General features: G+C 60.7%; 53 protein-coding genes and 1 tRNA gene. 18 read left to right on the forward strand and 36 right to left on the reverse strand.

Annotated features, from left to right (window positions below):
• Positions 1-27: 27 nt before the first annotated feature.
• Entirely contained in the window at positions 28-2,619 is a 2,592-nt protein-coding gene (locus tag A3722_RS12530) for a hybrid sensor histidine kinase/response regulator (RefSeq protein WP_067624314.1), read from the reverse strand.
• Between the two features lie 24 nt (positions 2,620-2,643).
• Positions 2,644-3,126: a molybdopterin-dependent oxidoreductase gene (locus A3722_RS12535; RefSeq protein ID WP_067624317.1), complete on the reverse strand. Its 483-nt coding sequence runs from the start codon at positions 3,124-3,126 to the stop codon at positions 2,644-2,646.
• Between the two features lie 251 nt (positions 3,127-3,377).
• On the opposite strand from A3722_RS12535, the gene A3722_RS12540 reads away from it, so the two are divergent.
• The 5 genes from A3722_RS12540 (at position 3,378) to A3722_RS12560 (ending at position 14,437) form a co-directional block, all read left to right on the forward strand.
• Complete coding sequence (locus A3722_RS12540; protein WP_067624320.1) at positions 3,378-3,998, forward strand: response regulator transcription factor; 621 nt, start codon at positions 3,378-3,380, stop codon at positions 3,996-3,998.
• 419 nt (positions 3,999-4,417) lie between these two features.
• The gene (locus tag A3722_RS12545; RefSeq protein ID WP_067624323.1) at positions 4,418-4,930 is read left to right on the forward strand and encodes a hypothetical protein; all 513 of its coding nucleotides are present in this window, start codon (positions 4,418-4,420) and stop codon (positions 4,928-4,930) included.
• Between the two features lie 60 nt (positions 4,931-4,990).
• Complete coding sequence (locus A3722_RS12550) at positions 4,991-7,624, forward strand: beta strand repeat-containing protein (RefSeq protein WP_067624326.1); 2,634 nt, start codon at positions 4,991-4,993, stop codon at positions 7,622-7,624.
• 123 nt (positions 7,625-7,747) lie between these two features.
• Positions 7,748-13,489 (forward strand): hypothetical protein, encoded by a 5,742-nt coding sequence (locus tag A3722_RS12555; protein ID WP_150120477.1) that lies wholly within the window; start codon positions 7,748-7,750, stop codon positions 13,487-13,489.
• Between the two features lie 225 nt (positions 13,490-13,714).
• Complete coding sequence (locus A3722_RS12560) at positions 13,715-14,437, forward strand: hypothetical protein (protein ID WP_067627223.1); 723 nt, start codon at positions 13,715-13,717, stop codon at positions 14,435-14,437.
• Between the two features lie 102 nt (positions 14,438-14,539).
• Here A3722_RS12560 and A3722_RS25095 read toward each other — a convergent pair whose 3' ends face one another.
• Both A3722_RS25095 and A3722_RS12565 read right to left on the reverse strand, forming a co-directional pair.
• Positions 14,540-14,665: a hypothetical protein gene (locus A3722_RS25095; RefSeq protein ID WP_260010321.1), complete on the reverse strand. Its 126-nt coding sequence runs from the start codon at positions 14,663-14,665 to the stop codon at positions 14,540-14,542.
• Entirely contained in the window at positions 14,662-14,925 is a 264-nt protein-coding gene (locus A3722_RS12565) for a M24 family metallopeptidase (protein ID WP_150120126.1), read from the reverse strand. The genes A3722_RS25095 and A3722_RS12565 overlap by 4 nt, the downstream gene beginning before the upstream one ends.
• A gap of 349 nt (positions 14,926-15,274) precedes the next feature.
• On the opposite strand from A3722_RS12565, the gene A3722_RS12570 reads away from it, so the two are divergent.
• Complete coding sequence (locus A3722_RS12570; RefSeq protein WP_067627227.1) at positions 15,275-15,916, forward strand: 2-hydroxychromene-2-carboxylate isomerase; 642 nt, start codon at positions 15,275-15,277, stop codon at positions 15,914-15,916.
• A gap of 38 nt (positions 15,917-15,954) precedes the next feature.
• Here A3722_RS12570 and A3722_RS12575 read toward each other — a convergent pair.
• The 4 genes from A3722_RS12575 to A3722_RS12590 form a co-directional block, all read right to left on the reverse strand.
• Positions 15,955-16,031, reverse strand: a tRNA-Arg gene (locus tag A3722_RS12575).
• Positions 16,032-16,107: 76 nt separating this feature from the next.
• Positions 16,108-17,493: a sensor histidine kinase gene (locus tag A3722_RS12580; protein ID WP_067627229.1), complete on the reverse strand. Its 1,386-nt coding sequence runs from the start codon at positions 17,491-17,493 to the stop codon at positions 16,108-16,110.
• 8 nt (positions 17,494-17,501) lie between these two features.
• Complete coding sequence (locus A3722_RS12585; RefSeq protein WP_067916163.1) at positions 17,502-18,923, reverse strand: dihydrolipoyl dehydrogenase family protein; 1,422 nt, start codon at positions 18,921-18,923, stop codon at positions 17,502-17,504.
• Positions 18,920-19,654 (reverse strand): TVP38/TMEM64 family protein, encoded by a 735-nt coding sequence (locus A3722_RS12590; RefSeq protein ID WP_067626492.1) that lies wholly within the window; start codon positions 19,652-19,654, stop codon positions 18,920-18,922. Before A3722_RS12590 ends, A3722_RS12585 begins: the two co-directional genes overlap by 4 nt.
• Positions 19,655-19,972: 318 nt before the next feature.
• Between A3722_RS12590 and rpmH the strand changes: the two genes are divergently transcribed.
• The 10 genes from rpmH to A3722_RS12640 all read left to right on the forward strand — a co-directional run bounded on the left by rpmH (position 19,973) and on the right by A3722_RS12640 (position 28,368).
• Entirely contained in the window at positions 19,973-20,107 is a 135-nt protein-coding gene (gene rpmH / locus A3722_RS12595; RefSeq protein ID WP_007118882.1) for a 50S ribosomal protein L34, read from the forward strand.
• A 26-nt stretch (positions 20,108-20,133) separates the two neighbouring features.
• Positions 20,134-20,556: a ribonuclease P protein component gene (gene rnpA, locus A3722_RS12600; RefSeq protein WP_067626494.1), complete on the forward strand. Its 423-nt coding sequence runs from the start codon at positions 20,134-20,136 to the stop codon at positions 20,554-20,556.
• Positions 20,553-20,774, forward strand: a complete 222-nt coding sequence (gene yidD / locus A3722_RS12605; RefSeq protein ID WP_067626496.1) for a membrane protein insertion efficiency factor YidD — start codon at positions 20,553-20,555, stop codon at positions 20,772-20,774. Before rnpA ends, yidD begins: the two co-directional genes overlap by 4 nt.
• A 66-nt stretch (positions 20,775-20,840) precedes the next feature.
• Positions 20,841-21,710: a tRNA 2-thiocytidine(32) synthetase TtcA gene (ttcA, locus tag A3722_RS12610; protein WP_067626497.1), complete on the forward strand. Its 870-nt coding sequence runs from the start codon at positions 20,841-20,843 to the stop codon at positions 21,708-21,710.
• A 107-nt stretch (positions 21,711-21,817) separates the two neighbouring features.
• Complete coding sequence (locus tag A3722_RS12615) at positions 21,818-23,359, forward strand: putative bifunctional diguanylate cyclase/phosphodiesterase (protein WP_067626499.1); 1,542 nt, start codon at positions 21,818-21,820, stop codon at positions 23,357-23,359.
• Positions 23,360-23,648: 289 nt separating this feature from the next.
• Positions 23,649-25,520, forward strand: coding sequence for a membrane protein insertase YidC (yidC, locus tag A3722_RS12620; RefSeq protein WP_067626501.1), 1,872 nt, complete (start codon positions 23,649-23,651; stop codon positions 25,518-25,520).
• Entirely contained in the window at positions 25,520-26,257 is a 738-nt protein-coding gene (locus A3722_RS12625; RefSeq protein ID WP_067626503.1) for an MOSC domain-containing protein, read from the forward strand. Before yidC ends, A3722_RS12625 begins: the two co-directional genes overlap by 1 nt.
• Positions 26,257-26,907 (forward strand): ribosome biogenesis GTP-binding protein YihA/YsxC, encoded by a 651-nt coding sequence (yihA, locus tag A3722_RS12630; RefSeq protein WP_067626505.1) that lies wholly within the window; start codon positions 26,257-26,259, stop codon positions 26,905-26,907. The genes A3722_RS12625 and yihA overlap by 1 nt, the downstream gene beginning before the upstream one ends.
• Positions 26,908-26,944: 37 nt before the next feature.
• Positions 26,945-27,808, forward strand: a complete 864-nt coding sequence (gene argB, locus A3722_RS12635; RefSeq protein WP_201722024.1) for an acetylglutamate kinase — start codon at positions 26,945-26,947, stop codon at positions 27,806-27,808.
• A gap of 65 nt (positions 27,809-27,873) precedes the next feature.
• Positions 27,874-28,368, forward strand: a complete 495-nt coding sequence (locus tag A3722_RS12640) for a SixA phosphatase family protein (RefSeq protein WP_067626508.1) — start codon at positions 27,874-27,876, stop codon at positions 28,366-28,368.
• 62 nt (positions 28,369-28,430) lie between these two features.
• On the opposite strand, the gene A3722_RS12645 is transcribed toward A3722_RS12640, so the two are convergent.
• From A3722_RS12645 to rplO, 17 genes are all read right to left on the reverse strand, one after another.
• Entirely contained in the window at positions 28,431-29,198 is a 768-nt protein-coding gene (locus A3722_RS12645; protein WP_067916165.1) for an amino acid ABC transporter ATP-binding protein, read from the reverse strand.
• A 14-nt stretch (positions 29,199-29,212) separates the two neighbouring features.
• A complete protein-coding gene (locus tag A3722_RS12650; RefSeq protein WP_067627541.1) occupies positions 29,213-30,511 on the reverse strand; it encodes an amino acid ABC transporter permease in 1,299 nt (432 codons plus the stop codon).
• Positions 30,512-30,514: 3 nt separating this feature from the next.
• Entirely contained in the window at positions 30,515-31,729 is a 1,215-nt protein-coding gene (locus tag A3722_RS12655) for an amino acid ABC transporter permease (RefSeq protein ID WP_067916167.1), read from the reverse strand.
• Between the two features lie 217 nt (positions 31,730-31,946).
• Positions 31,947-32,963, reverse strand: coding sequence for an amino acid ABC transporter substrate-binding protein (locus A3722_RS12660; RefSeq protein WP_067622203.1), 1,017 nt, complete (start codon positions 32,961-32,963; stop codon positions 31,947-31,949).
• A 193-nt stretch (positions 32,964-33,156) separates the two neighbouring features.
• A complete protein-coding gene (locus tag A3722_RS12665; RefSeq protein WP_067622206.1) occupies positions 33,157-33,870 on the reverse strand; it encodes an ATP12 family chaperone protein in 714 nt (237 codons plus the stop codon).
• Positions 33,867-34,550, reverse strand: a complete 684-nt coding sequence (locus tag A3722_RS12670) for an HAD-IA family hydrolase (protein WP_067622207.1) — start codon at positions 34,548-34,550, stop codon at positions 33,867-33,869. Before A3722_RS12670 ends, A3722_RS12665 begins: the two co-directional genes overlap by 4 nt.
• On the reverse strand, positions 34,547-35,593 hold the full coding sequence (locus A3722_RS12675) for an RluA family pseudouridine synthase (protein WP_067622210.1): 1,047 nt from the start codon (positions 35,591-35,593) through the stop codon (positions 34,547-34,549). The genes A3722_RS12670 and A3722_RS12675 overlap by 4 nt, the downstream gene beginning before the upstream one ends.
• Complete coding sequence (locus tag A3722_RS12680) at positions 35,590-35,943, reverse strand: fluoride efflux transporter FluC (RefSeq protein WP_067622213.1); 354 nt, start codon at positions 35,941-35,943, stop codon at positions 35,590-35,592. The genes A3722_RS12675 and A3722_RS12680 overlap by 4 nt, the downstream gene beginning before the upstream one ends.
• A gap of 31 nt (positions 35,944-35,974) precedes the next feature.
• Positions 35,975-37,282: a replication-associated recombination protein A gene (locus tag A3722_RS12685; protein ID WP_067622215.1), complete on the reverse strand. Its 1,308-nt coding sequence runs from the start codon at positions 37,280-37,282 to the stop codon at positions 35,975-35,977.
• A 1-nt stretch (position 37,283) separates the two neighbouring features.
• Positions 37,284-38,657 (reverse strand): trypsin-like peptidase domain-containing protein, encoded by a 1,374-nt coding sequence (locus A3722_RS12690; protein WP_067622259.1) that lies wholly within the window; start codon positions 38,655-38,657, stop codon positions 37,284-37,286.
• A 128-nt stretch (positions 38,658-38,785) separates the two neighbouring features.
• Positions 38,786-39,202, reverse strand: coding sequence for a 50S ribosomal protein L17 (gene rplQ / locus A3722_RS12695; protein ID WP_067622218.1), 417 nt, complete (start codon positions 39,200-39,202; stop codon positions 38,786-38,788).
• Between the two features lie 163 nt (positions 39,203-39,365).
• Positions 39,366-40,382, reverse strand: a complete 1,017-nt coding sequence (locus A3722_RS12700; protein ID WP_007118862.1) for a DNA-directed RNA polymerase subunit alpha — start codon at positions 40,380-40,382, stop codon at positions 39,366-39,368.
• 114 nt (positions 40,383-40,496) lie between these two features.
• On the reverse strand, positions 40,497-40,886 hold the full coding sequence (gene rpsK / locus A3722_RS12705; RefSeq protein ID WP_067622222.1) for a 30S ribosomal protein S11: 390 nt from the start codon (positions 40,884-40,886) through the stop codon (positions 40,497-40,499).
• A 15-nt stretch (positions 40,887-40,901) separates the two neighbouring features.
• A complete protein-coding gene (gene rpsM, locus A3722_RS12710; RefSeq protein WP_007118860.1) occupies positions 40,902-41,270 on the reverse strand; it encodes a 30S ribosomal protein S13 in 369 nt (122 codons plus the stop codon).
• Positions 41,271-41,531: 261 nt separating this feature from the next.
• A complete protein-coding gene (locus A3722_RS12715) occupies positions 41,532-42,179 on the reverse strand; it encodes an adenylate kinase (protein ID WP_067622225.1) in 648 nt (215 codons plus the stop codon).
• Positions 42,176-43,558: a preprotein translocase subunit SecY gene (gene secY / locus A3722_RS12720; protein ID WP_067622228.1), complete on the reverse strand. Its 1,383-nt coding sequence runs from the start codon at positions 43,556-43,558 to the stop codon at positions 42,176-42,178. Before secY ends, A3722_RS12715 begins: the two co-directional genes overlap by 4 nt.
• Positions 43,559-43,677: 119 nt before the next feature.
• Positions 43,678-44,160 (reverse strand): 50S ribosomal protein L15, encoded by a 483-nt coding sequence (gene rplO / locus A3722_RS12725; RefSeq protein WP_067622231.1) that lies wholly within the window; start codon positions 44,158-44,160, stop codon positions 43,678-43,680.
• Between the two features lie 276 nt (positions 44,161-44,436).
• On the opposite strand from rplO, the gene A3722_RS12730 reads away from it, so the two are divergent.
• Complete coding sequence (locus A3722_RS12730; RefSeq protein WP_150119956.1) at positions 44,437-44,979, forward strand: hypothetical protein; 543 nt, start codon at positions 44,437-44,439, stop codon at positions 44,977-44,979.
• Between the two features lie 81 nt (positions 44,980-45,060).
• On the opposite strand, the gene rpmD is transcribed toward A3722_RS12730, so the two are convergent.
• The 11 genes from rpmD to rpmC all read right to left on the reverse strand — a co-directional run bounded on the left by rpmD (position 45,061) and on the right by rpmC (position 49,411).
• Complete coding sequence (gene rpmD / locus A3722_RS12735) at positions 45,061-45,249, reverse strand: 50S ribosomal protein L30 (RefSeq protein ID WP_007118856.1); 189 nt, start codon at positions 45,247-45,249, stop codon at positions 45,061-45,063.
• 2 nt (positions 45,250-45,251) lie between these two features.
• Positions 45,252-45,833: a 30S ribosomal protein S5 gene (gene rpsE / locus A3722_RS12740; RefSeq protein ID WP_067267992.1), complete on the reverse strand. Its 582-nt coding sequence runs from the start codon at positions 45,831-45,833 to the stop codon at positions 45,252-45,254.
• Positions 45,834-46,001: 168 nt separating this feature from the next.
• Positions 46,002-46,361: a 50S ribosomal protein L18 gene (rplR, locus tag A3722_RS12745; protein WP_067622237.1), complete on the reverse strand. Its 360-nt coding sequence runs from the start codon at positions 46,359-46,361 to the stop codon at positions 46,002-46,004.
• Between the two features lie 11 nt (positions 46,362-46,372).
• Positions 46,373-46,906, reverse strand: a complete 534-nt coding sequence (gene rplF / locus A3722_RS12750) for a 50S ribosomal protein L6 (RefSeq protein ID WP_067622240.1) — start codon at positions 46,904-46,906, stop codon at positions 46,373-46,375.
• 10 nt (positions 46,907-46,916) lie between these two features.
• Entirely contained in the window at positions 46,917-47,309 is a 393-nt protein-coding gene (gene rpsH / locus A3722_RS12755) for a 30S ribosomal protein S8 (RefSeq protein WP_067622243.1), read from the reverse strand.
• 12 nt (positions 47,310-47,321) lie between these two features.
• On the reverse strand, positions 47,322-47,627 hold the full coding sequence (gene rpsN / locus A3722_RS12760; RefSeq protein WP_007118851.1) for a 30S ribosomal protein S14: 306 nt from the start codon (positions 47,625-47,627) through the stop codon (positions 47,322-47,324).
• An 18-nt stretch (positions 47,628-47,645) separates the two neighbouring features.
• Positions 47,646-48,209: a 50S ribosomal protein L5 gene (gene rplE, locus A3722_RS12765; protein WP_067622246.1), complete on the reverse strand. Its 564-nt coding sequence runs from the start codon at positions 48,207-48,209 to the stop codon at positions 47,646-47,648.
• Complete coding sequence (gene rplX, locus A3722_RS12770) at positions 48,202-48,513, reverse strand: 50S ribosomal protein L24 (protein WP_067267981.1); 312 nt, start codon at positions 48,511-48,513, stop codon at positions 48,202-48,204. Before rplX ends, rplE begins: the two co-directional genes overlap by 8 nt.
• 2 nt (positions 48,514-48,515) lie before the next feature.
• The gene (gene rplN, locus A3722_RS12775) at positions 48,516-48,884 is read right to left on the reverse strand and encodes a 50S ribosomal protein L14 (RefSeq protein ID WP_067622249.1); all 369 of its coding nucleotides are present in this window, start codon (positions 48,882-48,884) and stop codon (positions 48,516-48,518) included.
• Positions 48,885-48,947: 63 nt separating this feature from the next.
• Complete coding sequence (rpsQ, locus tag A3722_RS12780; protein ID WP_067622252.1) at positions 48,948-49,193, reverse strand: 30S ribosomal protein S17; 246 nt, start codon at positions 49,191-49,193, stop codon at positions 48,948-48,950.
• A 14-nt stretch (positions 49,194-49,207) separates the two neighbouring features.
• Entirely contained in the window at positions 49,208-49,411 is a 204-nt protein-coding gene (gene rpmC, locus A3722_RS12785; protein ID WP_007118846.1) for a 50S ribosomal protein L29, read from the reverse strand.
• A 182-nt stretch (positions 49,412-49,593) separates the two neighbouring features.
• Between rpmC and A3722_RS12790 the strand changes: the two genes are divergently transcribed.
• Positions 49,594-50,214 (forward strand): TIGR02466 family protein, encoded by a 621-nt coding sequence (locus A3722_RS12790; RefSeq protein WP_067622256.1) that lies wholly within the window; start codon positions 49,594-49,596, stop codon positions 50,212-50,214.
• Positions 50,215-50,250 lie beyond the last annotated feature (36 nt).

Here is a 50,250-nt window from a genome sequence, read left to right on the forward strand (position 1 = left end):
CCCCCCCCCCCGGTCAGACACGCCCCGTTACAGACCGACCTGCGCCTTCATTGCCGCCAGCGTCGCGTCCCAAGTTTCGGGCAAAGCCTTTGACAGCCCGCGCGCTTCGTCGTCTTTGCCGGTCTTGCAGGCGGTCTCGATCTCTTTGAGCAGGCCGTGCAGCCGGTCCGCCCCAAGCATGCCGCACATCCCGGCCATGGCATGGGCCTGCGCCTGCAAATCGGGCAAGCCATCGGCGGCCATCAATGCGGGCAGGTCATCCGCGCCCTGATGGCCAAGCTTATCCACCCGCTCACGCAGTTTCTCCACGCCCAATAGGTCGATCAGGTCCGCGATCTGTTGTTCGTTCAACAAAGGCCGTTTCGCGGATTTCGCCTGCACCGATGTCTGCGCGCTGGCCAAACGCTCTGGCAGGGCCTGTTCCGGCATCACCTCACGCCCCGAAAGCCCGCGCAGCTTTGCACGCAGCACTTTCATATCCAGCGGCTTTTGCAAAAACCCCGACATCCCGACCGCGCTGAACTCCGCGCGTTCTTTCGGCAAGGCGTGGGCGGTCACGGCGATGATTGGCGTTTCGCGGTTGGGGCCTTCGCCGGAAAGAATCGCCTTGGTCGCCTGAATGCCATTCACCTCAGGCATGGAGATATCCATGAGGATCGCATCAAAGGGCGCGCCTTCGGCAAGCTCAATCGCCGCGCGCCCACCGGTGGCAAGGGTGACATCATGGCCGATCTTCTCAAGCATTGCCATGATTAGCTCGCGGTTGATCTCATTGTCGTCCACCAGCAGAAGGTTGAGCCGCTTTGCCGGTAACGCCTCGACGCGCTTTTTCTGTGGGTCGGGGGCGGCGTCGCAGTCGACCTCTGCCAGATCAGCAAGCTTCACCGGCAAGCGCAGCGTGAAACATGCCCCCTCTCCCAAGGTCGAGTCGCAGGTAATCTCGCCGCCCAAACGTTTAACCAAACGACGCACGATCCCAAGCCCCAAACCGGTGCCCCCGGTGCGCCGCTCATAGCGGCTGTCGAGCGAAACGAAGTCTTCGAAGATACGGTCGATATCCCCCGCCGGAATGCCGGGTCCGTCATCCTCGACCTCAAGGTGGAACTCCTCCCCTTCTGAGCCAGATTTGGCGAACCACCCGCGCAATGTCACATCACCGCCGGGGCTAAACTTGATCGCGTTGCTCAGAAGGTTGACCAAAATCTGCTGGATCGCCCGTGGGTCCGTCACGATGGCCTTGTCGTCCAACTGCGTCAAATCTAGGTGCAGCCGCGTGCCCCCGGCCTCGGCCAAAGGGTCCATCGTGTTGATGATTCCCGCCATCAGCACCGTCATGTCACAGGTCTGACGCACCTGTTCATAGGTGCCAGCCTCACTGCGCTCGATGGCCAGCACGTCATTGATATGGCCCAACAAAATCTCACCCGAGGTCATCGCCGCATCGAGATAGCGCTTTTGCTCATCGTCAAGCCGGTCATCTTGCAGCAGTTGCAGGGCCGAGATCACACCATTGAGCGGCGTGCGCATCTCGTGGCTCATCATGGCGAAGAACCGAGATTTTTCCTGATAGGCGTCAAGCGCTTCATCCCGCGCGGCAATGATCTCGGCCTCGCGGAGGCGCTTTTCGGTGATATCCCGAATATAAGCGATGAAAAGCGACCCCTGTCCCATGGGCGATTGCGACACGGACATTTCTACCGGGAAAATGCGCCCAGTTTGGTCGATCATCTCAAACTCGCGGCGCCCCTTATCGGCGACCTCCGTCTCTCCGGTCAGGCGGAATTTCTCAAGCCGCTCGCGGTGCACGCTCCGGTCGGCGGGCGGGATCAACAGGCTGATATAGTCCCTGCCCTTTGCGGCCTCATGGGTGATTCCGAATATCTCTTCGGCGGAGCCGTTGAAATCTTCGATCTCGCCGTGGTCGTTGATAACGACGATGGCGTCCAGCGATGCTTGAAGGGTGGTGGCAAGGCGCAGGTGGTTTTCTTCGACCAATTGCGAGGTGCGGTTCAACCGGCTGGCCTGCCGCGACAGGCGGTAGACCGCGCCGACCAAGGCAAGGGTGACGATCAACACGATCGCCGCCATCACCTCGATCAGCCGCACGATCTCATGGCGTTCGTTTTGGGACATCTCGCTGGCGATTGCGATGGAGGCGAGGGCAATCTCGCGGGGCACGTCTTCGATGCTGCGCAACATGGCGTCGATATCGTCCAATGCCGCGATCAGTTCGGCATCAGAGCCGTCGATCGCAGGCAGGAACCCATCCAGCGAGGCCCGCAACTCGCGGATTTTCGGCTTGGCCTTTGCGTTGTTGCGCACCCGTTCGGCCAGCAGAACGCGGCTATAGAAGATGTCGAACCTTTTGCGGAACTCGTCCAGCGCCTCGGGCGTGGCGGATTTTGCCTGCGCCAGGGCGCGGTCGGTCTTGAGGAATTCGATCTCGATCTGCGTAAAGACCCATTCGGCATGGTCCTGCTGCGCACTGTCGAGCGCCTGAATCCGATCCCAGACGTTATAGGCCAGATAGGCGGCGATGCTCATCCCCGCCACGAGGATAAGCATCAATACCTGTCGGCTTCTGGCGCGCGCGGGTCCGAATTTTCCTGCGTCGTTCATCCAAGCCCTCTGCGCCATTGTCAGTTACTCGACACTAATGCGGTCAAGCTGCCAGATCGACCGGCTGTAGACCAGTTCAGTCTGATAGGCGATGTCGCTGTCGTAAGGGTAGACGACCCAAAGTGGCCCCTTGTCCCGGCGCGACATTTCCTCACCATTGGTGTGGTAGGCGATGATCGGGCCACCTTCGACGGCGTCGGACATCGGGATTTCCACAGCATAGTCATTGATGGCCGTCGCGGTGATCGTGCCGTCTTCGACGTTCAACGTGTCGAACAGATCCTTGAGGGAAACGCCTTCGAACTCCTGCGAGCCATCGGTCCAGATGGTTGTCGTTTCAAAGCTTGAAACCGGCATCGACTGCAGGTCAGACAGGGTAAAGTTATGGGTTTCACCGGCCAGCGTCACGTTGAGCACGGCCTCTTCGTCTTGGGCGGCAACCGCCGAAGCAAGGCCCATTGAGAGCGCGGCTGCGGTGATGGTCTTGCTAAGATTCTGAAAAATCATGTCTTGGTTCCTTATCTGGCGTTATGACCTGACCATACCCTGACCTAATGAGAGGCGCGAATGCGCAGAAGCGCATCCCCCCTATACCAAAGGATAGGCGCGCCTGCCCCCGAGCGCCCCGCCCTGCCATACCAAAGGATAGCGGCGCATGCCTTTGCACCCTTTGTCCCTTGGGCTTTCATCTTTCTTTTCAAACGGGCACACTCTACCCATTAGAGAACGCCGGCCATTTGGGCTTCAGGAGATCTATTATGTCTTTGCGTATTTTAATTGCCGATGATCACGACATGGTTCGAGAGACCATTGCCATGTTCCTTGATGCCGATGGGGCGACCGTCACCGAAGCGGCATGCGATCTGGCCGGTGCCTTGGACAAAATCAAGTCCGAGCCGCCCTACGATCTGGTTCTGCTCGATTATACGATGCCCGGAATGAAGGGACTGCAGGGCCTGCAAACCGTGCTTGGTATCAACGAGGGCCGCCCCGTCGGTCTGATCTCTGGCACCGCCACCCGGCTGATCGCCGAACAGGCGTTGGAAATGGGGGCAATCGGCTTTCTGCCTAAAACCCTGCCCGCCAAGTCACTGGTCAACGCGGTCCGCTTTATGGCCGCCGGGGAGACCTATGCCCCGGTCACCTTCATGTCGGGCAAAGACAATCCCGAAGAGACGGATTTCGAGAAAGCCTTGTCAGAGCGTGAGCGCCAAGTGCTGCGCGGATTGATGAGCGCGCAGTCGAATAAAGAGATCGCGCGCGACCTCGATCTGCAAGAAGTGACGATCAAACTGCACGTGAAAACACTTTGCCGAAAACTGGACGCAAAGAATCGTACGGATGCAGCGATCATTGCGCGCGACGCGGGCTTCGTTTGAGGCCCGTTTTCGCCGCCTGAAACGCCCCGGTCCGGACCCTGCGCGCCCCCCCCGTAGCGCGCCCAATTTCCCCTCTGGCTTGTAAACCATAATCGCCGCCCCGCGCGGGCGTTTTTGCGTTTAGCCTTTGACGTTTTGCACCGGATCAAAGATTCGGAAACTGCATTTTTCCCTGCAAAATTAACCATCTATCCGCCCCGCCCCCAGCGCCATTCCCGCGCCAAATGATAGGCCGGGGCGCGACCCGATAGGGGCGCCTATCCTTTCGACTAACCGTCTGACCAGAGGCTCAGCGAGTTAACCCTTCGCTCAGATGATATCGGTATCCGGTTCCCCGAAGATGAGAACAGGACAACGCAATGAGCGTGTCCGTTCATTGCAACTGCCGGCTCTTCACCGGCCCACAAGGGAACTACTAGATGCGTATCCATATCTCCCAATTATCCAAGACACTCATTGCGAGTACGGCCTTGTCCCTCGCGGGTTTCGCGGCTGCCGCCGACGCGCTTACGAGCGAATTCTCCTTCCGCGTGGTGGAAACCAATGCCGAGGGCGAAGAAGTCCTCGTTGAGCGTGAAACGATCCGCCCGGGCGAGGTGATCTCTTATGAGCTGCGCCACCAGAACACGACCGAAGGCGCGATGGAGGGGCTCGTCATCGCCGCCCCGGTTCCCGATGGCGTCTCTCTCGCCCTTGGGGCCGAAGTGACCTCTGTCGCCGCGGTCTTTGAAGTCCAGGCCGAGATGGACCCAGAGCAGGAAGGGCTGGAATGGTCGACCGTTCCCGCCACCCGCAAGGTCGTCGATGCCAATGGCAATATGATTGAAGAGCCCCTTCCCGAAGAAGCCGTCGCCGCCGTGCGCTGGACCCTCTCGGAACCGCTCGAAGCAGGCGCCTCGGCCTTCAACAGCTACCGCGTGCGCCTGAACTAAATCCGGCGCCTCTCTCTCTCCACTCTCTCTCCAACTACTATAGAACTAGGGAATATTAACGTGAAAAACCATACAACCTTCCTGCGCTCCGTGAGCGCCGTTGCTCTTACCGCCGTGATCGGCACTGTCGCTTTCGCGGCACCCGAAGCGGGTTCGGTCATCGGCAACCAAGCCGTCGCGACCTATACCAACGCGGCGGGCGACACGATCACGGTAACCTCCAACACCGTTGAGACGATCGTTCAGCAAGTTGCTGGTGTCTCCATGACCTCGGACAACACGGAAACAATTGCCCCCGGCGGCAAAGCTTTCTTGCCTCACATCATCACCAACGACGGTAACGGTGCAGATGCATTCTTGCTGGAGGCGGCAGAAGACAGCAGCGGGACGCTCGATTTGCAGCCGTTGGTCTTTTATCCTGATGCCAATATGGACGGCGTGGCCGATAGCGCCACTCCGTTGACTGAAACACCAACTCTGGCACCCGGCGAACAGTTCGGCGTTGTGATCGAAGCCACCGCCCCTTCGACAGCGTCCGGTTCCGATACGATCACTGTGACAGCGACTTCCAACCTTGACGGTACCGTACTTATTACCAACACAGACACGCTGACAATCTCCAACGACGCGATTGTCGAGTTGGTCAAATCGATGACAGCGGACCCGGCCTCGGGCGGCAATCCCAACATCATTGACGCGGGCGACGAAGTGACCATCACGCTGACCTACTCCAGCACCGGTCTTGCTGCCGCCAACAACTACTCTGTGCAGGACGTGCTCGATGGCCGCCTGACCTACGTACCCGGCTCGGCCCGCTGGTCTGACTCCGCTACACCGCTGGACGATGACAACGGCTCCACCGTCGTGGACACCACAAACGGCTCCGGCGAGACGATCGCTTGGGACTATGATGATGGGCAAAACGTCAACTTCCTGATCTCCTCTGTTGGCTCTGGCCGCTCGGGTGAGGTGACCTTCCGTGCCGTGATCGCGGATACCGCCAATGCAGGCATCATCACCAACGTGGCCACCCAGGACGTTGATGGCGTAGCCTTTCCGCCGTCGAACACTGCCTCTGTCACCGTCGACAACCAATATGCGGTGGCGATTGCCGATACCGCGATCAACTCCAACGGCACCGCCAATGCGGCAATTGCCTCGGGCACCGACGATGACGCCGCGAGCAACGATGTCGTCACGGAAACCGGCGATGTCTACCAAGGCGGCGTGATCCGTCAGGAATTCGTGCTGACCAACCTTTCCAACAGCCCGGACAGCCTGACCCTTGACGTGGCCAACGACGACTTCCCCGCGGGCACCACCTTCCGCTTTGTCGGCGCGGACGGTGTCACCCCGGTGGTCGGCTCTGTGGGCCCCTTGGGTATCGGTGACAGCGCGAAGGTGACGTTGATAGCCACCCTGCCGACCAATGTCACACCGACCGCCACCACCAACTACACCGCGATCCTTACCACGACCTCGGACAACTCGGGCGTCAGCGACGTGTCGACCGCTGAATTCTCCGGCGCGGTGCTTGCAGCTTCGGTCGACCTCGAAAACGCTGTCGTCGGTTCCGAAGGCGATGGCGCGGCTCCGACAAACGGTGGCAACCCGTGGGTCACCCAGTCGACAGACCCCGGCGCACCGGTCGTCTTTGACATGCTGGTCGAAAACAACGGCCCGACCTCGGACAGCTTCAACCTGTCGCTGGATCAAGCCCTGCCCGCAGGCTGGACGGTTGAGTTCCAACTGCCAGACGGGTCGATCGTGTCGAACACAGGCACCATCCCAGCAGGTGGATCGCAGGCTATCCGCGCGGTGATCACCCCGGCAGATGACGCCCTGCCCGGCGATACCTTGGTCGACATCGCGGTCGTATCTTCCGTCTCCGGACAAGGTGACCGTATCGTCAACCAAGTCACGGTCAACGAAATCTACGATGTGAAGATCATCGAAAACCAAAGCGCGCAGGCTTCGCCGGGTGGTATCGTGGACATCCTCCACACCATTTCGAACGAAGGGAACGTGGCCATCACCGAGGCGTCGATCACCGAATCCGGTCTGACCAACTTCTCCGGCGCGATCTTCTGGGACCAGAACGGCAACGGCGTGATCGATCCATCCGAGCCGGTGATCGACAACTTCGATGACCTGACCGATGGTGTTTCGCCGGGCGTCAACGGGCTTGCTCCGGGCGACAGCATCTCGCTGATCTACCGCGTGCAGACGCCATCGACAGCCACCCAAGGTGTCTCCGAAGTCGGCACGATCTCGATCAACAACACGTTGAACGGTACCGGGACCGATATCGACCAGACCAACAACGTCGTCGAAGACCGCGTGGTCATCATCTCGGGCGATGTCACACTGAGCAAGTATCAGTATATCGACGCGGGCTGCGATGGCACCGTGGGCACCTTCACCAAGACCCGTCTTGATGTCGAGCCCGGCCAGTGCATCCGCTACATGGTCGAAGCCGAGAACACGGGCGCCTCTGCGGCGGACAACGTGATCATCTCGGACGCCGCACCGGCCTATACCGCGGTCACAAACTGTGGCGGTGCCTGCCCAGAGAGCCTGTTCCCGGGCACCAGCACGGCCACCGTCACCTCGACCAACGTATCGAGCACACATGGCACGATCCTTCCCGGCGGCTTTGCCCGGGTAGAGTTCACCGTGCGGGTCGACGACTAACCGACCTCTCCGGTGCCCCCGGGCTGAGCAACGCTCACCCGGGGGCGCCCCCCCCCTTCTACCCCCGTTTCCGTCTCCCCAATTATTTCATGCCCTTTCCAGGGATCGCACAGGAGCAAGCTGATGCGCAGTTTCCTTATGTCTAAAGCCCGCCCGGCTCTGGCCCTGATCAGCGCCTCCGCAATGATCCTGAGCCTTCTGCCCCACGCCGCCGCCGCCGCCCCGCCCCCCGCCGGGTCTTTCATCCGCAACGTGGCAGAAGTCAGCTATTTCAATACCTCCCTTGGCATCATGGAACGTGTCTTCTCAAACCCGGTTCGGGCCGAAGTCGCCGCAGTTCCCGGGCTGGAAGTGACCGGCTACTCCGACCTTCTGCTGACCCGCGGCGCCTTTGGCCGCTACCATTTCGACGTGATCAACACCGGCAACGTGCCGCTTTCCACATCGCTCAGCATTGGCGAACAGGGCAGCGCCCAAATGATGTCCCGCCAATCGCTTTTCCCCGACCTGAACGGCAACGGCCTGATCGATGTCGAAGACCGGGCGGTCGACATGTCCGCGCCCATCATGCTCGCGGCGGGAGAGCGGCTGCAACTGATCTATGAGTTCCGCATTTCCGCAGAGACCCCTGTAAGCACCCAGTTCGCCAGCATGTTGACGGCCTCTGCCGTGACCGAGGATGGCCAAAGCCTGAGCGAAGAAGCGGTGGGGGTCTCGCGCGTCGAAGAAGGCGGGCTCGAAGTTTCCAAAGAGCAGGTCGTCTCAGAAAACGACGAAGGCGCGCTCATCACCTACACCCTGCGGTTGCGCAACGACTCTGAGCGGGACGCCTTTGGCTATCCGCAGATCGACGGCCAGCCCATCGTGATCGACGGCACACCCCGGACCGGTGTCTTGCTGCGCGATGCGATCCCGCTGAATACCGTGTTCAACACGGTGCAGGATTCGGGGACCATGACGGCCCTCGTTCATATGCGCGGCGCCCCCGCGCACCAATACCTCAGCGTGGTCCCCGCAGGGCTTTCCCACGATGTGGATGCGGTGGCCTTCTTTCATGAGGGCGACTACGCCATCGGCCATGCCACCGATCCCAGCTTTTCGGTGCACGTGCCTGCCGCCTTGGGCAAGGTCGAGGTGCACAACACCGCCTCCGCCTTTTACAACAACCAAGAGAGCACCCTACTGCTGGCCTCCAACACCGTGATCTATGACCGCGAGTCGGAGACAGCTGGCACATTGGTGTTCGAGCACCCCGAAACCGGCGCCGATCAGCCCTATGGCACACCGGGCAGCGACACCCGTCTGCGTCTCACCTCAGGCACCTGCAACGTCAGCACCGAGGTCGACAGCACAGCGGTGACGATCCGCAGCATGCTGACCGGCGACGTGGAAACGATCATCGCGACCGAGACCGGCGCGAATACCGGCATCTTCCTCACCCCCGCCCTGCCGTTGGCGCAGATGTCGCCCGCCGTCGCCGGGGATCAGGTCATGGCCACAGACTTTGGCGACAGCTTCATCGCCACGGCGACCTGCGACAGTGAGGTGCTTGAAGACAATCTGATGATCAACCCCGGAAATTTCCTGTTCAACTCTGTCTCGAACGCCCCGGTTGCCGATGTGTCTGTCGCCCTTGTCGATGCGCGTACGGGCAATGAAATGGCCCGCACGCAGACTGACCAACGCGGGTTCTTCACCTTCTCCGAAATGCCCGAAGGCGACTACCGCTATGCCGTGATGGATGCGCCCACTTGGGTCTTCCCCTCCGCCCGGCTGGACTATGCCGGGATGGGCCGCAAGGTGATGGATGCAGGTTGGGGCAACGCCTTCAACCACGCGGGCGGCGCGCTTTTCGTCTCCGATATTCCGGTGGATCCGAATTACGGCACGCCGCTGGCCTTGGACAAGGCCGCGGACCTCGACAGCGTGGGCCATGGTGAATTCGTCACCTATACGCTCAGCTTTACCAACAACATGCATCAGGCCCTGATCGGTGGCGAGATCCTCGACCGCCCGGCCTATGGTGTGAACTTCGTTCCCGGCACGGTCACCCTTAACGGTGAGCCGCTGGACGATCCGCAAGAGATCGGCAACGGTGATCTGCGCTTTGACGTGGGCATGCTTGAGCCGCTGACAGGCCATGAGCTGTCCTATGTGATGCAATTCTCTGCCGCAGCCCGCGAAGGCCGGATTGAAAACACCGCGATCCTTTCGGGCCGCCAAGCAGGCACCGGGGCGCTGCAACAGTCGCAGACCGCCCGCGCCATGGTACGGCTCGACAATTCGGGCGGCGTATTTGCCCGGCAGGGCACCGTTCTGGGCGCCGTGTTCATGGATTGCAACGGCAACGGTCTGCGCGACCGCGCCAAGGATGAGCCGGGCATTCCCGGCGTGCGCATCGTGACCCAAGAAGGGCTCTTCGTTGTGACCGATATCAATGGTGCCTATTCGCTCAACGGCATGCGCCCGGTGACCCACGCTTTCCTCGTGCAGCCCGAAACCCTCCCCGCTGGGAGTGCGGTGCAAGTGACCCGCACCAACGATCTGCGCCGCGGTGGGTCGCGCGTGGTGCCACTGAAAAAGGGCGAGCTTAGAACCGAGAACTTTGCCGTGGCCCAATGCACCCCCGAAGCGCTCAAGGAAGTCAGCAAACGTCGTAATCATTTCGCCGGAAAACGTCAGACCCCGGGCGTGAATGCAACCGATCTGCCGATCGACGGCCAGCGCAGCAGCACCCGGTCGGTGCGCGGCGAGGCTGGCATCGCCACCACCACCCAGCTGACCCCCGGCATGGTTGCCGCACAAAACGAAGAGGCCGGAGTCGACGCCTCCTCTGTGGCTCAAGCCGCCCGTGCCTCGGCGCAGCGCCAAACGCTCGACAGCATGATCCCGAACCTTGATAGCGCCCCCGGCTTTGTCGACTTTGCCGAAGACACCGCCGTCACCCGCGCCACCCAGAACATCCGGATTAAGGGCAAGGCTGACCTGACGCTGACGCTTTTGGTGAATGGCCGCGAGCTTGGCGGCGACCGGGTAGGAGAGCGCACCAGTCTGGAAAAGAACAACGTGCAGGCGCTGGAATATGTGGCGGTGAAGCTGGGCTCGGGCGAGAACGTGCTGACCCTGGTGGGCCGTGACGGCTTTGGCATCGAACGTGTCCGCAAGGCACTGCGCCTTACCGCGCCCGGCAAACCCGCCCGGATCGAGATCCTCTTGCCGGAAACCGCCGCGGCCAATCCCGCTTCTGTGGTGCCGGTGGTGGTGCGCGTGCTCGACGCCCGGGGTCGCCCGGTGCCCGCGTCCGGCACGGTGACCCTCTCGGCCCGCCGGTCGCTTTGGGATGTGACCGACATCCGCAGCAGCGCGCCCGGCGTGCAGGCCTATCTCGACAATGGCGAGGCGACCTTTAACCTGATCCCACCGCAGGCCTCTGGCCCCGATCTGATCACCATACGGTCGTCCTTTGGCGAGGCTGAAGCGCGGCTGACCTTCACCCCGGATCTGAACGAACGGGTTCTGATCGGCGTGATCGAAGGCGCGGTATCGCTGAGCGGGGACGCGGGCAACGTCATCGAAGAAGACCGCATCAGCGCTTTCGAAGATACCACAACCGGGATCCGCGGTGAGCTTTACCTCAAAGGGGTGATCCGTGGCGACGCCCTGCTGACCCTGCGCTACAGCTCGGACCGTGACACCGAAGACAGCCTGTTCCGCGACATCCGCGGAGAGGAATACTACCCCGTCTATGGCGACAATTCCGAACGCGGTGCCGATGCGCAATCTTCGTCCAACCTTTTCGTGAAGGTGGAGAAGGGCCGCTCTTACGTCCTCTACGGCGATATCGCCATTGAGCCTGAAGCCAGCGCGCTGAAACTGGGTGGCCTGCAACGTGTCGCAACCGGCGCAAAAGGCCACTGGGAGAACGACCGCGTATCGGTCACCGTCTTTGCGGCCCGCACCGCGCAGGAGCAGCAGGAACAGGAAATCCGCGGGCGCGGTGTTTCTGGCCCCTATGACCTTGACCTGAGCGGCTATGTGCAGGGGTCCGAGCGTGTGGAAATCCTTGTTCGGGACGAAGATGGCGGCGATATCCTATCGGCCACGCCCCTGCTGCGCGGCACCGACTACTTGCTCGACTTCTTCCGCAACACGATCACCTTCGACACGCCGGTGCGCCAATTCGACCTTGACGGCAACCCCGTGTCAATCCGCGTGACCTATGAGGTCGAAGCCGAGGGCGCCGAGGCCTATTGGCTCTACGGAGGCGAGGTGAACTATGCCCTGTCCGAGCGGACCTCCATCGGCGCCCGTGCGGTGCATGCCGACGCCCCCCTTGGCAACACGGCCCGCCAGCGGATGCACTCTGCCTATATCCAGCGCGAAGACCGCCAAGGCGGTCTGTGGGAGGCCGAAGTCGCCCGCTCGGAAAACGCCATGGGCGAGAACGACACCGCCGCGCGCCTGTCCTACGAGCTGAAGACCGAGACCCGCCATTTCGCTTTCGAGGCGATCCACACCGGGCGCGATTTCTACGCTCAGGGCGGGCTGGCCCGCCCGGGCACCAGCCAAGTCCGCCTAAGCTATGGCGAAGAGATCGATCAGCGCAGCGACATCGCCTTTGGCGCGGAATACACCCGTGACCGGGTCAACGACAGCGCTCGGCTGACCGTGGATGCGATCTATTCGCGGCATCTGAGCAAGACCCTGCGCGGCGAGATTGGTCTTGAATACAGCCGCGACCGCACCGCCAGCGGCAGCGAGACCGACACCGCCCTCATCCTCGGCGCGCATTGGACCCCAGCGGCCCGTCTCGGCACCGTGATCGAAGCCCAGCTGCGCGCGCCGCTCGGTGGTGACGCCCCCACTGAACTGACCCTCGGCCTCTATGACGAGCCTAAGAACGGTTGGCGCGTCTATAATGAGATCGAGCTTCAATTCGGCAGTGACGAGCTGGTCACCCGCGCCGCCTATGGTTTCACCTACACGCTGAACGAATGGGTTACTGGTCGGACCGAGATGACCAAAGCCGGCGGCACAAGCGACACCACCATGGTGCAGGGTCTGTCGGTCGATTGGGACATCAACGAAAGCACCAATCTGCGCGCCGATCTCGAGCATTCGCGCAACCTTGAGACCGATGACGGTGAGCTAACATCATTCGCAATCGGCACAAGCTGGCAGTCGGCGGATGGCGATTGGGTCGGTGATGCCGAACTGGAGACCACATGGGAAGAATCCGGCAAAACCCACTACGCCAGCATCGGCATCGCGGGCAATGTCACCCCGGACCTGACCGTTCTGGCGCGCAGCCGTGCCGCGCTTGATCGGCGCGATAGCGAAGACTCCCGCCGTATGCGCACCCGCATCGGCGCAGCCTATCGCCCCAAGGACAACGCCCGCCTTGATGTGCTGGCGTGGTACGAACACCGGCTGGAGGAGAAACACGCCAGCACGGAAACGCACCTATGGTCGATCGATGCGAATTACGAGATCGACGCCGACCTTCGGATCAACGGCAAATATGCCGGCCAGTACCAAAAGATCGGCACCCATGCCGGCGCGGCGGCCAATACCACCACGCAGCTGATCCAAGGCGGTCTGAACTACGAATTCGGCGATGACCGTTTCCAACTCGGCCTCAACGCCACGCATCTGTGGGACAGCGAGGGCAACTCTTCCAACGGGATCGGCGCTGAATTCGGCTTTACCCCGCGCGAAGGTATCCTGCTGGCGCTCGGCTACAACAAGGCCCGTGGCCGGGTGGCAGGGCAAAGCGGCCTCTATGACGAAGGGTTCTATTTCCGGTTCAACTTGCTGTTGGACAATTCACTCTGGACCCAGTTCGACCAGTTCCTCGGAAGCTGACCGGGAGACTCAGCCCCGAGGGAGAGCCACGTTCCAAGCGCATCTGGAACGTGGCTCATTCCTCTTTCAGAGCGCTGCTGCGCTCCAAAGGTGACCTGGCCTATTCCTAGCGCCGGACCGGCTATCCTTTCGAGACGCTAACTAGCTGTCCGCATTAATGAAATATCGATTTTAAGGGCGCATGATCAGGGTCAACGCAACATCCAACCCAGATGGGAAACCCAGATGAAAAAGCTCGCTGCCAGCACTGCCTTTTGCCTGATCGCCGCCACCCTTTCCGGTGCGGCAAATGCAAATGATTTCGCCCGCTTCGACAGCAGGAAGATCGCCGTCACCGGCTTGAATCTCGCCCTGTCACCCTCCGCTTCGGAGGACCGCATTTACCTTAACCGCAGCATGATCAAGACGACCGCCAAACGCGCACCGCGCAAGCTTGCCATTCCCACGCGCGGGGGCCCATCCGCCGCCGTGCGCCATGTCATCGCGTCGGCTGAGGCCGGGGGCAAAGGCTATGACGCGGTGCAACACGGGGCAAGGGTCAAGCCGCCGAAGCGCCCCACAAGCATGACCATCGGCGAAATCTACCGCTGGATCGCGGCCACCCCCGGCCAGCCCCATGCCATTGGGCGCTACCAGTTCATCCCCAACACCTTGAAAACGCTCGTCGCCGAAGCCGGGCTGAGCAAAAGTGACGTCTTTACCCCACGGGTCCAAGACCTATTGGCCGACCTGTTGCTCGAAGATGCGGGCTTTACCCCCTTCATGAAGGGCAAGATCAGCCGCCATCGCTTTATGGAGAACCTCGCCCGCATCTGGGCCGGGCTGCCCACGTCAACGGGCCGGTCCTATTATCACGGCCATGCGGGCAACCGGGCCGTCATCACGTGGAATGAGTTCGACAGCCATATGAAAAGCATTTTTGAAAACATGGCACGCGGCACCTCCTAACCACGCGCCCCCTTCTCTCTTTCTCTCTCTCTCTCTCTCTCTCTCTCTCTCTGTCTCCCTCCAGGCCAAAGCGTGCGTATTTTCGCCGCTTTGGCCACTTTTTTAGCTGCGGCGCTGCACCTCGCGCGGCATTTCCGAGAAGATTTCCAGACCATCGGCGCGCAGGATCACGATCTTCTCCAAGCGTACGGCGAATTTGCACTCCAGATAAATGCCCCGCTCGATCAAAAAGACATTCGCTCGGCCAGTACCGGATCGGAATGCGCCGCGACTTTACGCGGCTCATGTACGTCACTGCCAAGACCATGGCCCAGGCGGTGCAGGACAATCGCATCGTACCCTGCCTGCGTGATCACATCGCTGCTGCCCCAGCCCGCCGTCGCTACGATGGCCGTCACGCGCCAAATGGCCTGATGCCCGAACAACAATTGAACCGATAAGGCCATCCGCTGGCATGCGCCGGCGCTTTTCATTACGGCCTCGGCCAAAGACCGCCGCCTCCGGCAGGAGGGCGGAACCCAGCGAGCACAGGCGTCGTTAACCCTATGAACATGCCTTAGGAGGAATGGCTCATGTGGACGTACGAATTCCTGATACTGATCGCAGCCGCGGTGGCCTTGGCTCTCGTGGCAAAGCAGCGCCCCCAGCCCCGGCAGGCCCGCGCGATTGCGCCCCGCCCTCGGGCAAACACCACACCCAAAACTCGGTATTGAGCGACTTTCGCCGATTTAGCTGCTCTGCTTTTAGCGCTTTCGCGATTCTACCCTCACCTTTCGGCCTCCGTCCTTGCCTGCACATCGGTTTCCGCCATGATGCGCGCAACAGAGGGAGCCGACGTTGGACACGATTGAATATTTCTACTCCGCCCATTCCGCTTACGCCTATCTCGGGCATCGCAAACTGCTGGAAATTTGCGCCGCCCGTGGTGCGAAGCTCATCCACCGTCCCTTTGATCTTTATCCGGTGATCGCAGCTGGTCGGGTGTCCCATTTTCGTGGCTTCACCCCCCATTATATCGACTATTTCTTTGGCAGAGAGATCACCCGTTGGGCGCAGTATCGCGGGCTGGACATCCTCAACCACCGCCCCACGCATCACGACAATGCGCTCGACCTTTCAAACGGTTACCTGATCGCCGCCGCGCGGGCTGGGCGCGATGTTGATGCGCTTTCTTTTGCGATTCTTCAGGCACATTGGCGCGATGATATCGATCTCGCGAATCCCGAGCATCTGCGCCGCGCGGCCGCTGCGATTGATCCCGACAGCGACGCTCTGATCGCGCAGGCGATGGATGCAGACGTTCAGGCCATTCACGCCAAGAACACCGAAGAGGCGATCGCCCGCGGCATCTTCGGCTCGCCCAGCTATTTTCTGAATGGAGACATGTATTACGGCCAAGACCATCTGGAATTGATGGATCACGCCTTTGACCAGCCCTACCGCGACACGGGCTTTTACAACCCGCCGAAAGACGGGTGAGGCGCCCCGAAAGCGCTGCGTTCTTCAATTTTGGGTAGTGGCGGACCGAGGAGGATTCGAACCCCCGACCCCCTGATTCGTAGTCAGGTACTCTATCCAGCTGAGCTATCGGTCCACTGAGCGGGGGTTTAGTCTTAGCCCCGGGGAGTTGCAAGCCCTCGTTTTGAGGAAATGCAATTTTCTGCGAAAATCTATAGGGTGCCGTCCCCCTTGGGCAGCGTTATGTCAAAAACCGTCCCTTCCGGCCCACTGCTGCGCAGGGCCAAGGTGCCGCCGTGGCCGCGCACCAGTTCGGATGCGATCACCAGACCCAAGCCCGACCCACCTTTGCGCGCACCGCCCTGAAACGCGGTAAAAAGGTGCTCTCGCGCTTTCGGTGGCAGGCCGGGGCCGGTGTCGCTGACGGTGACGCACCACGCATCGCTCATATCCTCGGCCCGCAAATAGACTTCGCCCGGTTTGCCGGTGGCGGTAATCGCCTGCCGGGCGTTCCGCATCAGATTGGCCAGCACGCGGTACATTTGCTCGGGGTCCGCTCGCACGGTCAGATTCGCGGGGATGTCGGCGGCAAAGCTGATGTCGCTTTCGGGGTCGGCAAGGCGTTCGCCGTCGATGACCTCTTCCACCAGCTCTTCCAGCAGCATGAGGGTCAGCGTCGGTCCCGGCTCTTCGGCCTTGCCGAAAGCCAGTGTCGATTCGCATAGGTGCACCGCACGGGTGATGGAACTGACGAGCTTGGGCGCCATGCGTTTGACCGTTGGGTCTTCGGACATCTCGATCCGGTCGGTGAACAGCTGCGCCGAGGTGAGGATATTGCGCAGATCATGGCTGATCTTGCTGACCGCGCTGCCCAATTGGGCCAAACGCTCTTTCTGTTTCAGCGCCTGTGTCAGGTCCGTCTGGAGCTTCTGAAGCGCCACTTCAGCCTCGCGCAATTCGGTGACACTGGCGGAGGGCTCAATGATCCGCCGGGCGTCCTCGGGCGCGGCGGCGTAGCGCTGCATATGCCCTGCCACCCGCTTGATCGGCTTGAGCAGCAAAGCCCGCATGGCAAAGAACAAAAGCACCGCCGTAATGACTGAGATCACGGCCGAGAGGATGAGGATGCGAATCCCGTAGTCGAGCATGGCCACACGCATCGGCGCGGTCTCCATCGTGACTTCGATCAACAACCCCGCCTCGCGCACCGGGGCGCCGATCACGCGGACCACCTCATTGCCGGGCCGGAACAGTCGCAGCATGGCATCGCGGATCAACACCGTCGCCGAGGCATCGCGCAAATCATAGGTTTGCGACACCATCCGCGGCATCGGAGAGGCCAGCACCAATTGCCGCGCTTCGTCCCGGCGCAGTACCACGTTGAAGACCTCGGCGTTGCGCAGCAGCTCCGCCTCCAACTCCGGGTCGAGCATATCGTCGGCCAAAAGCGCCAGCGACGCGATCTGCGCCCGCTCCAGCCGGGTCAGCATATATTCCTCGCGGAACCGCGCGATGGAGGGGACGAAAATCAGCACTTCGGCCAGCATCACAAAGATGGTGGTGAGGATCAGCAAACGGCCAGAGAGCGAGTGAATCATGTGCTATCTCAGGGCAACAGGCGCTGCACGGCGCGCACAACCGTTTTAACCAACGCGCTTTCGAAGAGGCGCGGACTGAAATAGGCCCCCGCCGCGCGTTTGTTGACTTCCGAGATCGTGGGGTAAGGAGCGACCATAGCGGCAATCTGGCTCATCTTCATGTTATTGACCAGCGCAAGTGACCACAGGGTGATCAGTTCACCCGCCTGATGGCCGACGATGCTGGCCCCGACCGGGCGGCCCTTGACCACCATGACCTTGATGAACCCTTTGGTCTGACGTTCGGCGATGGCGCGGTCGTTGTGGTTATAGCGAAAACGCACGACCTCCAGTTTGTCGCCATGTTCTTCCCGCGCCTGCGCCTCGGCCAGCCCGACCTGCGCCAGCTCCGGCGCGGCATAGGTGACCCATGGGATATGGTGTAATTTGGTCTTGCTCGGCAGGCCAAAAAGGATCGAGCGGATCACAACCCCGGCGTGATAGCCCGCCACATGGGTGAATTGCAGCCCGCCTGCCACGTCGCCAATAGCATAGACGCGGCGGTTGCTGCTGCGCAGGCTGTCATCGACCTTGATGCCTGCTTTGGTGGTCTCTACCCCGGCCTTATCCAGGTCGAGCCGGTCGATGTTGCTCTTGCGCCCCACGGCCATCAGCAGATGCGAGCCCTTGACCACACGGCCATCCTTGGTCTCAACCGTGATCGCGCCCGCCGCGCCACTGACCTTGGCGGCATCGCTGCCTTCTTCAAAGACCACTCCCTCGTCCCGCAGGGTCTGCAAAACCACCTCGGACAATTCGGGGTCATCCTTGCCAAGCGCGCGGCTACCTTCGATCACGGTGACTTTGCAGCCCATTCGCACATGGGCCTGCGCCATCTCGATGCCGATGGGGCCACCCCCAATAATAATCAGATGCTCCGGCTTCTCACGCAGATCAAAGAGGGTTTCGTTGGTTTCATAAGGCACATCCTTCAGCCCCGGAATCGGCGGCACCAGAGGGGATGATCCTGTGGCGACAACAATGCGCCGCGCGGTGATGATCGTATCACCCGCCTGCACCTCTTTATCGGAAATGAAGCGCCCGTATTCGCGGATCACCCGCACGCCCAGTCCTTCAAACCGCTCAACCGAATCGACCGGCGCGATTTGCGAGATCACATTGGCCACGTGATCCTTGGCGGCCGCGTAATCCACCGCTCCGGCGGCATTCGCGACCCCATATTGCGTACTGTGCTGTTGAGCATGGGCGGTCTTGCCGGTCTTGATCAGCGCCTTCGACGGCACACAGCCATAGTTCAGGCAATCGCCGCCCATCTTGTGCCCTTCGAGCAAGGTCACATCCGCGCCCATCTGGACGGCCCCCGCCGCCACCGACAACCCGCCAGAGCCTGCGCCGATGATCAGAACATCGGTCTTGATACGGTTGGTCATTTCAGCAGATCCTTCTTGCCGGTAAATGTCTTGATCGCCACAGGCAGCAGCGACAGAACGCAAAGGCCCAGAATGGGCAGCAAAATATGGGGTTCAAAGATGATTCCGAGGTCCGGCGTCTCGCCTCGGGCGAAGACTGCACCTAGCCCAGCCCCGACAGAGGTGAAGACCAGCGCCCCCGGCATGATGCCGAAGAACGTGGAGATGGCGAAACGAAACAATGGCACGCCAAGGAATGCGGGCACCAGATTCGCAACGAAAAACGGCACCACCGGCACGAGCCGGATAAAGAAGAGCATCGACCACTGGTTATCGTCGATCCCTGCCTTGATCTTGCGCACCACCCCATCAGAGGCATCCATCCGCTCTTTCAGCCGGTCGCCCAGACCCCATTGCGCCGCCAGGAAGATCACGATCGCGCCGAGTGTGGCCCCACCCACGTTATAAAGGACACCGGGAAACAGCCCGAACAGAAAGCCGCCAGTTAATGTCGCCACTGTGGCCCCCGGTAGGGAGAATGCCACGATCACTACATAGGCGGCGACAAAGGCCAGCGCGGTCAGCAGGTAGTTGTTGTCGCGAAAGGCGATCAGCGCCTCGCGATTCTCACGCAGGGCGTCGAAACTCAGGTAATCACGCAGGGTAAACGCGCCGATGGCGGCGACCGCTAGGATCACCGCAAGGGGCAGGTAACGCATCAGCGCGGGCTTACTTTGATCTTTGCGGCTCATTTCAACACTTTCATTAGGCCTACATCAGACCATTTTCCGTTTCCTTAATGATGGCGTGAAGCAGCGCGCAGGAACAGGCTCCTCACGCGCGCTTGATAGGACTTGTGCCCAGAGCCCCGATTTCGCAGGGTAGAAGGGCGAACTGAAACAAACCGCGCCCTTCTGACCGGCATTTTGTTGCAAAGCGCAGTTTTTCCGCCTCAGGGGGTTTGACTTGCGCGCCCCGCCGCATTAGAGGACGGGCTTGAATTGACGCTGGCCGCGGTGGAACCCTTTAAGTGATTCCGTGCCCAGCCAGCTTTAGATGGAGACGGAGCGATGAAACGCACCTTTCAACCCTCGAACCTCGTGCGCAAGCGGCGCCATGGTTTCCGCGCGCGCATGGCCACCAAAGCCGGCCGTAAGATCATCAATGCACGCCGCGCACAGGGCCGGAAATCGCTGAGCGCGTAAGCGCCCTCGATCTTCGGAACCAGAGTATGACACCGCCGGAGGCACCCTTGAATGGCACTTGCGCCACGAAGGGGAACCCTGCCCCGGCGGTTTCTCTGCGTCTGGAAACCCTGACTAAACGGGCGGACTTTCAGCGTGCCAGCCGCGCCAAACGTGTGGCGACCCCCGGTTTTATTCTACAAATGCGACCCCGCCGGGAAGATGAGCCCAGCGCGGCGCCCATTCGCGTGGGGTTTACCTGCTCGAAAAAGGTCGGCAACGCCGTTGCCCGCAACCGCGCCAAGCGCCGCCTGCGGGAAATCGCACGGCTGACCCTGCCTCAGGCGGGGCAAGCGGGCATGGACTATGTCTTTGTCGGGCGGCGCGAGGCGACGGCGACCCTGCCCTTCGACCAATTGCTTGCCGATCTCACCCGCGCGCTTGATATCCTGCACGGGGCGCGCAAATGACCCCCTTGGCGGCGCTGCTCGCCCTCCCGGTGCGCGGCTACCGGCTGCTTTTCAGCCCATGGGTTGGATACAATTGCCGCTACCAGCCCACCTGCAGCGCCTATGCTCTGGAAGCTTTGCAAAAACACGGCGGTCTGCGGGGCGGATGGCTGGCCGCGCGGCGCATCGCCCGCTGCCATCCATGGGGCCACAGCGGGATCGACAACGTCCCAGACTAGCGCCACGCTTGCGGCAAAGGGGTAAAATGCCCTAGGTGAAGCCAAGCAGATAGTGAGAGACCGACGATGCTGGACGAAACCAACGAGATTCACCCCCTCTTTGCCGGCGCACCGCAAAGCACCGAATTCAAGAAGCTGCGCAAGCGTATCGTCCGTATGACCCGCGAGGCGATTGACCAATACGGCATGGTCGAGCCGACCGCCGAGGGCGCGCCGAAACCCAAATGGCTGGTCTGCCTGTCGGGCGGCAAAGACAGCTACACCCTGCTTGCGGTCCTGCATGAATTGCAATGGCGTGGCCTGCTGCCTGTCGAGCTTCTGGCTTGCAACCTCGACCAAGGCCAGCCGAACTTTCCGGCCACCGTGCTGCCGGAATTCCTTGAAAAGATGGGCGTTCCGCATCGCATCGAATATCAAGACACCTACTCAATCGTGATGGACAAGATCCCCGCCGGACGCACCTTCTGCGCCCTTTGCAGCCGTCTGCGCCGGGGCAATCTTTACCGGATCGCGCGGGAGGAAGGCTGCTCTGCCGTGGTGCTGGGGCATCATCGGGATGACATCCTCGAAACCTTTTTCATGAACCTTTTCCACGGCGGACGGCTGGCGACGATGCCGCCCAAATTGGTAAACGAAGAAGGCGATCTGTTCCTCTACCGCCCCCTCGCCCATGTGGCTGAAAGCGATTGTGAACGCTTTGCCACGGCGATGAATTATCCGATCATTCCCTGCGATCTTTGCGGGTCGCAGGACGGGCTTCAACGCCAGCAGGTCAAGGCGATTCTCGACGGATGGGAGGCCAATAGCCCCGGTCGTCGGCAAGTTATGTTCCGCGCCCTGATGAACGCCCGGCCCTCACATTTGCTGGATCCCGAGCTTTTCGACTTTGCCGGGCTTACGCGGAACATTGAGAGTACAGAGCAAGAACAATTTTAGATAATAATCCGCGAAAAACCGGTCTCTGTTAACCCACGACACACCCTAAAGGCGATATCCCACCCCCATCAGCGCAGGCATGGCGCGCATTGAAGAGGGATATCGCGATGGCACATTACCGCACCACTGGGCCCGGGCAACTGCGCCAGTCGCTCGCCGCATTGCTTAGCGGTCAGGCCGCTCTGGCCTTTCTCCCCGCGATGTCATTGCTGGCGTTTTGGATTGGCGGTGAAATGGCCCTGTTTGGCGTCTCCGCCGCGCTGCCGCTTCTTTTTCTTGCGGGGCAGCGGTTTGGCGAGGGGGCGACATTACCCCGTGACGCGCACACCGCCATACTACAGCGCAGCACCTTCGAAGAGTTGACCGAACAGGTCTTTCAAAGCGCCCGAACACAGGGCCGCTTGTCGGCAACGTGCTTTATCGCGCTTGAGGATTTTGACCAGATTATCGAACGTTACGGCCAATCTGCCGCAGATACGATTGCGCGGCAAAGCGGCGAACGGTTGCACAGCGCCCTGCGGGATGACGATATCATCGGCAAGATGGGCGAAGCACGTTTCGCCATCTGCACGGCCCCGGTCCGCCAGCTTGATCTTGAGCTTTGCATTCAACTCGCCGGGCGGCTTCAGGCCACTTTGGAAGAACCGTTCTTTGTCGATGGAGTTACGATCTATCTCACGGCCTCCGTCGGATTTTGCCTCAACACCCGCGCCCCGGGCGGTGATGGCTCCGCTTGGCTTGCTGCCGCCGCCACGGCGCTGCGCAGCGGCCAGCGGCGCGGGCCATCTTCCATCCGCGCCTTCTCTGACCAGATGCGCCGGGAAACCGAAAGCCGCGCAGAACTGCGCGAGGAGGTCGCGCAGGCATTGGACAGCGGGCAGATTCAACCATGGTTCCAGCCGCAGATCTCAACCGACACCGGCCAAATCACCGGCTTTGAAGCACTGGCGCGCTGGAACCACCCGGTCCAAGGCATGATCCCGCCCTCCGATTTCCTGCCCGCCGTCGAAGAAGCTGGCCTGTTGGAGCGTTTGGCCGAGGTAATGATGTATCATTCCTTCGCTGCGCTCAAAGCCTGGGATAGCTCCGGCACCGAAGTGCCCCAAATCGGTGTGAATTTCGCAGGCGGCGAACTTGCCAACCCTCAGCTCATCGACAAAATCACGTGGGAGTTGGACCGTTTTGATTTATCCCCTGAAAGGCTCGCAATCGAAGTACTGGAAACAGTCGTCGCTTCTGCCGCCGATGATGTGATCACCCGAAATATAAATGCCCTGCGCAAGCTCGGTTGCCGCATTGACCTTGATGATTTCGGTACCGGCCATGCCTCCATCGCGTCCATCCGCCGCTTTTCGGTAAGCCGGATCAAAATCGACCGTTCCTTCGTCATGAAGGCCGATCGCGACCCCGATCAGCAACGCATGATCAGCGCCATCTTGACCATGGCCGAACGACTGGGCGTCGAAACCCTTGCCGAAGGGGTGGAGACGGTGGGGGAGCATGTCCTGTTGGCCCAACTCGGCTGTGACCATGTGCAAGGCTTCGGCATCGCCCGGCCCATGCCTTTTGAACAAACTCTTGATTGGATCGCCCGCCACAATGCGAAACTGCAAGATGTCCCCCGCATTATGAACGGACGCGCGACATAGCGGCGGCGCCCTCGTCAGGTCTGCACGCGCCAAATGTAGCACGCCGTGCCTGCCCCGAGCCGATGATACGCCCCTCGCGCCGAGGCCGCCAAACCCCTTCGGCCCCGGCCCAGTCAAAGCCAGTGCCACAGGCCACCCGCAACCGTCCCCGGCGAAACTCCGCAAAACCCATGCCAGATGGGCCAAAACCACGGTACATTGCCCCCAACCTTACCCGATTCCACTTGACCTTTGGCCCCGCACTCTGTTGAACCCCCGTGATATTCAAAGACATCAGGTGGCGGCCCCCATGGACGAACAGAACAAGAATCTCATCCTTGCCACGGCGCTCAGCTTTGCCGTCATCCTCGTGTGGTTCCTCCTGTTCCCGCCCCCCGAAGCCGACCCTGCGCTAGAACCCGGCACAGAGACCAGCCAAACCATCGAGGGCACCTCGGTCCCCGCCTCCACCGCCGACACCGCTGCCGCGCCCGGCACGGAGGATGGCGAAGGCGCCGCACCCGAAGGCCGCCGCGCGGCTCTGGCGGCTGCCCCCCGCGTGGCCATTGCGACCGACAAGGTCAGCGGCTCCATCTCGCTGATGGGTGGTCGGATCGACGACCTGAAACTGAACGACTACCAAACCACGCTCGACGCAGACGCCGAAATCGTGACCCTGCTCTCCCCCGAAGGATCGAGCGATGCCTATTACGCGCTGCATGGTTGGGCCGCAGGCTCTGGCCTTGCGCCCGATGCCGTGCCGGGTGTCGATACGCTCTGGACCCTGAGTGAGGGCGAAACACTGGGCGTCGACAGCCCCGTCACTTTAAGCTGGGACAATGGTGCCGGTCAGGTCTTTACCCGCACCATCTCGGTCGACGACGAGTATATGTTCGACATCACCCAGAGCGTGACCAACAATGGCGAAGGCGCGGTGAACCTCGCCCCCTTCGGCATGATCGCGCAACACGGGCTGCCCGAAGACCTGAAAAGCTTCTTCATCCTGCATGAAGGTGCCGTGGCCATGGCCAATGGTGAGCTTTCCGAAGTCGATTGGGACGATATCGCCGAAGCCGATGTGAACAGCACCTGGGGCCGCCCCGCCGTGGTCACCGAAGGCGTCACCGAGGGCTGGGTTGGCTTCACCGATCACTATTGGCAGGCCGTGCTGATCCCCGACGCGGGCGAGACCTTTGAGCAGGCGCTCACCTATGACCCGCGCGCCGACACCTACCGTGCCTTCACCCGCCAGCCGACCCGCTCGGTCGCGGCAGGCGAAAGCGTGAGCACCTCCAGCAAGTTCTTCGCGGGTGCGAAGGAGTGGGAAACCCTGCAGGATTACCAAGCCTCCGGTGTCGCCAAATTCATCGATAGCATCGACTGGGGTTGGTTCTTTTTCCTGACCAAGCCGATCTTCTGGCTGCTGCACAACCTCAACCAGCTCATCGGCAACATGGGCGTTGCGATCATCGGCCTGACGCTGCTGATTAAGGCGCTGCTCTTCCCGCTGGCCTATAAATCCTACGTCTCCATGGCGCGGATGAAGGAACTTCAGCCCGAAATGGAAAAGCTGAAGAAAGATGCGGGCGACGACCGTCAGAAGATGCAGCAGGGCATGATGGAGCTCTACAAGAAGAACAAGGTAAACCCCGCCGCGGGCTGTCTGCCGATCCTTCTGCAAATCCCGATCTTCTTCTCGCTCTACAAGGTGATCTTTGTCACGATCGAATTGCGCCACGCGCCCTTCTTTGGCCCGTTCCAAGACCTCAGCGCGCCCGATCCGACCTCGATCATGAACCTCTGGGGCCTGCTGCCCTATGCGGCCCCCGAGCCCGGCTCGATGCTGGCGCTGGTGTTCATCGGTATTCTGCCGCTTCTGCTGGGTATCTCCATGTACCTGCAGCAAAAGCTGAACCCGGCCCCCACCGATCCGACCCAGCAGATGATCTTTGCTTGGATGCCTTGGGTCTTCATGTTCATGCTGGGCGGTTTCGCGAGCGGCCTTGTGGTCTACTGGATCGCGAACAACACGATCACCTTCACCCAGCAGTATCTGATCATGCGCAGCCAAGGGTACAAGCCTGACCTCTGGGGCAACATCGCAGGCGGCTTTAAACGCACGCCCAAGGGTGATGCCGCCAATGCAGATAGCAAACCCAAATCGGGCAAGTCGAAAAAGTGATGCAGGTCACCGCGCTCAACCGGCACCCGCTCAAGGCCCATGGCCGCGAGACGGTTGAGCGTGTGACCCTGCGCGCCGGGCAGTCGATGCCCTATGACCGGCTTTGGGCCGTGGCCCATGACGCATCCAAAGCCGCGCCCGGAGATTGGGCGCGGTGTTTGAATTTCACGCGGGGGGCGTCTTCGCCGCAGCTGCAGGCAATCACGGCCAAGCTGGATGAGGCGACAGAGAAGCTGACCTTGCGCCACCCGACGCGCGGCGAGATCACCTTTCACCCCGATCGCGAACAGGCCGCATTCCTTGACTGGGTGCGCCCCTTGGTGGCCGAAGGCCGCGCCGCCCCCGTAGATATCCTGCGGCTCGACGGGCGCGGCTATACCGACAGTGCCGAACCGACGCTCTCGCTCAATAGCCTGGCCTCCCATGCCGCAGTCGAAGCGCTTGCCGGCAGCCCGCTGCAAACCGCCCGCTGGCGCGGCAACATCTGGTTTGACGGCGCGGCCCCGTGGGATGAGTTCGAATGGATCGGACGCGACCTGAAAATCGGCGAGGCGCGGCTGCATGTGTCAAAACGCATCACCCGCTGCCTTGCCACGACCGTGAACACCGACACCGGCGCGCGCGACGTGGATACGCTCGCCGCGCTTGACCAATTGGGTCACCGAGACTTCGGTGTTACCCTGACCGTCACCACCGGCGGAGAGATCGCCGTGGGCGACGAACTGGAGCTGATTTGATGCAAGTGAACTACACCATTGCCGAGGAGCCGGACGCGCCGAGCGCCGAAAAAGGCCGGATGCTTTTCGCCGGTGAGACGACATTCGTCAAAGGCGTGGTGGCGATGGACGGGCTGCCGCCCCCAGACCGGATGGAGGTCTGCTTTGCGGGCCGTTCCAACGTCGGGAAATCGACGCTGATCAACGCGCTGACGGGGATGAAGGCCCTGGCGCGGGCGTCGAACACGCCCGGCCGTACGCAGGAGATTAACTTCTTCACGGCCGGCGAAGAGCATTACCTCGTTGACCTGCCGGGCTACGGCTATGCCAACGCGCCGCTGCCGGTGGTCGAGAAATGGCAGCGTCTGCTCAAGCAATACCTTTCGGGCCGTCAGACCCTGCGCCGCGCCTTTGTGCTGATCGACGCGCGCCATGGCGTCAAAAAGGTCGACAACGAAATCATGTCCCTGCTCGACAGCTCTGCCGTGACCTTTCAGGTCGTGCTGACCAAGGCAGACAAGGTGAAAGAATCCGAGCGCGAGAAGATCCTGACGCAGGTGAAAGACGCGCTGAGCAAACACCCCGCCGCCTATCCCGAGATTGTGGTCACGTCTTCGGAAAAGGGCTGGGGCATCCCTACCCTGCGTGCCATCATCGCCACGCTGGAATAGCACTTTCCGCCGCTATCGGCTTCCCATGGGTCAACAGATGAGAACGCAAGACATGAACCGCGACTGGATCGCCACCGCCCAAACCCTCAGCCAAGCACTGCCCTTCCTGCAACGATATGCCGATGCCACCGTGGTCATCAAACTGGGCGGTCATGCGATGGGCAGCGATGAGGCGATGGATGAATTCGCCCGCGATGTGGCGCTGATGCGGCAGGTGGGTGTGAACCCGGTGATCGTCCATGGCGGCGGCCCGATGATCAACGACATGCTGGCGCGGCTGAACATCAAATCCGAATTCGTGAACGGCAAGCGGGTCACTGATGCCGCAACTATGGAAGTGGTCGAGATGGTGCTCTCGGGCCTCGTCAATGCGCGGATCGTGCAGGCGATTTCCGAACAGGGGGGACGCGCCGTGGGCGTCTCGGGCAAGGACAGCGGATTGATCGTTTGCGAGCCCGAAGACCCCGCTCTGGGCCTCGTCGGCAACCCGACACAGGTGAACCCGCGCATCCTGCGTGACTTTGCCGACAAGGGCATCATTCCCGTCATCGCACCGCTTGGCATGGGCCGGGGCGGTGAGACCTATAACATCAATGGTGACACCGCCGCAGGCGCCATAGCGGGCGCGCTGAAGGCCGACCGCCTCCTGTTGCTCACGGACGTGGCTGGCGTCAAAGATGGCGCGGGTGAGGTGGTGACCGACCTGACGGCGAGCCAGATCAACGACATGATCGCCGATGGCACCATTGCAGGCGGGATGATCCCCAAGGTTCAGACAGCACTAGATGCACTCGAAGGCGGCGTGCGCGCGGCGGTGATCCTTGACGGGCGGGCGCCCAATGCCTGCTTGCTGGAGCTTTTTACAGAGCACGGCGCGGGCAGCATCATTCGCAAAGGCTAAGTCAAAGCGCTTGCCCCCTGCCCCTGCTTCGCGCCTATGATGGGCCGAGCAGTGAAAGGAATGACATGCGCCGCCTGATCCTAATGCGACATGCGAAATCGGACTGGTCCCACGGGACCAGCGATCACGATCGCCCTCTGAATCCCCGTGGGCGTGGCGCTGCCGAAGCGCTTGGCAACTGGCTGCGGGCTGAAGGGCTGCTGCCTGATGCAGTGCTCTGTTCCACGGCGGCGCGCACGCGCGAAACCTGCGCGCTTTTGAACCTGCCTGAAAGCTGCGCGGTGGAACACCTCCGCCAGCTTTATCTCGCCGAACCCGATGAGATCATAGCAAACCTGCGCCAGCGAGCGTCTGGCGACACCCTGCTGCTTGTCGCGCATAACCCCGGTATTGCCGCTGCCGCAGCGCTGCTGTTGCAGCAGACGCCCGATCAGGATGCCTTTGACCGCTATCCTTCCGGCGCGACCACGGTGATGGATTTCGATATCGATAGTTGGGCCGACCTCGCCCCCGGCAGCGGCGGGTTGCGCGCCTTTACCGTGCCCAAGCAACTGGTCTGAAACGCAAAACGCCCCGACCGATTGGCCGGGGCGTTTGGTTGGTTATCATGCTTTAACGCGGCTTAGTGCCCCAGAATCTGGCTCAGGAACAACTGTGTGCGCGGGCTCTGTGGGTTGTTGAAGAAGGCTTCCGGCTCGTTCTGTTCAACGATCTGGCCTTCGTCCATAAAGATCACCCGGTTCGCCACCTGACGGGCAAAGCCCATCTCGTGGGTCACGCAGAGCATCGTCATGCCCTCTTCGGCAAGCTCGATCATCGTGTCGAGCACCTCTTTGATCATCTCAGGATCAAGCGCCGATGTCGGCTCGTCGAAAAGCATGATGCGCGGGCGCATGCAAAGCGAACGGGCAATCGCCACACGCTGCTGCTGACCACCCGAAAGCTGACCGGGGTACTTATTGGCCTGATCGGGGATCTTCACCTTTTCAAGGAAGTGCATCGCCGTTTCCTCGGCTTCCTTTTTGGGCGTCTTGCGAACCCAGATCGGCGCCAGCGTGCAGTTCTCAAGGATCGTCAGATGCGGGAAGAGGTTGAAGTGCTGAAAGCACATGCCGACCTCTGACCGGATCTTGTCGATGTTCTTGAGGTCCGAACTCAGCAGCGTGCCGTCGACCTCGATGGTGCCCTTCTGATGCTCTTCCAAAGCGTTGATGCAGCGGATCAGCGTCGACTTCCCCGAGCCCGAGGGCCCGCAGATCACGATACGCTCGCCCCGGTGCACCGTCAGGTCGATGTCGCGCAGCACGTGGAACGCGCCATACCACTTGTTCATGTTCTCGATCCGAATCGCGACTTCGTCGGATACTTTCATTTGTGCGGTCTCAGCCATGCGAGAACCCTCCCTTAACGATGGTCAGTCGCAAGACGGCGTTCCAGCCACTGCGAGTATTGAGAAATGCCGTAGCAAACGATGAAGAACAGCACGGAAGCAAAGAGGAAAAGCTCCCAGTAGACGCCGTTCCAATCGGTCGAGGCCAAGATCGGGCCGCGGATCATGCCGATGATATCGAAGAGCGAGATCACCGAGACCAGCGTGGTGTCCTTGAACAGGCCCACCGCGATGTTGACGATGCCCGGGATCGAAATCTTCAGCGCCTGCGGCAGGATGATCAGCCGCATCGCCTGCGGGTAATCAAGGCCAAGGCTGTCTGCGGCCTCGTATTGGCCCTTTGGCAGCGCGGCCAGACCGCCCCGGATCACCTCGGCGATATAGGCCGAAGAGAACATGGTGATCATGATCACGACGCGGATGAAGAGGTCAACGCCCGAGCCCGGCGGGAAGAAATAGGCCAGCATCACGTTCGCTACGAACAAGAGCGTGATCAGCGGCACGCCCCGGACGAATTCGATAAAGACCACGCAGATGCCTTTGACGATTGGCAGGTGAGACTGACGCCCCAAAGCCAGCGCAATTCCGATCGGCAGCGACAGTGACACACAGGTGATGCCCAGCATCATGTTGAGCATGAAGCCACCAAGGTCACGGCTGGGGATCGCTTGCAGCAGTGGCGAGGCGGGGCGCAAAGCCTCCCCGATGAAGCCACCGATATACCAGACGATCACCGCAGCAACGAGGCCGCCCGCCAGCGCCATGGCAAAGCTTTTCTGCACCAGACGGCTATAGACGATATAGCCCGCGATCACGCCCAAGAGGGCAAAGATCGGCCCCCAGATTGGACCGCCCCAGATCAGCCAGAAGGCCAGAAACGGGTAGACTCCAGTGAAATAAAGCAGCTTGCGCGGCAGGTCGATGAAGAGCACGGGGGCCACCGCAAGGAACAGCAGCACCAACGCGAGGGTCGGACGCCAGTATTGATCACTGGGATATTTGAACCCGAATAGGAGCTGATGCCAACGCTCACTCAGCACCGAGAAACAGGCGCCCGTAGCCCCGTCCAGCACCTCGCGACATTCAGACAGGCTGCTTGCCGACCAAACGCCGTTCAACAGCCATGGCAGAGAGCCGGCCAGCAAGAGATAGAGGAAATAAAGCGCCACCACCGTCAGCAGGGCATTCGCCCATGTCGGGAAGAGGTTGTCTTTCACCCACTTTACCGGGCCGCCCACCTTGTCCGGCGGTGCCGAAGGCGGCAGTGAGGTTTCGCGCACGAAGGCGATGGATTCAGCATGTGTGTCTGACATGGCTTAACGCTCCTTCAGCTTCGTTGCGTTGTTGTAGACGTTCATCACCATGGAGATGCCCAGCGAGATGACGAGGTAGAAGAGCATCAACAAGACGACACATTCGATCGCCCGCCCGGTTTGGTTCAGGGTGATCCCGCCCAGTGTGGCGGTGATGTCGGCATAGCCCACGAGGATCGCCAGCGAGGAGTTCTTGGTGATGTTGAGGTAGTTCGAGATCAGCGGCGGGATGATTACGCGCAGCGCCTGCGGCAGCACCACAAGGTTCATGATCCGGCCCGACCGCAGCCCCAAGGCAGCAGCGGCTTCGGACTGGCCCTTGCTGACGGCTTGGATGCCCGCGCGGACGTTCTCGGCGATGAAAGCACCGGTGTAGATCGACAGGGCGAACCACAGTGCGATCAGCGGTGCACCAATCTGGATGCCGCCGCGGAAGTTGAACCCTTTGAGCGCGGGGTAATCCAGCCCGATCGGCATGCCCATGATGAAGAACATGATGATCGTCGGCAGCAACAAGATCGCGACCGAGGGCCAAAGCATCGGCAGCAGGCGACCGGTGTCGTAAAGCAGTTTCGTCGCATAGCGGCGGTAGGCAAAGACGCCGATCACCGAGGCGACAAAGGTCGCCACCACGATCATCGAGCCCGGTCCCCAGACCGGACCGGGGATATAGACGCCCCGGTTGGTAAAGGCAAAAGACCCCAGCATCATGCTCGACGCCGGATCATCGCCCCGGAAGGCCGAAGGCGCGGGCATCGCGGCGGTCATGACGGTGTAGATGATCAGGATCCAGATCAGCACCGGGATGTTGCGGAAGATCTCGACATAGCCTGCCATCAGCTTGCGGATAAGCCAGTTGTTCGACAGGCGCAGAACCCCGGCGACGACGCCAAAGATCGTGGCCGTCACGCAGGCAAGGAAGGACACCAGCAGCGTGTTGATGATGCCGACCCATGCCGCCTGAAGGTTCGACGACTGGCTGGTATAGGGGATCAGCGTTTGGTTGATGTCATAGCCCGCGGGGTTACCGAGGAACTGGAAAGAGATGTTCAACCCGGCGGCGCGAAGGTTCGCGGCAAGGTTCGATCCCAGATACCAGATCGCCGTGACCAGCAGCGCAAGTGCGATAACCTGAAAGGTAATCGACCGATAGCGGGTGTCGCTCAACAGCATAGATGGCCGGAACGACTCCTTGGGAGGGTCGGAGAATGTCGTCATGTATGTATCCCTGTGTTCCGGCTTGTTTTTTATTGGTGCATTTGGCGCACCTTGGCCGAATCATTTTTGGTCGTTGATCGTTTCTTCGATCGTGGGCTTTTATTGTCTCGTTGGGGTTTTGTCAGTCGTTTTTAGACCGTTTTTCGTGTCGCAAAGGCACTTCGCGCCCCCAGAGGCACAAAGGGCGCAGGAATTCCTGCGCCCCTTGGCTTGCTATTTAGCGGAAGGGCGGTGCGTAGAGCAGGCCACCGTCTGTCCACTGGGCGTTCAGCCCGCGTGCCAGACCGATCGGGGTCTCTTCGCCGATGTTCTTGGCAAAGATCTCGCCGTAGTTGCCTTCGGCCATGATGGCGCGCTTGGCCCACTCGGCGTCGAGGCCGATCATCTCACCCAAGGTACCTTCGGTGCCCAGAAGGCGAGCGATCTCAGGGTTGTTGGTGTTGCCGGTCATCTCTTCGATGTTGGCGGATGTGACACCCAGTTCTTCAGCAGCGATCAGCGCGTTCAGCACCCAGCGGGTGATGTCGCCCCAGTCGTTGTCGCCGTGACGGACCAGCGGGCCGAGCGGCTCTTTCGAGATGATCTCGGGCAGCAGCACGTGCTCGCCGGGGTTCTCAAAAGTGGCGCGTGTCGCGGCAAGGCCGGATGCGTCTGTGGTGTAGGTGTCGCAGGCACCAGCAAGGTACTGCTGTTGGCCTTCGGCGTTGGTTTCGACAGGCACCGGCTCATAGCTGATGTTGTTCTTGCGGAAGAAGTCCGCGAGGTTCAGCTCGGTTGTTGTGCCGGTCTGGATGCAGACGGTCGCGCCGTCCAGATCCTTGGCCGAGGAAACGCCAAGCGCTTTGGGGACCATGAAGCCCTGACCGTCGTAGTAGTTGACGCCGATGAAGTCGAACTTCAGGTCGGTGTCACGGCTGAAGGTCCATGTGGTGTTCCGTGCGAGGAAGTCGATCTCGCCCGAGGCCAGCGCGGTGAAGCGGGTCTTGCCGGTTGTCGGCACGAATTCCACGGCGTTCTTGTCGCTCAGTACGGCGGCGGCAACGGCACGGCACACAGCCACGTCGAAACCTTCCCATTCGCCGTTAGCATTCGGCGCGGCAAAGCCAGCAAGGCCTGTGGTCACGCCACAGTTCAGCTTGCCGCGGGCCTTGACGTCATCAAGCGTGGCGGCACCAGCAGCACCGGCCGCAAGGCCAGCAACGGTCAGCGCGCCAAAAATTACGGTTTTTTTCATTTTTACCTCTTCCTGATAGTCCGCCACGTTCACTGGCGGTTAATCCGACGTCAGGTGACGCCGAAAGCGATCTTGCGCAGGGTTCCCCCTGCTCAATGAAAAGCAGTGTGGGCGGATTCAGGTTTGAAGGTCAAGGGCGCGATGGGCAAAATCAGGGCGCGTTTTCACATCGCATGGCAAAGCTTTTATCAAGTTAAGCAGCTTTGCAAAGCACGATAATTGCACATGCATGTAAAAACGCTTGTCGCTTGATTTCGGCCTCTTGCTCGGCCACGTCATCACGGCCCCACTGCTCGGCCTGCCAATTCTCATCCAGCCGCGACAAGGCCCAAATCTCTTCGGGGTCAAAGGCTTGTTCAAGCGCGGCAAAGCCAAGGATCAGCGAACCGGTCAGGCTGACAAGGTCATGAAATGCCGCCAATTCGAACGCATCGAGCCGCGCCGTCCGGCGGTGCAACTCGGCCAAGGCTTCGGGCGTTTGCGGGGCATGCATGATACCCTGTCGCGGCTCCAGACGGACGCCGAGTGTCTCTGCCGCCCAATCCAGCATCGGATCCCACTGCGCTGCCTGCCGGGCGACCAATTCTTCGGGGCTGTCGGCGCGGTAGCACAGCAGGTCACTGTCCCCATAGGCCGCCAGCATGTCGACGACCTCGGCCTTTTGCACCGCGACCTTGTCGATCGCGGCATTTGCGGTTTTCGTCACCGGCATTGTGCGGGGATCGATCTGCTTTTCCTGCGCCTGCCATTCGGCGGCCACGGCATCGGCCATGGCGCGGGTCGGCAGGGTCAGAAGCCGCTTGGCCGGGGTCTTCACCCGGCGGCCATCCAATTCCACGGTGAAACCGTCCTCGACCGCGACCACGGCGGCGTCTTTCCAAAAGCGTTTGGCTTTCCAGTCACTCATGCGGGAATGCTCCAGATTTGTTCCAGCAGGGCGGGCAGCGCCGCGAAATCCTCAACCAGATGCGCGGCAGCGGCCAACCGTTCCGGGCCGTGATAGCCCCATTTGACCCCGATCCCGGTCACCCCGGCGGCGGCGGCCATGTCCATGTCGAAAGAGGTATCGCCGATCATCACCGTCGCCTCCGGCCCCACACCGGCATCGGCCATCGCCTGATGGATCATCGATGGATGCGGCTTGGAGGGGTGAAAATCTGCGACCTGCTGCGTGATGAAAAGCCCTTCCAGCCCGTGCCCGGCGATCAACTTATCAAGCCCGCGTTTCGACTTGCCGGTGGCCACGCCCAACAGCACCTCCGGCTCGCCGTGAAGGCGCCGCAACGTGTCCAGCGCGCCAGGATAAAGCGGCGAGGATTGCGCAACACCCGCCTCGGCCCGCAGGGTCATATAGGCGGCCTTATAGGCCTCCACCATCGCAAGGTGATCGCCGGTCGGGCGTGTGGGCGCCAGTACGGTCATTGCCACATCAAGCGACAGGCCGACGATCGACAGGATCTCGGCACGGCTCGGCGCGGGCGCGTCGACAGCCGCAAAGGCCGCCGTCATCGCGGCCACGATATCGCCTTGGCTGTCGACCAGCGTGCCGTCGACGTCAAAGATCACCAAACGCAGTGGCTTGCTCATTGCAGCGACTCAAATGGGTCTTCGTCGGCCAGATCTTCGGTCCAGCCAAAGGTGTCCCAGCTATGCGCCATATGTTCGGGCAACTCGGCGGTGATGGTAACCGTCTTGCGGGTATGGGGATGCTCAAACCGCATCATCCGCGCGTGCAGGTGCAGCTTTTTCGAGATGATCCCGCCCAGTTGCGCGCCCCAGCCGTCGCCGAGGTTCTCTTGCCCCGAGCCGCCGTATTTCCCATCGCCGACGATCGGATGCCCGATCTCGGCCATATGCGCGCGCAGCTGGTGCGTGCGGCCGGTGACTGGCTCCATCGCCACCCAAGACGCGCGCGAGCCGACGCGGAACAGCGTGGCATAGAGCGTATGCGCCCGTTTCGCGCCGGGCGTGTCATCCATATCGCGCGGATGCACGGCGATCATCTTCTCGCCCTCGCCGCTGCGGCCATGACCACCAGCTTTAACGAGACCGTATTTGATTTCGCCCAAGTACGGCGTCGGCACACCGGCGACGATGGCCCAGTAAATCTTGCGCGTCTCGCGGTGCCGCATCGCCGCTGTGAGCGCCTTGGCCGCCAGACGGGTCCGCGCCAGCAGCAGCACGCCCGAGGTATCACGGTCAAGCCGGTGCACCAGACGCGGTTTTTCCTCGGCGTCAAAGATCAACGCCTCAGACAACGCATCGACATGGCGGTCCGCCTGCCCCGAGCCGCCCTGCACCGCCAGTCCCGGCGGTTTGTTCAGCGCGATGACATGCTCGTCGCGGTAGATCACGCAGTTGCGGATCATCTTGGCATCAGCATCGGTAATGCGCGTCCGCTTTGGCGGCGGCGGCGGGGCGCTGTCGGGCAGCGGCGGCACGCGCACCTCTTGGCCGGCTTCGAGCCGCGTATTGGCCTTGACCCGGCCTCCATCGACGCGGATCTCGCCCTTGCGGCACATCTTCTCGATGAGCCCCTGATTGATCTGCGGAAACATCCGCTTGAACCAACGGTCAAGCCGCTGGTCGCCATCGCCTTCGGCGACGGTAATGGTTTGTACGCGGCTCATGCCAATACCTCTCGGGCCACCCAGAGGCCCAGCAAACAGGCGGCCAGCGACAAGATCACCGAGGCCCCCACATATGAAAATGCGACAGCGGCGCGGCCTGTCTCAAGCAGCCGCATCGTGTCGAGTGAAAACGCCGAAAAGGTGGTGAAGCCGCCCAGCAGGCCGGTCATCAGAAAGGGCAGCAACAGCACCTTATCGGCCAGCGCGACCCAGACCACCCCAATTGCGAGCGAGCCCGCGACATTCACCGCCAGCGTGCCCAGCGGGAAGCCGACGGTCAGACCGACAAGGTAGCGCAAGCACGCGCCCAGAGCGCCGCCGAGCGCCACCATGATCAGTGTTTTCATCATCGATACCCCATCGCGCGGGCGCGGCCCGGAGTCAAGTTTTCCGCTTGGCCCGCAGCCCCGCGAAGTAATCCTGTCGCTTTTTCAACTCCCGTTCGAAGCCACGTTCGACCGGCTCGTAAAGGCTGGGGCGCTCCATCGTGTCGGGAAAGTAGTTCTGCCCCGAGAACCCGTCTTCGGCGTCGTGGTCATAGGCATAGCCGCTGCCGTAGCCCTGCTCCTTCATCAGCTTAGTGGGCGCGTTGAGGATATGCTTGGGCGGCGGCTCTGACCCGGTGCTGCGGGCCAGCCTGCGGGCCCCCTTGTAGGCTTTGTAGACGGCGTTGGATTTCGGCGCGAGGCAGATGTAGGTCAGCGCCTGCGCGATGGCCAACTCCCCCTCGGGGCTGCCAAGCCGTTCGTAGGTCTCCCACGCCTGAAGGCAGAAAGCCTGCGCTTGCGGATCGGCGAGGCCAACGTCCTCAACCGCCATGCGGGTAATGCGCCGCATCAGGTAGCGCGGGTCCTCCCCCCCCTCCAGCATCCGGCCCAGCCAATAAAGCGCCGCGTCCGGGTCCGAGCCGCGCATGGATTTGTGCAGCGCGGAAATCAGGTTGTAATGCGAATCCCCCGATTTGTCGTATTGCGCGGCCCGCCGCATAAGGCGTTTCGACAGCCCCGCCTTGTCGAGCGGCGCATCGCCCTTCCACGCCGTGACCTGCTCGATCAGGTTGAGCAGCGCCCGCCCGTCGCCATCGGCCATCTCCAAAAGCGCCTCGCGCGCCTCGGGCTGCAACGGCAGGGGCTTGCCCAACTCGCGCTCGGCCCGCTGCGCCAATCGCTCCAGATCGGTGAGCGGCAGGCGTTCCAGCACCAGCACCTGCGCGCGGGACAACACAGCGGCGTTCAATTCGAAACTCGGGTTCTCGGTGGTGGCACCGACCAGAAGGATCGTGCCATCCTCCATATGCGGCAAGAACCCATCCTGCTGCGCCTTGTTGAAACGGTGGATTTCGTCGACAAACAAAAGCGTCCCCTGCCCCTGCCGCCGCCGCATCTTGGCCGCGTCGAAAACCTTTCGCAGTTCCGGCACGCCCGAGAAAATCGCGCTGATCTGCACGAAATGCAGATCGGTCTCATCCGCCAGAAGCCGCGCGATGGTGGTCTTGCCAACGCCGGGCGGCCCCCAGAAGATCAGCGAAGACAGCGCGCCCGCGGCCAACATCACCGACAGCGGCGCATCGGGGCCAAGCACTTTTTCTTGCCCAATCACCTCGGACAGCGCGCGCGGCCGCAACCGATCCGCCAAGGGGCGGTGCCCGGCCTCTGCCGCTGGGTCGCCGTCACCAAATAGATCCGCCACGCTACCCCCTGAACCGCAGTGCGACACGCCGGTCGCCGCGTTGAATGACCATTTGAATGCGCCGCACCTCGCCCGACAGCAGGGCGGCCAAACTATGCGTCTCTGCCACCTCTAGCCCATTCACCGAAAGGATCACATCACCATCCCGCAGCCCCACACGCGGGCCATAGCGGCCCGCATCCATGACCACGACGCCACTGCTTTCCAGCGGCAGGTTCAGTTCCGAAATCACCGCCGGATTGATTCGCGCAGCGCGCAATCCGGGCAAAAGGCTCCGGGTGCCCAGCGTGACCTCGGCCCGGTCCGGTTCATCCGGGGCGGCGATCAGCGCCACCGTCATCTCTTGCAGAACGCCATCGCGCCTGACGCCCACACGCGCGGAATGCCCAAGACCGGCGACCGACATGCGGTAGACCATCTCTGACGGCGTATTGACCGGCTGGTCATCGACGCTGACGATGACATCCCCCACCTGCAGCCCCGCCGCGTTGAAGGGGCTGGCGCGATGCAGCCCCGAGACGATGATCCCGCCCGGTCGATCCAGCCCCAGCGGCCCAGCCATATCCGCATCCACCGGTTGCCCGGCCAAACCCGCCCAAGGGCGGCTGAACGCCACCTCCCCCGCGCGGGCCTGCGCGACAAAGGCCGCGACCAGATCAGCGGGGATCGCAAAGCCGATGCCGTTGCTGCCGCCAGAGCGCGTCAAGATCGAGGTGTTCACCCCGATAAGCCGCCCCGCCATGTCAATCAACGCCCCGCCCGAGTTGCCGGGGTTGATCGGCGCATCGGTCTGAATGAAATAGCCCTGCCCGCCATTATCCGCCGCCCCCGACCGCGCAAGACCCGAGACGATCCCACTCGACACCGTCTGCCCCACGCCGAAGGGATTGCCGATGGCCAAGGCAAGCTCACCCACCTCCACCGCATCACTATTGCGCAACTCAAGAAACGGCAGGTCCGCCGCGCCTTCCAGCTTGAGAATCGCCAGATCGCTCTCCGCATCCCCCAGAAGGACATGGGCACTGAACTCGCGCCGGTCATTCAGGACCACACGGATATCAGTCGCCGTGCCCACCACATGATAGTTCGACACCACGATGCCATCCGCCGATAGAATCACCCCGGAGCCGAGCGAATTCTGCACGCGCGGCCGCTCTGAGAAGGGATCCCGAAAGAACCGTTCGAAAAACGGGTCGGCCTGAAGCGGCGTGCGCTGTGGCTTGGTCAGGATGCGGGCGTAGATGTTGACCACCGCGGGGGTGGCCTGTTTGACCAGTGGCACGAAACTCAACTGCATCTGCGCGGCGGAACTGGGCACCTGCTGCGCCGCTAGGGGGGCGGCAAGCAGCGTCAGGATCATCAGCAAATATCTCATGCCGTCAGATATGCGCAGCCGCCCCGGCTGGCGCAACTCCCATTTCGGAATGATCTTGAAATCTCTGCCGCGACAACGAAAAAGCCCCGCCAAATGGCAGGGCTTTCCATTCCGCAATCTGCGAGATCTTATTCTGCGGCGTCTTCTTCGGCCAGACGCGCTTTGTCGGCGGCGCCTTTGGCGTCGCGGTCGCGGTCGACGAATTCGATGATCGCCATAGGCGCCATGTCACCATAGCGGAAGCCAGCTTTCAGAACGCGAACGTAACCACCTTGGCGGTCTTTGTAGCGCGGGCCGAGGATGTCGAACAGTTTCGCGACATACTGGTCTTCTTTCAGCTTGGCGGCGGCCTGACGACGGGCGTGCAGATCGCCGCGTTTGGCCAGCGTGATCATCTTTTCGATGATCGGCTTGAGTTCCTTGGCTTTCGGCAAGGTTGTTTTGATTTGCTCATGCTCGATGAGCGAGCCTGCCATGTTCGAGAACAGCGCCTTGCGGTGTTCATGTGTACGGTTCAGGCGGCGGTATCCACGTGCGTGACGCATTGTCTTACTCCAATCGTGAAGCCCTCTACGGGCGGTTTTGCTTTGTCTGGCCCGCGATGCGTGTCTTGGGCTCTCCTTGGGGCTTGCGCCCGGTCGTAACGGCGCCCGATTTCTTTTGAAGAAATCGGCCCGGAAACTTTAAAAGTTTCCGGGTCCGTGTCTCTTAGAACGAATCCTCGAACTTCTTGGCGAGGTCTTCGATGTTTTCTGGCGGCCAGTCTTCGACATCCATGCCAAGGTGCAGACCCATGCCCGACAGCACTTCCTTGATCTCGTTCAAGGATTTGCGGCCGAAGTTCGGGGTGCGCAGCATCTCGGCTTCGGTCTTCTGGATCAGGTCGCCGATATAGACGATGTTGTCGTTCTTCAGGCAGTTTGCCGAACGCACAGACAGTTCCAACTCGTCGACTTTCTTGAGCAGCAGCGGGTTGAACTCAAGACCATCGTCGTCGTCCTGACGGGACGCCGATTCCGGCTCGTCGAAGTTCACGAAGATGCCCAGTTGGTCCTGCAAGATGCGCGCGGCAAAGGCCACGGCGTCATCCGGCGTGATGGAACCGTCTGTTTCCACTTTCATGGTCAGCTTGTCATAGTCCAGCACCTGGCCCTCACGGGTGGGCTGCACGTCATAGGAGACCTTCTTGACCGGCGAATAGATCGCGTCGATCGGGATCAGACCGATGGGCGCATCTTCCGGCTTGTTCTTGTCTGCGGAAACATAGCCCTTGCCGGTGTTGACGGTCAGCTCCATGTAGACATCTGCACCATCGTCGAGGTGGCAGATCACGTGCTCGCGGTTCAGAATCTCGATACCGGCGGATTCGGAGATGTCACCGGCGGTCACAACGCCCGGACCTTTGGCAGAGATCGACAGGCGCTTGGGGCCTTCGACTTCCATGCGCAGGCTGACGCCCTTGAGGTTCAGGATGATGTCGGTCACGTCTTCGCGCACACCGGCGACGGAGGAAAACTCGTGCAGTACGTTGTCGATCTGCACAGATGTGATCGCCGCGCCCTGCAGCGAGGACATCAGCACGCGGCGCAGCGCGTTGCCGAGGGTCAGGCCAAAGCCCCGCTCCAGCGGTTCGGCCATGACGGTCGCCTGACGTGCGGGGTCGTTGCCCGGCTTGACGTCAAGCTGTTGCGGCTTGATCAATTCAGCCCAATTCTTGTGGATCATGCGTCCCTCCATCCTTGTTTGTGCCTCATGTCCAAATGACACAAACGCTCGAGGTTTCTGAAAAGCGGTATGGGGCCGCACGCAAGGCGCGACCCCATGTAAAACAGTCCCGGCTTAAACGCGGCGGCGTTTGGGCGGGCGGCAGCCGTTGTGGGCCATCGGGGTCACATCACGGATCGACGTGATGTTGAAACCGGCAGCCGCCAGAGCGCGGAGTGCGGATTCACGACCCGAACCGGGGCCCTGTACTTCGACTTCCAGCGTCTTGACACCGTGATCCTGCGCCTTGCGGCCAGCATCTTCTGCGGCCATCTGAGCGGCATAGGGTGTCGATTTACGCGACCCTTTGAAGCCCATGGTGCCAGCGGAGGACCAGGAGATTGCGTTGCCTTGAACATCCGAGATTAGGATCTTGGTGTTGTTAAAGCTCGAGTTCACATGCGCCACGCCTGCGGCGATGTTCTTGGAGACCTTACGCTTGGTCTTTGTCTTATCGCGTGCCATTGATCAGACCCTCCCTTATTTCTTCTTGCCAGCAATGGCCTTTGCGGGGCCTTTGCGGGTGCGAGCATTGGTGTGGGTACGCTGACCACGGACGGGCAGGTTACGACGATGGCGCAGGCCACGGTAGCAACCAAGGTCCATCAGACGTTTGATGTTCATCTGCGTGTCACGACGCAGGTCGCCTTCGACGGTGTAGTTGGCGTCGATGTGCTCACGCACGGCCAGAACTTCGGCGTCGGACAGTTCGTTAACGCGACGGGTCGCGTCGATGCCAACGGCTTCGCAGATGGCTTTGGCGGAGGAGGTGCCAATACCGGTGATATAGGTGAGGGCGATTGGAACCCGCTTTGCAGTCGGGATGTTTACGCCGGCAATACGTGCCACGTTAGCTATTCCTTTTCGTTGCGGGTCCGTCGTTCCAGACCCTTTTTTCACAACACAAGCCCGAGGCGTTTGGGCCATCGGGCTGAGGCTGATCAGGTGATCTTGCGGGGCTGGGCGGAACCCTTGCCGCAATTTGATTCTCTTGCGAGATAGGGGTGACTATGAGGTTTTGCGCAGGGCGTCAAGCCTTGCACAAAACTCCCGTAGAATCGGCGGCGCGGAGCGAAAGGCGGCGTCGCCCCTGCCCGCACCACCGGGCAATCACTTGTCGAGAATCTGCGCAATTGCGCCGCGGACTTCTTCGATCTGACCCAGACCATTCACACCGCTGAGCATCTCTTTGGCATAGTAATAGCCAATCAGCGGAGAGGTCTGTTTGTAGTAGGCCATCAGACGGGTTTTGAGGCTTTCCTCATTGTCGTCCGCGCGGCGCTTGAACTCGGTCCCGCCGCAGTTGCTACATTTACCATCTTCGGGGATCGGCTTGGTCAGGTCGTTGTAGACCTCGCCGCAGGACGCACAGGTCGAGCGTGCGGTGATGCGGGCGACCAGTGCCTCATCGTCGACCTTCATCTCGATCACGGCGTCGAGGGTCTGGCCCTCTTGCTGCATCAAATCGGCCAGCGCGTCGGCCTGCGCCAGCGTGCGGGGGAAACCGTCAAAAATAAAGCCGCCATGCTCGGCTTTGTCGGTAAGCTTTTCGCGGATCAGGCCGATGACGATCTCATCGGTGACCAGCGCGCCGCGGTCCATGACATCGGCCACGATCTTGCCCATCTCCGTGCCGCTGTCCTTGGCTTCACGCAGCATGTCGCCGGTGGAGAGCTGAACCATGTTGCGGGTCTCGACCAGATGACGTGCTTGGGTGCCTTTGCCTGCGCCCGGAGGCCCGAGTAGGATAATATTCATCGACGTACGGGGCTCCGTTTCTTGCGTGTACCTTTGCCTTTGCCCGCGCCTTTGCCGCGCAGCTGAGACTTCTCAAGCAGACCTTCATACTGGTGCGCCAGCAGATGGCTTTGAACCTGTTGGATCGTATCCATGGTGACCGAGACGACGATCAGCACCGAGGTGCCACCGAAGTAGAAGGGAATGGCGAACTGGCCGCGCAGAATCTCGGGCAGAACAGAGACCGCCGCCAGATAGGCCGAGCCGAGAACGAGGATGCGGTTGACCACATACTCCAGATACTCGGAGGTGCGCTTGCCGGGGCGGATGCCAGGGACAAAGCCGTTCTGGTTCTTCAGGTTGTCGGCCACGTCATCAGGTTTGAAGCTGACGTTGAAGGTATAGAAATAAGCAAAGAAGACGATCATCGCCACGAAGAACAGCAGGTAAAGCGGCTGGCCGGGGCCGAAGTTCGCCAGAAGCCACGACATCACCGGGCTGGTGGAATTGCCCGAAAACGTGCTGACGGTAACCGGCAGAAGCAGCAAGGACGAGGCGAAGATCGCCGGGATCACGCCCGCCGGGTTCACCTTTACCGGCAGGTGGCTGGTACCGCCGTCATACATCTTCATCCCGACCTGACGGCGGGGGTATTGGATGTGTATTTTCCGCAGCGCGCGCTCCATGAAGACTACGAACATGATCGTCGCAATCACCATGACCAGCACACCCACGATCACCGCAGGGCTGATCGCACCGGAGCGGCCCGAAGCGAAGAACTGCGCGATGGCGGCGGGAACCTCGGCGATGATGCCGACGAAGATGATCAGCGAGATGCCGTTGCCGATGCCGCGTGCGGTGATCTGCTCACCCAGCCACATCAGGAACATGGTGCCGCCGACGAGGGTAATCATACAGGCGGCGATGAAGCTAAAGCCCATCTGCCCATCGGCCACGATGTCACCAGCCTGGAGGCTGACCGCAAGACCGTAGGACTGCAGGGTCGCCAGCGCCACGGTGCCGTAGCGCGTGTACTGGTTGATCTTCTTGCGCCCCTGTTCGCCCTCTTTTTTCAACTGTTCCAGCGCCGGGACCATGGAGGTCAGCAACTGAACGATGATCGAGGCCGAAATATAGGGCATGATGCCCAGAGCGAAGATACCCATCCGGCCAAGCGCGCCGCCGGTGAACATCGACACCATGCCGCCGATGCCTTGGCCCGCGCTCTCCATGAAGTCACGCAGTGCGCCGCCGTCGATGCCGGGCACCGGGATAAAGGTGCCAAGGCGGTAAACGATAAGCAGCCCGAGTGTGAACAGGATCCGATTGCGCAGGTCTGTTGCCTTGCCCAATGCGGCCCAGCTCGTGTTCGCGGCCATGTTTTCGACGGCAGATACCATGAGGGGTCTCTTCTTTTGTTGCGAAAACGCCGCCCGGGCCGTTTTCCGGCGGGCGGCGTTCGGGAAAACTTGAGGATATGTAAGCGGCTGGCGCGCCGCTCACAAGCCTTAAGGCCGCTTTACTCGGATGCCTCGGCCGCCTTGGGGGCGGTCACGGTCACCTTGCCGCCTGCTTTCTCCACCGCCTCAATGGCGGACTTGGAAGCGCCAGCGACGTTCAGGTCGATCTTGGAGGTGATGTCACCCTTTGCCAGAACGCGGATACCGTCCAGCTCACGACGGACCAGACCGGAAGCGATCAGGGCGGCACCGTCGATGGTGTTGCCGGCGTCGAGCTTCTTGGCGTCGATGAATTTCTGGATCAGGCCCAGGTTCACAACAGCGAAAGATTTGCGGTTTGGCTTGTTGAAGCCACGCTTGGGCAGACGCTGGTAGATTGGCATCTGGCCGCCTTCGTAGCCGTTGATGCTGACACCGGAACGGGACTTTTGACCCTTGATACCACGGCCACCCATCTTACCCTTGCCAGAGCCGGGACCACGGCCAACGCGCATACGCTTCTTGGTTGCGCCTTCGTTGTCGGAAAGTTCGTGCAGTTTCATGTCGCTTCTCCTTATGCCGGAAATGGCCCCCAGCGACGGGAGTGGCCAAACGCGGCGTTGCGATTCCATTGCGACCCAACACGGGCCACCGGGGGCGTATAGGGGATGGCGTGGCGGGTGACAAGGGGGGTGGCAGAGCCCCGGCCAAGACTCGCATTCAGTTAGAATTTTACAACGTAATACCAACCCGGATAGCTCTCTGAAACTTTGAGGTTGCTAGGGCCCGCAACTAAAGTTCAATCTTACCCCATTCGTTTTAGTATAGTGTGAGAGATTATGAGAAAAAGAGAATTGCTATTTCCGTTCATTTTGATGGCGAGTTCCATTCATGCTGCGGAAAACGACGAAACTGCTTTGTCGCGTTATGAGATATTTGATTCAGACAGCCAGCCGATAACGCTGGAAGACCTAGAAGCAATGGAAGATGAGTATGAAGCCCTACTGGACGCAAGCGATTGCACCGAAGCGCTTCCTAAAATCGTAGCGTTTGCCGAAACCGCAAATCGGGTGTCCAATTTGATCCGCCGCGGGAACGAACCTTATTACGATGCACGCCGAGATGATCAGAAGGTGATCGCGAGGGACCGAGCCTTACTAAATCAACTCGTCGCAGCGGAGAATGCGACAAATAATTTGGTAGCAAAAAGAAACGCAGCATGGGTGGAAGAGGCGAAGTGCCTGATCTTAGAAGGCGAACTGAATGCCGGCATAAACCGTCTTTATCGCGCCCTCGACTATATCGAACCTGATGACAGAGAACTTTGGGAGGAAGCAAGGACACTCCTTTGGGATCAAGTTGGTTTTGAGCCCCAGAACTGACCGAAAGAAAACAAAACGCCCCGCAGTTCCCTGCGAGGCGCTTTCGTAGAGTGGTCCCCCACTCTACCGCTGAACCAAAGTTCAGCCTTTCTCTTCGACGATCTCAACCATATGCGAGACCTTGTTGATCATGCCGCGGACCGAAGGGGTATCTTCCAGCTCACGGGTACGACCCATTTTGTTCAGTCCCAAGCCAACCAAAGTTGCCTTTTGCTTGGCGGGGCGGCGGATCGGCGAGCCGACCTGCTTGATTACGAGTGTCTTGGCCATGCTTATGCCTCCTCAGCCACTTGTGCGGAGGACTCTACGTTGTCTTCACGCTTGGGCAGAATGTCAGCCACTTTCTTGCCGCGACGCTGCGCGACGGAACGGGGCGATTGCTCTTTCTTCAGACCGTCCAGAGTGGCGCGGATCATGTTGTAGGGGTTCTGCGAACCGACCGATTTGGACACAACGTCTTTCACGCCCAGCATCTCGAACACGGCACGCATCGGACCACCGGCGATGATACCGGTACCTTCAGGTGCTGTACGCATGATAACGCGGCCTGCGCCGTGGCGACCATGCATGTCGTGGTGCAGGGTGCGGCCTTCGCGCAGTTGAACGCGGATCATCTGACGCTTGGCTTGCTCAGTCGCCTTGCGGATGGCCTCGGGTACTTCTTTCGCTTTACCCTTACCAAAGCCCACGCGGCCTTTCTGATCGCCCACGACCACGAGTGCGGCGAAGCCGAAACGCTTACCACCCTTAACGGTCTTGGACACGCGGTTGATCGCGACCAGACGGTCAGCGAATTCCGGGGTTTCGTCGCGTTGGTTGCGGCGGTTGCCCCCACGGTTGTCATCTCTTGCCATCTGGCATCTTCCTTTTTCTGTGGCCCTGAGGCCCTTAGGATCAATCCTGGTGAGCCCTTGGCCCCCGGATCATCGAGAGGGCCAACCCGGCCCTCTTCGAAGGAAAGCTATGCGCGGGGCACAGCCTCCATATGAAAGCGGGTGCGTGGTTGCCCACGCACCGCACAATCAGATCTTCAAACCACCTTCACGCGCGGCGTCGGCCAGAGCCTTTACCTTGCCGTGGAAGAGGAAGCCGCCACGGTCGAAGTATGCTTCTTCGACGCCAGCTTTCTTGGCACGTTCGGCAATCGCGGCACCGACCTTGGTCGCTGCTTCGATGTTGTTCTTGCCGAAAACGCCCAGATCCTTTTCCATCGAGGAAGCGGAAGCCAGTGTCACGCCGTTCACATCGTCGATCAGCTGAGCCGAGATGTTTTTGGACGAACGGTGTACCGACAGGCGAAGACGCCCGGCGTTCACTTTGCGGAGTTTGTTCCGAACGCGCATGCGGCGTTTCAGGAACAGCTGTCTTTTGGTGTTTGCCATCTTTCCGTTCCTTACTTCTTCTTGCCTTCTTTGCGGAACACGAACTCACCCTTATAGCGGATGCCTTTGCCCTTATAGGGCTCGGGCTTGCGCCATGCACGGATGTTCGCGGCGACCTGACCAACAAGCTGTTCGTCAATGCCTTCCACAACGATTTCGGTCTGCTTCGGTGCTGTCACGGTGACGCCTTCGGGCGCAACGTAGTCTACATCGTGGCTGAGGCCGAGGTTCAGTTTCAGCGTGTTGCCATTGACGGCCGCACGATAACCAACACCCTGGATTTCCAGCTCCTTCTTGAAGCCCTCGGTGACGCCGGTCACGAGGTTTTCAATCATGGTGCGGGACATGCCCCACTGCTGACGTGCGCGCTTGGACTTGCCACGCGGTGTCACAGAGATTGCATCGTCTTCGACCGTCAGGGTCACGTCGTCAGTTGCGCGGAAGCTGCGGGTGCCCTTGGGGCCCTTCACTTCGATCGTCTGACCGCTCACCGATGCCGAGACGCCCGAAGGCATGGCGACTGGTTTCTTACCAATACGAGACATTGTCTTCTCCTTAGAATACGGTGCAGAGCACTTCGCCGCCAACATTGGCAGAGCGTGCAGATGCGTCCGACATCACACCTTTGGAGGTGGAGACAATCGACACGCCGAGGCCCTGACGGACAACGGGGATGTCATTGACGGCCATGTAGACGCGACGACCGGGCTTGGAAACCCGCTTCAGCTCACGAATAACAGGTTCGCCTTCGTAGTACTTGAGGCTGATCTCGATGGCGGGGTGGCCATCGGCGCCCGTGACTTTTTCGTAGCCGCGGATGTAGCCTTCGTCGGCCAGCACGTCCAAGACCCATGCACGCAGCTTGGAAGCCGGTGTGGAGACGGTGGATTTGCCGCGCAGCGAAGAGTTACGGATGCGTGTCAGCATATCTGCGATAGGATCGTTCATCTGATGCGCTCCTTACCAGCTCGACTTGACCATGCCGGGGATTTGGCCCGAAGAGCCGAGGTCCCGCAGCGCGATCCGCGAAATTTTCAGTTTACGATAGTAGGCGTGCGGGCGGCCCGTCAGCTGGCAACGGTTGTGCAGACGCACAGCAGAGCTGTTGCGCGGCAGTTTCGCCAGTTTCAGGGAAGCGCGGAAACGCTCTTCCATCGGTTTGCTTTCGTCGCTCACGATCTCTTTCAGAGCCGCGCGCTTCTCAGCGTACTTTTTGACCAGTGCTTCGCGCTTCTTCTCGCGCTCAATCATGGATTTCTTAGCCATTTCTAATCCTTCCCGCGCTTATGAATTGAAGGGCATGTTGAAAGCTTTCAACAGCGCCTTGGCTTCAGCGTCGGTTTTCGCCGTGGTGGCGATCACGATGTCCATACCCCAAGTCTCGTCAACTTTGTCGAAGTCGATTTCGGGGAACACGATATGCTCTTTCATGCCCATGGCGTAGTTGCCACGGCCGTCAAAGCTCTTGCCCGAGATGCCGCGGAAGTCACGGATACGGGGCATTGCGATCGTGATCAGACGATCAAGGAATTCGTACATGCGGTCGCCACGCAGGGTAACTTTCGCACCCAAAGGCATGTCTTCACGTACGCGGAAACCAGCGATGGATTTCTTGGCCACGGTTGTCAGAGCCTTCTGGCCTGCAATCGCGGTCAGGTCTTCCTGAGCCGACTTGGCTTTTTTGCTGTCGCGCACGGCTTCGGCACCGCAGCCGATGTTCAGAACGATCTTGTCCAGCTTGGGGATCATCATGTCGTTCTTGTAGCCGAATTCCTCTTTCAGGGCGGCGCGGATCTTCTCGCGGTATTCGGCCTGAAGGCGGGGTGTGTAGGTTGCGGTATCAAGCATCGATCACGTCCCCCGTGGTCTTGGCAAAGCGCACTTTCTTGTCGCCTTCGATTTTGAAACCTACGCGCGTGGCTTTGCCATTGGCATCCACCAGTGCGAGGTTGCTCAGGTCGATCGGCATCGCCTTGGGGATGCGGCCGCCCTGAGATGTCTGTGTCTGGCGCGTTGCGCGGATGGCGATTTTCACGCCGTCAACGATGGCCTTGTTCGACTTGGGGTCAACAGACGAGATGGTGCCCGTCTTGCCCTTGTCCTTGCCGGACAGGACGATGACCTTGTCACCTTTGCGAAGTTTAGCAGCCATGATTACAGCACCTCCGGAGCGAGCGAGATGATTTTCATGAAGTTCTTCGCACGCAGCTCACGAACTACCGGCCCGAAGATACGGGTGCCGACAGGCTCGTTGTTGTTATTCAGGATAACAGCAGCGTTGCGGTCGAAGCGGATGGCGGTGCCATCTTCACGACGAACTTCTTTGGCAGTGCGAACGACAACGGCCTTACGGACGTCGCCTTTTTTCACACGACCGCGCGGGATGGCTTCCTTGACCGAGACGACAATGATGTCGCCGACGGATGCGTATTTACGCTTGGAACCACACAGGACCTTGATGCACTGAACACGGCGCGCGCCGCTGTTGTCAGCAACATCCAGGTTGGTCTGCATCTGGATCATTTGGTTTCTCCCGACCTTCTGGGGGGCGATGCGGCCCTCATCCCAGGGTTTCGTTTAAGGGGCTCAGACTTCGGTCTTGTCCGAAGTCAGAACTTCCCAACGTTTGGTTTTCGACTTTGGTGCACACTCGATGATGCGAACGCTGTCGCCCACTTTGTATGTGTTGTTCTCATCGTGAGCCCGGTACTTCTTGGACTTACGGATGGTCTTTTTCAGAACCGGATGCGTAAAGCGACGCTCTACGGAAACGGAAACTGTTTGTGCGTTGGCGTCCGATGTCACGGTGCCTGTAAGGATACGCTTGGGCATGTTTCAGGCTCCTATTATTCGGCTGCCGCAGCAGCGGCTTTCTGGTTCAGCACGGTGTGGACACGGGCCACGTCACGCTTCACGGTCTTCAGACGTGCGGGGTTTTCCAACTGGCCGGTGGCCTGCTGAAAACGCAAGTTGAAGGATTCTTTTTTCAGGTTCACAAGTTCGTCGCGGAGCTGGTCCGGCGTCTTGTCGTGCAGTTCGCTGGCTTTCACGGCCTCTTCCTTTCAACATCACCAGTAGGCCCCTGTGGGGTGACCATGATTCTGGTGGAGTTCATGATGAAAGGTGCCAATACGCGCTGAGGTCGCACATGGCAACCCCCGATGGCCCGGCGCCTGTGAATTAGGCGGGAAAGACGCTGGCGATAGGAACATGTTCCGCATAAGAAGGGCCTATGTCAAACATCAAATCGCTTTTCGCCACCCGCCTCTATCACGCCGCCCTGTCGGACCATGGCAAACCCATCGACACCGATGAGCTCGCCGCCTCTTGTTTCTCGATCGCCGAGGATGATGAGGCCGGGCAGGACTGGTGCGAAGAGAACGGCTATGCGGGCTACACCTCTTATGCGTCGCTCGATGACCTGCCCTACCGGTTCCCGATCTTCAAAGATCTGGTCGCGGTGCTGGACAAACATGTGGCCGCCTTTGCCAAGGATCTCGACTTCGATCTGGGCGAGCGCAAGCTGGTGCTCGACTCCCTGTGGCTGAACATCCTGCCCGAAGGAGGCATCCACACCTCGCATATCCACCCCCACTCCGTGATCTCTGGCACGACCTATGTGACCATGCCCGAAGGCGCCAGCGCGATCCGCTTCGAGGATCCGCGCCTGCCGATGATGATGGCCGCGCCGGGCCGGGTGAAAGACGCCCGCGAAGAGCTGCGCCCCTTCATCTATGTCGCACCCGACGCGGGCGACGTGCTGCTCTGGGAAAGCTGGCTGCGCCATGAGGTGCCAATGAACATGATCGAAGAAGACCGCGTTTCGGTCTCATTCAACTACAACTGGGCCTGACCCATGGCCGAGGACGTGAGCGCCCTCCCCCTGTCG

This window comes from Sulfitobacter sp. HI0027, from assembly GCF_001634775.1.
Taxonomy (GTDB): domain Bacteria; phylum Pseudomonadota; class Alphaproteobacteria; order Rhodobacterales; family Rhodobacteraceae; genus Sulfitobacter.

Excerpts from the sequence above, each read along its gene's own strand:
- A3722_RS12530 (WP_067624314.1), bottom strand. The coding sequence starts at position 2,619 with ATGAACGACGCAGGAAAATTCGGACCCGCGCGCGCCAGAAGCCGACAG.
- A3722_RS12535 (WP_067624317.1), bottom strand. The coding sequence starts at position 3,126 with ATGATTTTTCAGAATCTTAGCAAGACCATCACCGCAGCCGCGCTCTCA.
- A3722_RS12540 (WP_067624320.1), top strand. The coding sequence starts at position 3,378 with ATGTCTTTGCGTATTTTAATTGCCGATGATCACGACATGGTTCGAGAG.
- A3722_RS12545 (WP_067624323.1), top strand. The coding sequence starts at position 4,418 with ATGCGTATCCATATCTCCCAATTATCCAAGACACTCATTGCGAGTACG.
- A3722_RS12555 (WP_150120477.1), top strand. The coding sequence starts at position 7,748 with ATGCGCAGTTTCCTTATGTCTAAAGCCCGCCCGGCTCTGGCCCTGATC.
- A3722_RS12560 (WP_067627223.1), top strand. The coding sequence starts at position 13,715 with ATGAAAAAGCTCGCTGCCAGCACTGCCTTTTGCCTGATCGCCGCCACC.
- A3722_RS12580 (WP_067627229.1), bottom strand. The coding sequence starts at position 17,493 with ATGATTCACTCGCTCTCTGGCCGTTTGCTGATCCTCACCACCATCTTT.
- A3722_RS12585 (WP_067916163.1), bottom strand. The coding sequence starts at position 18,923 with ATGACCAACCGTATCAAGACCGATGTTCTGATCATCGGCGCAGGCTCT.
- A3722_RS12590 (WP_067626492.1), bottom strand. The coding sequence starts at position 19,654 with ATGAGCCGCAAAGATCAAAGTAAGCCCGCGCTGATGCGTTACCTGCCC.
- rpmH (WP_007118882.1), top strand. The coding sequence starts at position 19,973 with ATGAAACGCACCTTTCAACCCTCGAACCTCGTGCGCAAGCGGCGCCAT.
- rnpA (WP_067626494.1), top strand. The coding sequence starts at position 20,134 with ATGACACCGCCGGAGGCACCCTTGAATGGCACTTGCGCCACGAAGGGG.
- yidD (WP_067626496.1), top strand. The coding sequence starts at position 20,553 with ATGACCCCCTTGGCGGCGCTGCTCGCCCTCCCGGTGCGCGGCTACCGG.
- ttcA (WP_067626497.1), top strand. The coding sequence starts at position 20,841 with ATGCTGGACGAAACCAACGAGATTCACCCCCTCTTTGCCGGCGCACCG.
- A3722_RS12615 (WP_067626499.1), top strand. The coding sequence starts at position 21,818 with ATGGCACATTACCGCACCACTGGGCCCGGGCAACTGCGCCAGTCGCTC.
- yidC (WP_067626501.1), top strand. The coding sequence starts at position 23,649 with ATGGACGAACAGAACAAGAATCTCATCCTTGCCACGGCGCTCAGCTTT.
- A3722_RS12625 (WP_067626503.1), top strand. The coding sequence starts at position 25,520 with ATGCAGGTCACCGCGCTCAACCGGCACCCGCTCAAGGCCCATGGCCGC.
- yihA (WP_067626505.1), top strand. The coding sequence starts at position 26,257 with ATGCAAGTGAACTACACCATTGCCGAGGAGCCGGACGCGCCGAGCGCC.
- argB (WP_201722024.1), top strand. The coding sequence starts at position 26,945 with ATGAGAACGCAAGACATGAACCGCGACTGGATCGCCACCGCCCAAACC.
- A3722_RS12640 (WP_067626508.1), top strand. The coding sequence starts at position 27,874 with ATGCGCCGCCTGATCCTAATGCGACATGCGAAATCGGACTGGTCCCAC.
- A3722_RS12645 (WP_067916165.1), bottom strand. The coding sequence starts at position 29,198 with ATGGCTGAGACCGCACAAATGAAAGTATCCGACGAAGTCGCGATTCGG.
- A3722_RS12650 (WP_067627541.1), bottom strand. The coding sequence starts at position 30,511 with ATGTCAGACACACATGCTGAATCCATCGCCTTCGTGCGCGAAACCTCA.
- A3722_RS12655 (WP_067916167.1), bottom strand. The coding sequence starts at position 31,729 with ATGACGACATTCTCCGACCCTCCCAAGGAGTCGTTCCGGCCATCTATG.
- A3722_RS12660 (WP_067622203.1), bottom strand. The coding sequence starts at position 32,963 with ATGAAAAAAACCGTAATTTTTGGCGCGCTGACCGTTGCTGGCCTTGCG.
- A3722_RS12665 (WP_067622206.1), bottom strand. The coding sequence starts at position 33,870 with ATGAGTGACTGGAAAGCCAAACGCTTTTGGAAAGACGCCGCCGTGGTC.
- A3722_RS12670 (WP_067622207.1), bottom strand. The coding sequence starts at position 34,550 with ATGAGCAAGCCACTGCGTTTGGTGATCTTTGACGTCGACGGCACGCTG.
- A3722_RS12675 (WP_067622210.1), bottom strand. The coding sequence starts at position 35,593 with ATGAGCCGCGTACAAACCATTACCGTCGCCGAAGGCGATGGCGACCAG.
- A3722_RS12680 (WP_067622213.1), bottom strand. The coding sequence starts at position 35,943 with ATGATGAAAACACTGATCATGGTGGCGCTCGGCGGCGCTCTGGGCGCG.
- A3722_RS12690 (WP_067622259.1), bottom strand. The coding sequence starts at position 38,657 with ATGAGATATTTGCTGATGATCCTGACGCTGCTTGCCGCCCCCCTAGCG.
- rplQ (WP_067622218.1), bottom strand. The coding sequence starts at position 39,202 with ATGCGTCACGCACGTGGATACCGCCGCCTGAACCGTACACATGAACAC.
- A3722_RS12700 (WP_007118862.1), bottom strand. The coding sequence starts at position 40,382 with ATGATCCACAAGAATTGGGCTGAATTGATCAAGCCGCAACAGCTTGAC.
- rpsK (WP_067622222.1), bottom strand. The coding sequence starts at position 40,886 with ATGGCACGCGATAAGACAAAGACCAAGCGTAAGGTCTCCAAGAACATC.
- A3722_RS12715 (WP_067622225.1), bottom strand. The coding sequence starts at position 42,179 with ATGAATATTATCCTACTCGGGCCTCCGGGCGCAGGCAAAGGCACCCAA.
- secY (WP_067622228.1), bottom strand. The coding sequence starts at position 43,558 with ATGGTATCTGCCGTCGAAAACATGGCCGCGAACACGAGCTGGGCCGCA.
- rplO (WP_067622231.1), bottom strand. The coding sequence starts at position 44,160 with ATGAAACTGCACGAACTTTCCGACAACGAAGGCGCAACCAAGAAGCGT.
- A3722_RS12730 (WP_150119956.1), top strand. The coding sequence starts at position 44,437 with ATGAGAAAAAGAGAATTGCTATTTCCGTTCATTTTGATGGCGAGTTCC.
- rpmD (WP_007118856.1), bottom strand. The coding sequence starts at position 45,249 with ATGGCCAAGACACTCGTAATCAAGCAGGTCGGCTCGCCGATCCGCCGC.
- rpsE (WP_067267992.1), bottom strand. The coding sequence starts at position 45,833 with ATGGCAAGAGATGACAACCGTGGGGGCAACCGCCGCAACCAACGCGAC.
- rplR (WP_067622237.1), bottom strand. The coding sequence starts at position 46,361 with ATGGCAAACACCAAAAGACAGCTGTTCCTGAAACGCCGCATGCGCGTT.
- rplF (WP_067622240.1), bottom strand. The coding sequence starts at position 46,906 with ATGTCTCGTATTGGTAAGAAACCAGTCGCCATGCCTTCGGGCGTCTCG.
- rpsH (WP_067622243.1), bottom strand. The coding sequence starts at position 47,309 with ATGAACGATCCTATCGCAGATATGCTGACACGCATCCGTAACTCTTCG.
- rpsN (WP_007118851.1), bottom strand. The coding sequence starts at position 47,627 with ATGGCTAAGAAATCCATGATTGAGCGCGAGAAGAAGCGCGAAGCACTG.
- rplE (WP_067622246.1), bottom strand. The coding sequence starts at position 48,209 with ATGCTTGATACCGCAACCTACACACCCCGCCTTCAGGCCGAATACCGC.
- rplX (WP_067267981.1), bottom strand. The coding sequence starts at position 48,513 with ATGGCTGCTAAACTTCGCAAAGGTGACAAGGTCATCGTCCTGTCCGGC.
- rplN (WP_067622249.1), bottom strand. The coding sequence starts at position 48,884 with ATGATCCAGATGCAGACCAACCTGGATGTTGCTGACAACAGCGGCGCG.
- rpsQ (WP_067622252.1), bottom strand. The coding sequence starts at position 49,193 with ATGCCCAAGCGTATCCTTACAGGCACCGTGACATCGGACGCCAACGCA.
- A3722_RS12790 (WP_067622256.1), top strand. The coding sequence starts at position 49,594 with ATGTCAAACATCAAATCGCTTTTCGCCACCCGCCTCTATCACGCCGCC.